This is a genomic window from Rubrivirga sp. S365 (genome assembly GCF_032248475.1).
Lineage (GTDB): Bacteria > Bacteroidota > Rhodothermia > Rhodothermales > Rubricoccaceae > Rubrivirga > Rubrivirga litoralis.
Genome location: NZ_JAVTTN010000005.1, coordinates 1 through 49,802 on the forward strand (window position 1 = coordinate 1; position 49,802 = coordinate 49,802).

Here is a 49,802-nt window from a genome sequence, read left to right on the forward strand (position 1 = left end):
CCCGCCTGGTCGAGGCCGCCCGCACCCGCCTGCGGCTGTTCGGGCTGGGCGCCCAGCAAATCAGCCGCGTCGAGCGCTCGGGCACCATCCAGGAGACCGTCACGCTCTTCGCGCCCGCCAGCGGGACGGTCCAGAACAAGCGGATCGTCGAGGGGATGCAGGCCATGCCCGGGATGCCGCTCATGGACGTTGTGAACCTCGGCGCGCTCTACCTCCAGGTCGACGTCCCGGAGCAGGACCTCGGGTGGGTCCGCCCCGGCGTCCGCGCCGTCGTCGCCGTGACGTCGCTGCCGGGTGAGGAGCTGAGGGGCCGCGTGGACTACGTCTACGACACCATCGACCCCGGCACGCGGACGGGCACGGCCCGCGTGACCGTGGCGAACCCCAGCGGTCGGCTCCGGCCCGGCATGTTCGCCACGGCCACGCTCTTCGGCGCCGCCAGCGCCCCGCGCCCGGTCGTCCCGAGCGAGGCCGTCGTCCGCGACGGCGAGACGACGGCCGTGATCCTGGCGCTCGGCGAGGGCCGGTTCCGGCCGCAGCCGGTCACGCTGGGCGAGGAGTCGGGCGGCGTCGTCCAGGTGCTCTCGGGCCTCCAGCCCGGCGACCGCGTGGTGACGAGCGCCCAGTTCCTCATCGACTCCGAGGCCCGGCTCTCGAGCGCGCTCGCCGGGATGTCCGGCGGCGACGCGATGCCCGGCATGGACATGTAACGGGTCCGACGCCCGCCCCGCCCCCCCAACGCCCCCACCCAAGAACCCATGCTCGAACGCCTCATCGAATGGAGCGCCCGCAACCGGCTCCTGGTCGGCCTGGTCACGCTGATGGTGGCCGCGCTCGGCACGTGGGCCACGCTCAACACGCCCGTCGACGCGATCCCGGACCTCTCCGACGTCCAGGTCATCATCAAGACGGAGTACGCGGGGCAAGGGCCGCAGATCGTCGAGGAGCAGGTGACCTACCCGCTCACCTCGGCGCTCCTGTCGGTCCCCTACGCCAAGACCGTCCGCGGCTACTCGATGTTCGGGACGAGCTTCGTCTACGTCATCTTCGAGGACGGGACCGACATGTACTGGGCGCGCTCGCGCGTGCTGGAGTACCTCTCGCAGATCCAGGACCGGCTCCCCGAGTCGGCCACGCCCGCGCTCGGGCCGGACGCGACCGGCGTCGGCTGGGTCTACCAGTACTCGCTCCGCGACACGACGGGGACGTACGACCTCGCCCAGCTCCGCAGCGTCCAGGACTTCTACCTCAAGTACGAGCTCCAGGCCGTCGAGGGCGTGGCCGAGGTCGCGACCGTCGGCGGGTTCCAGAAGCAGTACCAGGTCGTCGTGGACCCCCAGCGGCTCGCGGCCTACGGCATCCCGCTCAGCCACGTCGGGATGGCGCTGAAGCGGAGCAACCGCGACGTGGGCGGCCGGCTCCTCGAGCTCGGCGAGCGCGAGTTCATCGTCCGCGGCAAGGGCTACCTCCGCGGCGTCGACGACATCCGCCAGGTGGTCGTGAAGGCCGAGGGCGGCACGCCGGTCACGGTCGGCCAGGTGGCCGAGGTCCGGCTCGGTCCGGAGATCCGGCGCGGGATCGCGGACGTGAACGGCGAGGGCGAGGTCGTCGGCGGCATCGTCGTGATGCGCTCCGGCGAGAACGCCCAGGCGACGATCGAGGCGGTCAAGGCCCGGATCGCCGAGCTCGACTCCGGGCTCCCGCCGGGCGTCGAGGTGGTCACCGAGTACGACCGGAGCCCGCTCATCGGCCGGGCCGTCTCGGCGCTCTCGACGACGATCTGGGAGGAGATGCTCGTCGTCGCCTTGGTCGTGATGGTGTTCCTGCTCCACGTCCGGAGCGCGTTCGTGGCCTTGGTCACGGTCCCCGTCGGCATCCTGATCGCGCTCGGGGTGATGTACCTGCTCGGGATCAACGCCAACATCATGAGCCTGGGCGGGATCGCCATCGCCATCGGCGTGATGGTGGACGCCTCGCTGGTCATGGTCGAGAACGCCCACAAGCACATCGAGCGCGCGCGCGAGGCGAAGGCGGCCCGCCGCGGCGGCGCCCGGGGTCCCGCCGCCGCCGTCGACCCCGGCCTGCTCGACGCGCCCCGCTCGGGCGACGGCGGCGGCGGACCCGCGCCCGGGCTCGGCGCCCGCGTCCGGGCCTGGTTCGCCCGCGCGCAGCGGCGGCTCGACCGCGTCGGCGGTGGGACGCCCGAGCTCACCGAGGGCGAGCGGGTCCACGCGGTCATCGAGGCGGCCAAGGAGGTCGGCCCGTCGCTGTTCTTCTCGCTCCTGATCGTGACGGTCTCGTTCCTGCCCGTGTTCACGCTGGAGGCCGTCGAGGGCCGGATGTTCCGGCCGCTCGCGCTGACCAAGACGTTCTCGATGGCGGCGGCGGCCGTCCTGGCCGTCACGCTGGTGCCGGCCTTGATGGCCGTGTTCGTCAAGGGCAAGATCCGGTCGGAGCAGCAGAACCCCATCGCCCGGTTCTTTATCCGGGCCTACCGGCCCGTCATCCGGGGCACGCTCCGCCACCCCCGCGCGGTCTTGGTCGTGGGCTTCTCGCTGCTCCTGGTCACGGTCCTCCCAGTCCAGCGCTTGCTGCTCGGCGAGACCTATGTCCCGTTCCCCCAGATCGGGAGCGAGTTCATGCCGCCCCTGTGGGAGGGCGACATGCTCTACATGCCGACGACGCTCCCCGGCGTCTCGCCGCAGGAGGCCAAGAACATCCTGCAGCGGACCGACCGGATCATCGCGTCCTTCCCCGAGGTCGAGCGCGTGTTCGGCAAGATCGGCCGGGCCGAGACGGCGACGGACCCGGCCCCGCTCTCGATGATCGAGACGACGATCATCTTGAAGCCCGAGGACCAGTGGCGCGAGGGGATGACGCGGGAGCGACTGACCGCCGAGATGGACGCGGCCATCCAGTTCCCCGGGCTCACCAACGCCTGGACGATGCCGATCAAGACGCGGATCGACATGCTCGCGACGGGCATCAAGACGCCGGTCGGGGTCAAGATCGCGGGCGAGGACCTCGAGACGCTGGAGCGGCTCGGCCAGGAGGTCGAGCGGGCCGTGGCCGCGCTCCCCGGCACGCGGAGCGCCTTCGCCGAGCGCGTCATGGGCGGGAGCTTCCTCGACGTCGAGGTCGACCGGTTCGCCGCCGCCCGCTACGGGCTCACGTCGAGCGACGTCCAGGACGTGCTCCAGGCGGCCGTCGGCGGGATGAACGTGACGACGACGGTCGAGGGGCTCGAGCGCTACCCGGTCAACGTCCGCTACCCCCGCGCGCTCCGCGACGACCTGCCCGCGCTCCGCCAGGTGCTCGTCCCGACGCCGTCGGGCGCCCAGATCCCGCTCGGCGAGCTGGCGACGTTCGCGTTCGCGAAGGGGCCGCCCATGATCAAGTCGGAGAACGCGCGCCCGAACGCCTGGGTGTTCGTCGACATCGAGGACTCGGCCGACGTCGGGTCCTACGTCCAGGACGCGCAGGCGGCCGTCGCGGCGGCCGTCGACCTCCCGCCGGGCTACTCGCTGCGGTGGAGCGGGCAGTACGAGTACATGGAGCGGGCCAACCGGCGCCTCGCGGTGCTCGTGCCCATCGCGCTCGCCATCGTGTTCATCCTGCTGTTCCTCCACTTCCGGAGCGCCGAGGAGGCGCTGCTCCTGATGATCCCGCTCCCGTTCGCCGTCGTGGGCGCCGTCTGGCTCATGCTGGCGCTGGGGTACAACATGTCGATCGCGGTCGGCGTCGGGCTCATCGCCGTGGCCGGGCTCGCGGCCGAGACGGGCGTGGTCATGCACGTCTACCTCGACGAGGCCGTCAAGCGGTACCGCTCGACGGGTCGGCTCACGTCGGTCCCGCGCCTGAAGGCCGCCCTGGAGGAGGGCGCCGTCGACCGCGTCCGCCCCAAGCTGATGACGGTCTTCACGACGATCCTCGGGCTCACCCCCCTCATGATCGGGACGGGCACGGGGGCCGAGGTCATGCAGCGGATCGCGACGCCGATGATCGGCGGGCTCGTGACGTCCACCGTCCACACGTTGGTCATGATCCCGGCGCTCTACGCCGTGGTCCAGGGCCGCCGCCTGCGCCGCGAGCTCCGCGAGCACGCCGCCGCGCCCGACTTCGCCCTCGAGCCGCTCGCCCCGGGCGCCTCGGCCCACGACTCCCACCCCGCCCGCTAGCCACCCCCCAACACGTGAACCGCCTCCTCCTCACCGCCCTCGTCCTCGCGGCCCCGCTCGGGCTCGCCGCCTGCGCGGGCGACCCGCCGGACGCCGCGGCGGCCGGTCCCGCGACGGCGGCCCCGACGCGGACGGCCTCGGCCGTCGACCCGTCGCTCCCGACCGTCACCGTCTACAAGTCGCCCACCTGCGGGTGCTGCACGTCGTGGGTCGAGCACCTCCGCGAGAACGGCTTCGCCGTCGAGACCGTCGACACCGACGACGTCCAGGCCGTCAAGGCCGAGCACGGCGTGCCGCAAGACCTCCAGTCGTGCCACACGGGCGTCGTGGACGGCTACGTCGTCGAGGGCCACGTCCCCGCCGCCGACGTCAAGCGCCTGCTCGCCGAGCGGCCCGAGGCCGCCGGCCTGGCCGTGCCCGGGATGCCCGTCGGCTCGCCCGGCATGGAGCAGGGCGACACCGTCCAGCCCTACGACGTCCTCCTCGTCGGCGACGGCGAGCCCTCGGTCTTCGCCCGCCACGGACGCTAACCCCCACCCCCCACCCACCCCTAGAACCCCACCCCCATGACCATGACCCGCCTCCCCCTCCTCGCCCTCCTCCTCGCCGCCCCGCTGGCGCTCACCGCCTGCGGCGGCGACACGCCCGCCCCCGTCGAATCGGCCGCCGACGCGCCCGAGCCGCTCGGGACCGCCCCCGCCCCGACCGACGCCCCCGCCGAGCCCCAGATGGTGGACGGCGTCCAGGTGGTCGAGGTCGTCGCCGGCCCGATGGGGTTCCAGCCCCGCGAGATCACGATCCAGGCCGGCGTCCCCGCCCGGCTCGTCGTCACGCGGACCGTCGAGGACGACTGCTCGTCGCAGATCTCGATCCCGACCTACGGCGTCCCCGCGACCGACCTGCCCCTGAACGAGCCGGTCTCATTCGATCTCCAGACCGACGAGCCGTCGGAGATCGAGTTCGTCTGCGGCATGGACATGCAGCGGGGCACGATCGTCGTCGCGTCCTAGCCGCGGCGCCGTGCCCACGTCCACCAAGCGGACCCCGACCATGTCGCGTTTCCCCCGTCCCCTCGCCGTCGCCCTGGCCCTCACGCTCTTGGCGGGGTGGGGGGCGGTCGTGGCGGCGCCCCCGGCGGAGCGCGACGAGGCGCCCGCTGGCGGCGAGGCCGCCGGGCCGGATACAGCGGCGCGCACGGGGAGGGCGTCCGCCGTCGGCGACCCCGCCCTGGACGACCCCGCCTCCGGCAAGCCGGACCGCCAGCCGGCCGCGACAGCGCCCGGCGGGGAGGCCGGGCGCCGGACGACGCTCGCCCCCGTCTCCGGCCCCGTCAGCTCCCCGTTCGGGTGGCGGCGGCACCCGGTCTCCGGCCGCGCCCGGCACCACGACGGCGTGGACCTCGCGGTCCCGCTCGGCACGCCGGTCCGGGCCGTGGCCCCCGGCCGCGTCCGCGCCGTCGGGCCGCGGCCGGGGTACGGGCTCGTCGTCGAGCTCGACCACCCCGCGACGCCGGGGCGCCCGGCGGTCCGCTCGGTCTACGCCCACCTCTCGGCCATCGACGAGGGGCTCCGGCCGGGCGCCCGCGTCGGCCGGGGCCGGGCCGTCGGCGCCAGCGGGGGGCGGCCCGGCCGCGACGGGGTCTCGACCGGCCCGCACCTCCATTTCGAGGTCCGCGACGCCGCCGGCCGTCCGCTCGACCCCGGCCACCTCTCGCGGGCCGTCCCCGCGGTCGGCACCTGGCGGGCGCGCCCGGCGGGTCCCCCGCCCGGGTTCCGCTACCGGACGGCCGCGGACGAGCGGGCGATGGCGCTCGAGGCGCGCGCGCCCGACGCGCGGCGCGACACGGTCGACGTCTGGCCTACCGCGGGGTCCCCCGTGGCCCCCGAGCGGGCGCTCCCCGCCGTCGTCCTCCCCGACTACTCGGCGCCGAGCCGGTCGCCCGCCCGCGCCCCGTCCGCGGAGGCCGCCTCCCCGCCCGGGTCGGCCCCGCCTGGCTGACCCCGCCAGAGCCCGCTACGTCCCCCATGCCCCCGCTCCTCAGCGCCGTCGCCCGGCACGGCCTCGTCCGCCGTCTCGTCGAGGACGTCCGGAGCGAGCCGGTCACACGCCCCTAGCCCGCTATGCCGCTCCGCCTCCTCGGCCTCCTCCTGATGCCCGCCCTCGCGCTCGCGCAGGGGAGCGGGGCGCCCGCCTCCAGCGCGTCGCGGGTCCAGGTCGAGACGGCGCTGGCCCGGGACGGCGTGCACCCCGGCCAAATCGTGCGGGCGGCCGTCGTGCTGACGGTCGAGGAGGGGTGGCACGTCAACGCGAACCGCCCGAGCCAGGACTACCTCATCGGGACGGAGGTCTCGCTCGACGGCCACCCCGGCTTCCTCCTCGCCGAGGCCCGGTACCCCCCGCCGCTCGCCGTGGAGTTCGCCTTCGCCGACGCCCCGCTCGACGTGTACGAGGGCGACGTCCCCGTCCTCCTCTCGCTCCGAGCGGGGGACGCGGTCGAGCCCGGGACCTACGAGCTCGGCGTGTCCGTCCGCGTCCAGGCCTGCAACGACGAGGTCTGCCTCCGCCCGTCGACGCTCCGCACGGCGGTCCCCGTCCGGGTCGTCCCGGTGGGGACGGCGGCGCGGCCGGTCGACGCCGGCGCCTTCGCATCGTACGAGTCCGCCGTGGGGGGCGGGGCCGCTCCGGACCCGCCGCCGGGCGGGCGCGTGGAGCGCCTGCTCGCCGAGCGCGGGGCGCTCTGGGCCTTCCTGGCCATCTTCGCCATCGGCCTGGCCCTCAACCTGACGCCGTGCGTCTACCCGATGCTCTCCGTCACGGTGTCCCTGTTCGGGACGCAGGGGGAGCTCGGCGTGGGGCGGTCGTTCGGGCGGGCGGCCCTCTACCTCCTCGGGATCGTCACCACGTACAGCGTGCTCGGCGTCGCGGCGGCCCTGACCGGCAGCCTCTTCGGGGGCTGGCTCCAGAGCCCGTGGACGGTGGCCGGGATCGGCGCGCTCCTCTTCGGGCTGGCCCTGAGCGCGTTCGGGCTCTACGAGATCCGCCTCCCGTCGGCGCTGGCGACCCGGCTCGGCGCGGCCCACCGCGTGACGGGGCCGCTCGGGCTCTACCTGTCGGGGCTCGTGGTCGGCGTGTTCGCCGCGCCCTGCATCGGGGCGCCCGTCATCGCGCTGCTGGCGTTCGTCGGGACCCGGGGCGACCCGCTCTTCGGGCTGAGCGCGCTGTCGGTGCTCGCCCTGGGGCTCGGCCTGCCCTACCTCGTGCTGGGCACGTTCAGCGGCCTGCTCTCGCGGCTCCCCCGGTCCGGCGTGTGGATGGTGTGGGTCAAGAAGCTGTTCGGGGTCGTGCTCCTCGGCGCCGCCCTGTTCTACGTGGGCTTGGCCGTCGCCCCCGCCCGGGCGATCTACGCGGTCCCGCTCGCCCTCGTGGCCGGGGGGCTCTACCTCGGGTTCGTGGAGCCCTCGGCGCGCCGGTCGCCCGCGTTCCGGCGGGTCGCGGGGGCCGTGGGCAGCGCGGCCGTGGTCCTGGGCCTCGTCGCGTTCACGCAGCTCGGCGAGCCGGGCGTCACGTGGCGGCCGTACACGGACGAGGCGCTCGGCGTGGCGCGGGCGGGCGGGCAGCCCGTCCTCCTGGACTTCTCGGCCGACTGGTGCATCCCGTGCCTCGAACTCGACCGGGTGACGTTCACGGACCGTGACGTGATCGGGGCCACCGACGGCTTCGCCCGGCTCAAGGTGGACCTCACGCACTTCGACGCCCCCGAGGCCGAGGCCGTCCGCCAGCGGTTCGGCGTGGCCGGCGTCCCGACGCTCGTGTTCCTGGACGCGCAGGGCGACGAGGTCCCGGGCTCGCGCGTCGTCGGGTTCATCGGGCCGGCCCCGTTCCTCGACCACGTGGAGGGCGTCCAGGCGGCACTCGAGCGCCGCCCGCCCTCCTGAGCCGTCCCGGGGCCTCGCTGTTCCCCCCCTCGTGCCATGACCCTTCTTTCTACGTCCTCAAGCCCTCACGAGCCCGACACGGAGCGGGCCGACGGCCCCGCGCCCGCGGGTCGGGGCGTCCGGGGAGCTCGCACGCGGCGAGCCCTCGCCCTGCTTCCCGTCGTGCTCCTCCTGGCCGTGCTGTCGGGCTGCGCCGACGACCCCGCCGCGCCCGCCCCGCCCGAGCGGTCAGCCCAGGCAGCACCCCGCTCCGAGGCCCTCGCCGAGCTCGACACCTTGTCGTTCCCGGCCCCCGACTTCGAGCGGCCCGCGCTGGAGGGCGGGACGTTCCGCCTGTCCGACCACCGCGGCGACGTCGTGGCGGTCAACTTCTGGGCCACGTGGTGCCTCCCGTGCCGGGTCGAGACTCCGGAGTTCGTGGTGCTCCAGGACGAGCTGGAGGCCGAAGGCGTCCGGTTCATTGGTGTCTCGCTCGACGAGGGCGGGTTCGACGACGTCCGCCCCTTCGCCGAGGAGTTCGGCGTGAACTACCCGCTGGTCCTCGACGACGGCGCGCTCCTCGATCCGTACGGCGGCCTCACGGCGCTCCCGACGACGGTCCTCGTCGGCCGCGACGGGGGCGCCCGGTACCGGCTCCGGGGGCTGACCTCAGCCGCGCAGCTCCGCCCGCTCCTCCGCGACCTCGCCGCCGAGCCGCCCCCGACCCCGTAGTCGTACCGGCCTCTCGTGCCCTGACAACTCTTGATATCAGCATCATGGATAACCCTGAGCGTCGCCTCCCCTCTCCACCCCGAAGTCTCGCCCCAGGCTCCGACCGTCGCGCGTTCCTGCGGCGGGGTACGACGGCGCTGGCCGGGCTGACACTCGGTGGCCCCCTCTTCCCGCTCGCTGGGTGCCGCAGCCGGGAGGGCGGGGGAGGGGCGGGCAGTGAACGGCTGCCCGCGACACCCCCCCAGGCCACGGCCGGCGGCCCGATCCGCGAGGTCCGCCTCGTCGCCGGTCCCGTCGAGGTCGAGCTCGCCCCCGGCCGCGTCTGGCGCACGTGGGGCTACAACGGCCGCTACCCCGGCCCCGAGATCCGCGTGCGCGAGGGCGAGCGGCTCCGGATCACGGTCCAGAACGACCTCCCCGGCGTCGGCACGACGGTCCACTGGCACGGCGTCCCCGTCCCGAACCCGATGGACGGCGTGCCCGGCCTGACGCAGGAGCCGGTCCCGCCCGGCGGCTCGATGGTCTACGACTTCGAGGCGACCCCGGCCGGGACCTACATGTACCACAGCCACCAGGACCTCCAGCTCGACCGCGGGCTCCTCGGCCCGCTCGTCGTCGAGGAGGCGACGCCGCACGTGGCCTACGACCGCGAGCACGTCCTCGTCCTCGACGACGTGCTGCTGGAAGAGCCCCGCCCCCTCAGCGAACTCATCGAGAGTGGCGGTGGGATGGGAGAGGGAATGATGGGGCGGGGCGGGATGATGGGGCGACGTGGAGAACGTGGGCAGGGCCGGGGCGGGATGATGGGCGGCGTCGTGCCGCCTTACGCCGGGCTCGCCATCAACGGGCGCTTGCCCGAGGCACCAGCCGAGTTCGAGGCCCGACGCGGCGAGCGCGTCCGCCTCCGGCTCATCAACCCCGGCGGCGCGACGACCTACCGCGTGGCCGTCGGCGGCCACCGGATGACGGTGACGCACACCGACGGCCGCCCGGTCGAGCCCGTCACGGTGGACCGTCTCGACATCGGGGCGGGCGAGCGCTACGACGTCGTCGTCGAGGCCGACAACCCCGGCGTCTGGCCCATCGCCGCGGCGACGCTTGAGGGCGACGCCGCGCCGGCCCGTGCCGTGCTCCGCTACACGGACGCCGCCGGCTCCGCCCTCCGCGACGGGCTCCCCGATGGGCTCCAGAGCGGCCGAATGCTCCGCTACGGCGACCTCCAGTCGGTCGAGACGCTCCCGCCCGAGGGCCGCCCGGACCGCGCCTTCGACCTCACGCTCTCGGGCGGCATGATGATGGACCCCGGCGTGTGGGCGATGGGCGGGGAGGTTTACCCCGACGCCCCGCCCCTCGAGGTCCGCGAGGGCGAGCGCGTCCGGGTGAACATGGTGAACCGGAGCATGATGCTCCACCCGATGCACCTCCACGGCCACTTCTTCCGCGTCGGGAACGTGCTCAAGGACACGGTCCTCGTCCGGCCGCACATGGGCCGGGCCTCGTTCGAGTTCGTCGCCGACAACCCCGGCCGGTGGTTCTTCCACTGCCACAACCTCTACCACCTCCACGCCGGGATGGCGAGGGAGGTCCGCTACGTATGAGCCCCGACGACTGGACCGAATGCGTCCGCGCGGTCTACGACCGGAGCGCGCGCGGCTACGACCTCGCCCTCTCGCTCTTCCCGGCCGTCGGCTTTCGCGCGGGCGCCTACCGGCGCGCTGCCGTCGAGGCCCTTCACGTCCGGCCTGGAGACACCGTCCTCGACCTCGGGTGCGGGACCGGCCGCAACCTCCCCCTCCTCGCTCGCGCGGTGGGGGAGGGGGGCCGAGTCGTCGGCCTCGACGTGTCGCAGGGCGCGCTCGACCGCGCCCACCAGCGCACGCGCGGCCTCCCCCACGTCGAACTCGTCCACGCCGACGCCCTCACGGTCGACCTCGGGGTGCCGGACCGCGTGCTCGCCACGTTCTCGCTCTCGATGATGCCGGACCCCGAGGCCGTCATCGAGCGGGCCGCCCGCGCACTCGCGCCCGACGGGCGCGTCGCCGTCCTCGACTTCCGCATTCCTCGCTCATGGCCGGGGCTCGTGCAGACGGCTGCGTTCCGGCTGGCGGCCCCTCTCGGCGAGACGTGGGAGATGGCCCGCCGCGACCTCCGGCCCGTCCTCCACCGACACGCGCCGCTCGACACCGACCGCTCTTTCTACTTCGGCGGCGCCTACCTCGGCGCTGGCGTGCCCCCGTACTCATGACGACTCGCACCCGCTTCGCTCTCTGGTCCGCCGCCCTCCACGGGGCGTGGGAATACGCCCAGTGCCCACCGTTCTACGACATGACGGGCCTGCCGAAGCCCAAGCACGACGCGCTCATGCTCGCGGCGACGGCCGGCGACGTCGCCATCAACCTGGGCGTGGCGTCGGTAGCAGAGCGGGTCGCCGGGCGCGACGCCGTCCGCCAGCTCACGCCGCGCGGGACGGCCGCCCTCCTCGGCGTGGGCCTCGTCGCGGCTGTCGGCCTCGAGTGGGGCGCCCAGCGCCTCGGCCTCTGGCGCTACACCGACCGGATGCCGACCGTCCACGTCGCGGGCCACGACGTCGGCGTGCTCCCCGTCGTCCAGGTGACGGTCCTCCCGGCGCTCTCGGCGTGGGTGGCGCGGCGTGCGGATTCGGCCACCTGACAGAGATTTAAGGTCCCGGACAGGCCCGGCTCAGGGAGCCCCGAATACTTTGCGCGCTCCCCCGGACCGCGCATGGACGCCGCCCCCGCCTCGCGCGTCGCCAACCTCGACCTCCTCCGCGCCGTCGCCATCGCGCTCGTGGTCCCGGTCAACCTCGTCGGCGAGGAGGTCCTGCGCGTCGGCCCCGGCATGGCCCGCGTCTTCGAGTCGGGGTGGGTCGGCGTTGACCTGTTCTTCGTGCTCTCCGGCTGGCTCGTCGGCGGGCTCTACTGGCGGGAGCTCGGCCGCTACGGCGACGTCGGGCTCGGGCGGTTCTGGGCGCGCCGCTGGCTGAGGACCATCCCGCCCTACCTCGTCGCGCTCGTCGTGGTGTATGGGCTCCGGGCGGCGTTCACCGACAACGCCGACCCGTTCGACTGGCGCTACCTCGCGTTCGTCCAGAACTACACCGGGATGCCGTACTGGGGCGTGAGCTGGTCGCTGTGCGTCGAGGAGCACTTCTACCTCGGGCTCCCGCTCGTGCTCGGGGCCGCGCTCCGTGTCCGGGGCGGCGTCCCGCTGGCGCTCGGCGCCGCGGCGCTCTTGTCGCTTGTGGCCCGCGTGCTCACGGTCCCCGACGGCGCGTCGCCGTGGGGCCTCCACTACACGGCGACTCATATGCGCATGGAGGGGCTCGCCCTCGGCGTCGCCGCGGCCTACGTGTATTACCGGCGGCCTGAGCTCTGGCCCGCGCTCCGCCGAGTCGGGAGGGCGCTCGCCTTGCCCGGCATCGTGTTCGTCGCGTCGATCCCCTGGCTCCCGGTCGACGTCCTCAACCGCTACGCCTACACCGGCGTGGCCCTGGCGTTCGTGGCCGTCGTCGTCGCGACGGCCGACCGGCGACCGCTCCCGTTTGCAGCTTCGAGCGCCGTCCGGGCCATCGCGCTCACGTCGTACAGCGTCTACATGACGCACACGGTCGCGGCCGACGTCTACCGCCGCGTTGTGATGGACGCTCTGCCGGGCGTGCCGGTGGCGCTTCACATGGTGGGCGCGCTCGTCGTGATCGCGGGGGTGGGCGGCGTGTTCTACGGGGTTGTCGAACGGCCGACGCTGGCCCTCCGTCGGCGTTGGGCGCCACGCAGGTCCGACGTCCCGTCGCCCATGCTCGCGACGGTCAGCTGAGAGCGGCGGTAGGACTGCCAAGAGACAGGTGCACCTGATTCGTTTTGGAGAGAGGGCAACGGTAGAGGAAAGACCGAACGGAAGGAGGAGACCGGGGGGAAGCCCCCCGCACTCACGGGCCGGGTGGCGAGCCCGCCAGCGCGGTGGGCCGGAGCCCAGGGCAGCGTGCCTTGAGCGGCTCCGCATTCGTCTCCAATCGGACCCTCCGATGTCCCCGTTCACCTCCCAGGCCGCCCAGACCGCAGCCTCATCCACGGTCGATCAACTCGACCTCTTCGCCCTCCTCGCGCCCCGCGTTCGGACGCTGGCGCCGCCCGTCCGGCGGGACGCCGAGCCCCGGGCAACCGTCCCAACATGGCCCTTCGAGGGCACGAATCCTCTCGCCGTCGAGACCGCCGAGGCCCGTGCCGAGGCGGGCGCGCTCACAGCAAGCGTGTTCGATGCCTACCGACCCAGCGTTCGGGTCCCGGGCGCGTGCCCCCACCCGACGCGCCTCGTCGAGTCGGCCGCGATGGCGGCGGCTACGGCACCGCCCAGCGCCTACCGTCCGACGCTCCCTGAGTACCTCGTGACTCGTGGGCACCTCTCGGACGCCCAACTGGAAACCGTCTGTCGGGCGGGCTCCGCCCACTCGGAGCATCTTCCGGGTACCGGCGAGTCAGCCGGGCCGCGCCAGGGGTTCTTCCTCGGTGACGGAACTGGGGTAGGAAAAGGTCGGCAGAGTGCTGCGATCATCCTCGACAACATCTTCCAGGGCCGACGGAGGGCGATCTGGGTGAGCGAGAACCGGAACCTGATGCGCGACGCCGTCCGCGACTGGACGGCGCTCGGCGGACCGGCGGACTTCGTCTTCGACCTCGGTGCCAGCAAGGGACCGATCCCGCGTGCCGACGGCATCTGCTTCGCGAGCTACGACACGCTCAAGGGCAAGCCCCGCGAGAAAGACGGGGTGGAGTCGGGCATCGACCGGCTGGAGCAGGTCGTCGCCTGGCTCGCCGGTGGGGGGGAGGCAGACTTCGAGGGCGTCATCGTCTTCGACGAGAGCCACAACATGGCCTCCGCCCTCGACCGTCAGGGCAGCCGTGGCGTCAAGAAGGCGTCCCAGCGCGCGCTCGTCGGGGTCGAGTTGCAGAACAGGCTCCCGAACGCTCGCGTGGTCTACGCGAGCGCGACCGGCGCCACCGAGGTCGCCAACCTCGCCTACGCCGCCCGCCTCGGCCTCTGGGGCCGGGGCACGCCGTTCCCGAGTGTCGAGGCGTTCGTCGAGAAAGTCAGCGCAGGCGGCATCGCCGCGATGGAGTTGGTGGCGAAGGACCTGAAGTCGATGGGGCTCTACCTCGCGCGGTCCGTGTCCTACGACGGCGTGGACTACCGCACGCTCGTCCACGACCTCGAAGGCCACCAGGCTCAGACCTACGACCGCTGCGCCCAAGCGTGGCAGGTGGTGCTCCGCAACATCCAGGACGCCCTCGAAGTCACGAAGGCCGACAAGTGCGGCCGGGCGCGGGCCGCAGCCTACAGCCAGTTCTGGGGCGCCCACCAGCGGTTCTTCCTGCACGTCCTGGTGGCGATGAGCGCCCCGAGCCTGATCCGGGACATGGAGGCTCGGCTGGCCTCCGGCGAGAGCTGCGTGGTGCAGTTGGTGTCCACGATGGAGGCGGCGACCGAGCGGGCCTACGCCAAGGCCGTGGCGAATGGGGAAGACCTCCGGGACCTCGACGTGACGCCGCGAGACCAGCTCTTGCAGTTCGTCGAGGCCTCGTTCCCGACGACCCTCTACGAGGAGTACGAGGACGACGACGGGCGCGTGAGATCCCGTCCCGTTAAGAACGCGGCGGGGGACTTTGTGCAGTCGCCAGAGGCCGTGGCGGCTCGGAATCGGCTGATGCTGGAGGTGGGCGCGGTGAGCGTCCCACATGGCGTGCTCGACCAGGTCGTGGCCCACTTCGGACCCGACGCCGTGGCCGAGGTGACGGGCCGAGGACGGCGGTTCGTCACCAAGACCGTCGATGGCATCGAGCAGGTGGTCGAGGAGCGCAGGACCCGGAGAACCTGCAACGCCGAGGCCGACGAGTTCATGGCGGGCAAGCGCCGCGTCCTCGTCTTCAGCCAGGCTGGCGGAACGGGCCGGAGCTACCACTCGGATCTCGCGGGCGACAACCAGCAGCGCCGCGTCCTCTACTGCGTCGAGCCGGGCTGGAGCAGCGCCCGGTGCGTGCAGGGGATGGGCCGGGTCCACCGAGCCAACCAGGCGTGCCCGCCGGAATTGGTGCTCGTGACCACCAACCTCAAGGCCCAGCGCCGCTTCCTGTCGACCATCGCGCGGCGGCTCGACCAGCTCGGGGCGCTCACCAAGGGCCAGCGCCAGACGGCGAGCCAGGGTCTGCTCTCGTCCGAGTTCAACCTGGAGACACCGCTGTCGCGGGCGAGCTTGCACAACTGGTTCGTGGACTTGTACCGGGGCGAGGGCCGGGCAGTGGCTTCTGGCGTCACGCCGACGCTCGTGGAGGAGCAGATGGGGATCAAGGTGCTCGATGCCGACGGGCAACTCAATGTGAGCGCAGTCCCGGAGGTGCCGAAGTTTCTCAACCGCCTGCTCTCGCTCCAGACGGGCGCGATGGACGCCGTGTTCGACTCGTGGTACGGATACCTGGAGGAAGCGACGGAGGCCGCCCGAGAAGCGGGTACACTCGACGTGGGCGTCGAGACGATCCGGGCCGAGCGCGTGGTCAAGACCGACGAGCGATTGGTCTACACGCACGAGCGCTCGGGGGCGACGACGCAGGTCGTGACGCTGGAGCTCACCCGGCGGACGGAGGTCGTGGACTGGGTCGAGATCTGGCGCTGGGCCAAGGAGGCCCAGGCGCTCGGGTCCTGGGTCGGGTTCGTGGTCAACCGAAGGAGCGGGCAGCCCTACGCGCTGTTCCGCGCCGGGAGCCGGACGACGGAGACCGGCCGCATCATCGGGAGACTCCGCCGAGTCGGCGTGCGATCGAACCGGCTCATGGACGAGACGGACATCCACAAGGTGGGGCAGGAGGGAGGCCACCGTCCCATCCAGACGGTCGAAGCGAGGGCACTCTGGGACGCGGGCGTGCAAGAGGCGCCGGAGTTCTTCACCGAGCCCATCCACCTGGTGACCGGGACGATCCTGCCCATCTGGGACCGGATCGCGGGGCACCCAAGGATCTACCGTGCCCAGACCGACGCTGGAGAGCGCATGATCGGGCGGGCCGTCATGCCGGAGCACCTGAGCGCGACCCTTAAGGCTCTCGGGGCTGCGGGTGACCGCGTGGATGTCACGCCCCAAGCGCTGGCCGAGCGGCTGCTGGCGGGCGCCGAGGCCGACCTCGCCAACGGCTGGCAGCTTCGGCGCCGCCGCGTGGCGGACGAGCCCCGGATCGAACTCGTGGGGCCGGACTACTCGGCCATGAGCGAGTTGGAGGCCGACGGGGTCTTCGCCGAGGTCCACGCCTTCCGCACCCGGTTCTTCGTCCCGACGGGCGAGCGGGCGGCGGGCGTCCTCCGAGCGGTGACGGAGCACCGGCCCGTCGTAGAGATGCGCGACGCGATGCGGCGGGCTGCCTGAGTGGTGCCGAAGCGGCACCTGTGAAACACAGGAGGCCCATGCCGGGGCCGCTCTGCGGGAGCGAAGAGCGGCCCCGGCACTCGGCTGGAGGCCGTTCGCACTCCTCCGTTCTGAAGACTCATGTCGAGATCTATGCCTGGCCCCGGCGACTTCTGCCACGGGTGCAACCGATTACTCTGCCGGTGCCCCCCCGAACCGGATTACGAGTCCTACTTCGAGGCGTCGTATCAGGCGGGCCACGAGGCCTGCCTCGCCGACGGGTACTCCGAGCGACCGTTGACCGAGTGGGTGTACCTCACGGGCTCGCGGTGCCGGTGGGACGCCACAGAGAAGCGGCTCGTCCACCACATGGCTCCGCTCCGGTTCGCCGAGCTCACCTGGCGGCACCGCCACACGAGCGCCGTGTCGTACCGCCGGTGGTTCGAGCGCCAGTACGGCCACGACCTCGAGGAGTACCTCGCCGGCTACGACGACGCGGGGGCCGGGCTGCCGTCGGCCTCCGCCGACCCCGAGGCCCACGCGCGAGCCGAGGCCGCGCTCGACGCCCATGAGCCCGTCCCCGAACACGTCGAACCCGTGCCCGAGACTACCCCGTCGTGCGCCAGTCTCGTCGGGGACGAGGACTGGCTGCCGTTCTGATCAAAGACCTAACCCGTTACTGTCGCCCCGGGGACGGTGTCGGGCTCAGAACGCCCTGGCTAGGTCGTGCTGGTGGCCGCTCGCAGTGGCGAGAAGCGGCCCCAGCACCCGGTCGGGCGTCGCGACGAATCCCAACCCCGTATCCCAATGTCTACCCTTCGAGAGTCCCCGGTCCACCTTGCAGACGCACCGTCCGACCCCGAGCGGTGCCCGGAAGCGACGCGCGGCCTGCTGGCCGACGTCGCCCTCGCGTTCTCCGCGCCCGTCCTCCCGGACGACCCGTTCCCGGACCGAATCACAGGTCGGAAGTCCCCGACGGCCGAGCGTCTCGCGACGTGGGTCGACGAGACGCGCGCCGCGGCCGAGTCCCTCGCCGAGCGGCTCCGCCAGCGTCCGGACGACGCGAGTGTCCAGGAGAGCGCTCGGCTCCGCCGCTTGGCCCGCGAGTGGCGCGTGTTCGAGGCGTTCCGCCAGCTCCACGAGTCCTCGCGGTGCCCGAACGCCCTCTTCCGGCTCCGCACGAAGGCCGACCTCCTCACGCTCTGCGACCGCGACGCCGACTCGTCGTCGGCGGGTTACGGCGAGCGCCAGCGGCGGGTGCTCTCGAAGCGAGGGATCTCGCACCGGCACACCTGGGCGGAAGCCCGCCGGGTCGTGGCCGAGGTCGGGCTCCTGGACGATGACCCGAGTGGAGAGACGACGACGGCGATGTCGGGTGACGGGCTCGCCACCGCTGAGGACGCCGTCGTCATGACCGTGGGCACGGCGCCCGACGACGGTTCGGCAGGTTCGCCAACCGCTCAGTCGGAGGCACCCACGGCGAAAGCACGAGACTGCGATCTCCCGGAGGTTCGCCTCGACGCCGTGTGGACGCTCTTGCCCGGCCTCACGAAAGCCAAGCTGGCGGCCGTCGTGGAGCGGTTCGGCGTCGGGCTCTGGGCTCAGTTCGGGGACCGGTTCTACTCCTCGATGCGGAAGGCGGAGATGCTGGAGCACGCCCGGCGCGTGGTCCGGCACCACGCCTGCCTCGACGCGGCCCAGCGGCTGACCGCGCGGCAGGTGGACGACCTCGACGACTGGATGCGGGGTCGATTGGGCCAGTCAGCGGCCAACTCGGGGTCCTACCAGAAGGACTCCGACCTCCGCATCGCGGCCCGGCTCTTCGACGACTTCCAGGCGAGCGCCGCGCTGAGCGCCGCCGGGTCCGGGCTCTCGCCCGACGCCTGGAACACGTTCCGCGACGCCGACCTCCGGCGGATCGCGGCGTTCTGCTACCACCGCTTCTACGGGGACCGCCAGTCCTGAGCCCGTAGCGACCGGGGGGCGGGTTCCACGCCGCCACGCTTGCGCCGGGCCGCTGGCGGCGCGGGTCGGCGGTGCCGGGGTGCGTGCGCTTCGCGCCGCATGAGGGCGGGGCCTCGCGGCCCCGTCAGGTTTCCCTGCCGGTCCGCTGGGCGCAGACCGGCAGGTGGGGGCGGGGTGTTGGCAGCGGTTTCTAGCAATCTAGGCGACGGCCGGACAGCGTCAAGGTCGTTCGCCCCGTGCTCGCGCTGCGACAGAAAACCCCCGCTCGGGTTTTCCGACGGTCCCTCCGCGCGGGGGCGCTCCACCCGGGCCGCGGACGGCCCTGTTGACCCTTTTGTCCGGCCTTACGCCTGCTGGCTTTGTAAGCCGCTGGCTGCGGGGACCACTCGGGTCCCCTGGGCGCAGTGGCTCTCACGAGCCCCTTTGAGGCCCTGTTATGATCCGCACTTACTCCCGTCCGCACTACGCTCAGGCCCGGACCTGGTACCGCTTCGCGTGCTGGCTGCGGCGCACGTCGTGCCCCCAGTTCCATCCGCACCTCATGAAGGAGGACGCCCTGAGGGCAAGCTTCGGGCTCCGCGCGAAGAGCCTGATCCTTCCGTCGCTCCTGCAAGACTGCGAGGCCGCTGGGCTCGCCCGGCTCGCCGCTCGGGCCGAGGCCGGGGACAAGTACCCGGAGCTGGTGGCTCGGATCGCGATCACCGATCCCGACGACCCTGCGGCCGACGAGGTCCACCTGTTCCTCGAAGTGGCCGACCGGACGGGCACGCACACGGAGAAGCACCTGCTCGGCAAGCTCCCGCCGGAGGACGCCCTGTGGGTCGCCCCCCTGATCCGGCTGGAGACCGACGCCTACGGGACCGGCCCGGTCTTGCGGTACCACGTGACCGCAGGTCAAGCCGAGGAGGTCCATGTCGCGATCAGCCGGGCGCACGAGGCCGCGGCGGCGTGGCTCGACTGGGCCGACGACCGGAAGGCCTGGGCCGAGGCCCACGCGGTGGCTGACGAGAGCCCGTACGCCTACCGGGCGAGCTACCGGGACACCGTCGCGCCGGGGGCGAGCTACGGCGAGTTCCTCTACTGCACCGACGCCTACGGCGAAACCGAGGACGAGTAGCCCCGAGGCGAAAGCCCCTCAGCCCGGCGACCCAAGTGGGTCGCCGGGCTTCTTTTTTGCTGCAACAGGTGGGTGCGGGGGAGGCAGGAGTGCCGAGGGGCGCCCCCGTCGGCCGCGAGAGCGCGTCGGCCGACGGGGGCGCTCCCACCACGGCTGACGTGTGCCTGTGCGGAGCGATGCCACGATTGACATGGCGACCCAGAACCCCAAAGCCTCACGTCTCGCGACGCGAAGCGACTTGACCGCCCTCAACCTCCGCGTGCTGCGCGACATCGAGGCCAGGATGCCTGAGGGCGGCGACCGCGTGGGCGGCCAGCCCGCCGTCCCCCAGCCCGTGCTCGACCGCCGCCAGCGGTACCACGCCCGGCGGCTCGCCGTCCACGGACGGCTCCGGCGCGTGGAGACCGACGCGCCGTGGTTCGCCCGGCGGACCGTGCTCTACGGCTCGGTCCCCGCGCCTACGAAAGCGGACCCTCAATCTGTCGTCCGAGAGCCCGCGCTGGCGGTCCGCCCACGCGAGGGGCATGGGCCGACCGGACACGGCGCCTACCGGGACGCCCTGTTCTCCGGCGTCCCGCTCTACACCACCCGGCTCGTCCGCGAGCGGACGTTCACGTTCCCGACCCGCGACCAGGTCCGCTCGCCAGCTGGCGCGGCGGCCGTGCTGGCCGAGTACTTCGCCGACCGCGACCGTGAGGAGTTTGTCGTCGTTTTTCTGGACACCGCCAACACGTTGACGGGCATTCACATAGCCAGTGTGGGCGGGCTGGCGGCGTCCATCGTCGAGCCGAGGCAGGTGTTCAAGGCGGCCGTGCTCGCGAACGCGGCGGCCGTGCTCCTGGCGCACAACCACCCGTCGGGCAACCCGGAGCCGAGCCGGGAGGACGTGGCCGTCACGCGCCAGCTCGTCGAGGCGGGCAAGGTCATGGGCATCCCCGTCCACGACCACCTCATCATCACGGACCACGGGCACACCAGCCTCGCCGAGCGGGGGCTGATGTAGCGCGCGGACGGGGTCCCCCAGTGCGGGGCGTCGGGGGGCGAACGCCCCCACGCTGGGGGACCCCTCCCGAACAGCCACCGCTGCCATGCCCGCCGTCCAGAACAACGCTCCCTCTACCCGCGCCGTCCGCCTCCCTCTCGGCCACGTCGTCGCCACGCCCGGCGCCCTCGACGTCGTCCGCTCCAACGGGCTCGACGTCATCGCGCTCCTACACCGCCACCAGCGCGGCGACTGGGGCGAACTGTCCGACCACGACGCCCGGGCCAACGACCACGCCGTCGGGGGCGGCGCCCGGGTCCTCTCGGCCTACGAGACCGCCGGTGGTCGGCTCTGGGTCATCACCGAGGCCGACCGCTCGGCGACGACGGTCCTGCTGCCCTCCGAGTATTAGCCCAGCAGGGTAGGGCTCCGGGGCGCCCTCCGGCGGACGCCCCGGAGCTTCGCCGGTAGCTTGACGAGCTGCCCGTCTATTCCGAATGGCCCCGCTCCTCCTCGACCTCGCCGTGCTCTACCGCGCCCTCGCGTTCGGGGCCGACGGCGACCTCGACCCCCGTGAGATCGACGCCGTGCGGACAGCACTCGGGGAGTGGGTCCCCGGCCAGGACCCGGCCGGGATCGACCACGCGCTCCGTGAGGCGGCCCTCGTGGACGCCGGCGCCGTCGCACTCGCGCCGGTCTTGGAGCGCGTCGGCCGCCGCCTCCGGGCGACAGACCGGGCGAGGGTGCTCGCCGACCTCCGCCGGGTGGCGGAGGCCGACGGGCGCATTACGAAGGGGGAGGAGGACCTGATCGGACTCGTCGAGCGCGTGCTCGGGGACGGCACCTGACGGACGACGAGGGAACGGGAGCGGTTGGCAGACGGGCTCCCCGACGAAGGGGGCGCCGGTGGGCGAGCGCCCCCACGCCGGGGGTGCCGAGTCACCAACCCGACCCCGCGTCATGTCCCTCTCCCTCCACCGTCCCACGACCACGTCGGCCCGCACGCGGCCTGCCGACACGAACACCCAGAGCCTCACGGACCAGGCGGCCCGGTGGGCCGACCACGTCCTCGAGCACGGGTCCAAGCTCTCCCCGTCCTACGTCACGCGGAAAGCGCTGGACGCCGTCGCGTTCTCGCTCCGGCACGGGCTCCGCGACCTCGCCGTCCCGACCAAGCTCATCGGCGTTAAGGCGCACCAGCACGCCGTCGAGGCCCTGTCACTCTACGACCAGCTTCCCATCCGGTCCCAGCCCCGGCTGGCCGTCACCGTGGGCTCGGGCGGGAGCCTCACCGTCTCCGCCGTCCGGTCCGACGGGTCGCTCCAGCGCATCGGCCGGATTCAGCCGAAGCACGTCTCGTGGCTCACCCCGCTCCTGGACACCCCGCTCTCCGGAGTCTGGGAGTGCCCGGGCGTGACGGTCCACCTCCAGGCCGTGACCGGCCTCGACCGGCGCGCGCGGGAGCTCCCGGTCACGCTCGGCGTCAACGTCCGCGTGTCGGGGCTCGGGGCCGCCCTCGACGCGCTCAGAGCCTCGGCGCCCGCCGCCCCGCGCCGCCAGCGTGGGGCGGTGGCCGAACCCCCGGCCCCGTACGGCGTCGGGGGTGGGCTGGGCGCAGAGCCCTCACCCCCCGTCCTCGCCGTGCGCCTCTGGCGCGACGCCGACGGCGTGGCACGCATGACGTGCCCCCACGTCGTTCGCCACTCGCCGTCCGGCCCCGAGTGGGGGTACGGCGGCTCGGGTCCTGCCGACTGTGCCCGGTCGGTCCTCGTCGCCCTCGTGGGTGAGGAGGCATCCGAGGCCCACTACCAGGCGTTCAAGGCCGAGGTCGTCGCACGAGTCCCCGAAGTCGGAGCCGTGATCTCGCGGGCGGCCGCCCTCGCGTGGCTCGCAGGCCGTGAGCACCCGGCTACTCCCGTGCGTCCCGCTCGCGCTGCGTAGTCGGCGAACTGTGGCAGCTGGTGACACGGCGTGGTCACAGGGTCTCGTTTTCGTGGCCTCCCCACTACGTTCGTTTCCAATGACTCACCTGTTCCACGTTGGAGAGCCCGCTTCGACCCGGCCCGACGGCCCGCTGGCGGCCCGTCCGGGCGAGGCCCGCGCATTGGCGGGTCCGGGGGGCGTCCAGATCGTCGTCGCGGTCGAGGAGCCCGGCGACCCTGAACGAAGAGCCGTCGAGACCGGGCCGGTTTCGCTCGGCATCGCCGACCGCCACGGGCGCGGCGCCCTCCTCGTTCGAGCGGGTGAGCCGGGGTGGCCTGGGCACCTCGAAGCCGCGGCCGAGATTGAGGCGGACGTGTGGTGGGGGGCCGACATTGAGCTCGCTCTGTGCGACGGACGAGGCGTCATCCGGGCCGTCCGCCGGTTCCCGGGACCGACGGCGGAGCCGGTGCCAAGCGCGTCAGACGAGCGATTGGATTCCGACCGCGTCCGCTGATACCGAGTTGCGAACTACTTTTGGATAGTCGAAGGGGGGATCTGGGCGCCCAGTGCAACCGCGACGTGAAGGAACGGTTAACGGCCGACTATGGCTGCCGAGACCCCCCACCCCGTCGCCGTCTTCCCCGACCGACGGTTCGGGCTGGTCCAACCGTGGGACGACGTGAGCGGCGAGAGCGCGCTCCGCGCCGCGCGCGCCCTCGTCGATCACCCGGCGTGGGAGCCGGGGTTCACCGAGGTGTGGGACTTCCGGTTCGCGCGCGCGGTCGTCGTCGAGCCCCCGATGGTCGCCCGCCTCCAGGCGTTCGAGGTCGCCGTGCGAGACCGGATGGCCGGGTCGCGGACCGTGTTCGTGACGGACCACCGGCCGCTCCTGACGTACGCCGCGCAGTACTACGGTCGGCTCGTCCGACCCCTCGGGCGGTCCGTCGTCACGTGCCGGACGGGGGAAGAGGCGGCCCGATACCTAGTAGGAGAGTCGATCCCCCTCCTCCGCGCCGATCGGGCGGCGTAGCCGTAGCGCACCCGAGGGCTCGTTGCCCCGGTCCGAGGTCGCCTCGGTGAGAGCTGACCTCAGCGGCTACCCCTTGCCTCGATCCCTAGCCCCTTAGATCCGTGCGGACACGGCGCGGGCTGAGCCCTTCGCGCTGGCAGGCGGTCGAGCCTGCGTAACGGTCAGAGGTCGTCCGTCCGCTCAACGAGCGCGGCGACGACGCGGACCAGCCCGGCCCTCTCGAGGTGGCCCAGGTACTGCCCCGTCGTCAACGGCGGCCGGTGGAGTCCGGCCCGGTGCGCGCGCATCGCAGCGACGACGCGGTCGGGGTCCTCCTCCAGCATCGAGCCAACGAAGGCGTCCGGGCTCGCGGCCTCGACCCCGAGCGGCGCCAGCACGGCCGCCGGGAAGTCGCTGAGGTTCCACGTCACGACCTCGCCGACCTGGGCCTCGACGGCCGCCGCCAGCACGTGCCGGTCGTCGGGGTCGGGCAACTGGAGGTCGTCCTCCCGTCCCTCGTACCCCGATACTGCGGCGTCTGGGAACGCCCGCGCCATCGCTGCACGCGTCCGAGCCAGCCGCTCCGGGGCGAGGTCCGGCCGCGCGGCGAGGAGCGCCCCGACCCACTCCGCCTCGATCCGGTCCGTCCACCGCGGCCTGTACAACCCGGCCGCCGCGAGCCGGAGCAGGACGTCGCGGCTGAACGCGCCGTACAGCACGTTGGCGTCGAGGAGGGCGAGCCGCACGCTACGCCGGTGCCGACGACGGCGGCCCCTCGGCCCCCGGCATCCGCGGGTCCGCGCCGTAGAGGCCCAGCGCCTGGGCGTCGTCGCTCATCTGCTGGAGCGCCTCGGCCGTCGTCGCCCGCATCCGCTCCCGGTGCGCGAGCACGTCCGCCCGGCGGACCCTCCGGTGCGTCCCCACCCGCCGGGCCGGGAGCTGGCCTCCGTCAACGAGCTTGACCACGAACGGGCGCGAGACGCCCAGGAGGTCGGCCGCCTCCTGCGTCGTGAGCTCCTCGGCCACCGTCCGCACCTCGACGGCGTGGCCGTCGGCGACCTCCGCCAGCGCCGCCGCCACCACGCGCGCGAGGGCGGGGGGGAGGTCCACGGCGTCCCCGTCGCCGACGCGGACGGACAGCGTGGCCCCTTCGTGCTCGCCGTCCGCCGCCTTGGTGAGCGCCGCGCGGTGGGCGTGGAGCGCGGCGAGCGCTCGGCGCGGGAGGGACCGGGGGTCGAAGACGGTGGGGTCGCTCATGTCGAGGTCCAGTCGGGAGGGATGCCATCAAACGAAACAAACGAAAGTAAGTTGCTCCGTCTGCCGGGCGAAGTGACGGAGCTGAGTGGGGTCTGCGACGCTTGCCCGAGCCCAGGCCCCGCGGCTCGCTGGGGGCCGTGCCGGTAGCTTCGTGGTCCACCGACTGTCCCTATGAAAGACCCGGCTACCCCCGACGACGTAGACCCCGCCGCCCTCGACGCCTTCGTCGCGCGCTGGAAGCCTGCCCAGGCCGCCGAGATCGCCAACGCCCAGCCGTTCTTGATCGAGCTAGCGGCGCTCCTGGGCGTGCCCGGACCCGAGCCCGCCACCAAGGACCCGGCCCGGGACGGCTACGTGTTCGAGCGGCCCGTAGACTTTCAGGACGCCGCCGACGCTGGAACCGGCCGCATCGACCTCTACAAGCGCGGGTGCTTCGTGTTGGAGACCAAGCAGGGCGTGGACGCCGAGAACGCGGCCCGTGCCAAGGGCAAGGGAAAGGCGCGCTCCGCAGGCCACGGGCGCCGCGGGACGCCCGCGTGGGACCGGACGCTCGCCGCCGCCAAGCGCCAGGCCGAGCGCTACGCCCGCAACCTCGACCTCGACGGACACCCCGAGCCGGTCCCGCCGCTGGTGATCGCCTGCGACGTCGGGCACTGCCTCGACCTCTACGCCAACTTCGGCCACCCCCAGCGCTACGTCCCGTTCCCCGACAACCGGACGTACCGCGTCACGCTCGACGACCTCCGCCAACCCGACGTCCGCGACCGGCTCCGCCTGGCCTGGACCGACCCCCAGGCCCTTGACCCCGCCCGCCGCCAGGCCGCCGTCACGCGCGACCTCGCCGCCACCCTCGCCGAGCTGGCGGCCAGCTTCGAGGCGTCCGGCGCCGCGCCCGACGCCGTCTTTGGGTTCCTCTCACGGTGCCTGTTCACCATGTTCGCCGAGGACTCCCGCTTGATCCCCGAGCGCTCGTTCTCGGGCCTGCTCGCCGAGTACCGCGACCACCTGGACGTCCTCCCCGACGCGCTCCAGAACCTGTGGACGACGATGAACGCGGGCGGCTTCTCGGCTGCGCTCAAGGCCAAGCTCCGCCGGTTCAACGGCGGCTTGTTCGCCGAGACCGACGCGCTCGCTCTCGATGCCGACCAGCTCGACCTCCTGCTCACGGCCGCCCAGGCGGACTGGCGCGAGGTCGAGCCCGCCATCTTCGGCACGCTCCTGGAACGCGCCCTCGATCCCAGGGAGCGCCACAAGCTCGGTGCCCACTACACCCCCCGCGCCTACGTCGAGCGCCTGGTCGTCCCGGCCGTCGTAGACCCGCTCCGGGAAGAGTGGGACGCCACCCAGGCCGCCGTCGCGCTCATCGAAGCCGACGCTGCAGAGACCGCGCCCCAAGGTGGCAAGGCCCGCGACGCCCACGACCGCGCCACCCGCGCCGCCGTCCTCTCCGAACTCCGCCGTTACCTCGCCCGCCTCACGTCGGTCCGCGTGCTCGACCCGGCCTGCGGCTCGGGTAACTTCTTGTACGTCACGCTGGAGCACCTCAAACGGATCGAGGGCGAGGTGCAAGCGGCCCTCGCGCAGTACGGCATCTCCGACCTCGACCTCGAAGGCGCCGCCGTCACGCCCGCCCAACTCCTTGGCATCGAGGTCAACCCGCGCGCAGCGGCCATCGCCGACCTCGTGCTCTGGATCGGCTACCTTCAGTGGCACCTCCGCACCCACGGCGGACCGCAGGGCCTTTCAGACCCCGTACTCCGGGCCTACGGCAACGTCGAGAACCGCGACGCCGTCCTCGACTACGCCGCCAAGACGCCGCGCTTGGACGATGCGGGGGAGCCCGTCACGATGTGGGATGGCCGGACCACCACGCCACATCCCGCGACGGGCGAGGAGGTGCCCGACACCGACGCCCAAACGACGGTCTACGATTACACGGGCGCACGCCCGGCCGCCTGGCCCCAGGCCGACTTCATCATCGGCAACCCGCCCTTCGTGGGGAGCCAGATGATGCGCGAGGCGCTCGGCGACGGGTACGCCGAGGCTCTGCGTGCGGCGTACCCGGCCGTCCCCGGCTCGGCCGACTTCGTGATGTACTGGTGGCACAAGGCGGCCCAAGAGGTCCGAGAGGGGAGGGCGGATCGCTTCGCCTTCATCACCACCAACACCATCACTCAGACCTTCAACCGTCGCGTCGTCGAGCAACACCTTGGCGCCGACCCACCGCTGGCGCTCGCCTTCGCCGTGCCCGATCACCCGTGGGTGGACGTCGCGCTTGGTGCCGCCGTCCGGGTGGCGATGACCGTCGGCGTGCCCGGCCCGGCCGAGGGCGAGCGGGTCGAGGTCGTGCGAGAGACCAAGAGCGAGACCGACGACGCCCGCGAGGTTGAGACGGTCTCCACGCGCGGCGAGGTGTTCGCGGACCTCGCCGTCGGCGTGGACATCACCGGCGTCGAGCCGCTGGCTGCCAACGCCGACCTCAGCTTCATGGGCGCCAAGCTGGTGGGCGACTTCGTGGTGACGCAGGACGAGGCCGTCCGCCTCGGACTCGGGACCACCGACGGCGTCGAGCGGCACCTCCCACGCTTCCGAAACGGCAGCGACATCACGCGCGCCAACCGCGACGTGCGCGTGGTGGACCTCTACGGGCTCACCGTCGACCAGGCGCGCGAGACCGCCCCCACGCTCTACCAGCACGTCCTCGACAACGTCAAGCCGATGCGCGACCAGAACAAGCGCAAGTCGCGCCGCGAGAACTGGTGGCTGCACGGCGAGACCATCCCGGCGTTCCGCGAGTCGGTCGCCGGGCTCCCGCGCTACATCGCCACCTCGGAGGTATCAAGGCACCGCGTGTTCGTGTTTCTCGACGGTGACATCCTGCCCGACGGCGCCCTGATTGCGGTCACGCTGGACGGCGCCTACGCCCTCGGCGTGCTCTCCAGCCGTGTCCACGTCGTCTGGTCGCTCGGCGCAGGCGGGCGAATGGGGAAGGGGAACGACTCCCGCTACACGAGCACCAAGACCTTCCAGCCCTTCCCGTTCCCCGACGCCACCGACGCCCAGCGCGAGACCGTCCGCCAGCTTGGCGAGCGGCTGGACGCCCACCGACGCCGGGTCCAGGCCGACCACCCGACGCTCACGCTCACCAACCTCTACAACGCCCTCGACGCCGTCCGCGAGGGTCGCGAGCTGAGCAAGAAGGAGCGCACCGACTACGAGCGCGGTCAGGTCGCCATCCTGCGCGAGACCCACGACGCCTTGGACGCCGCCGTCACCGATGCCTACGGCTGGCCCGCCGACCTCACCGACCAGCAGATTCTCGTCCACCTCGTCGCCCTCAACGTTGAGCGCCAGGCCGAGGAAGCCGCCGGGCTCGTCCGCTACCTCCGTCCGGCGTTCCAGGCCCCCGGCGAGACGACCCAGGCCGAGATCACGCTCGACGCGCCCACGGTCGCCGCCAGCGCCGCCGAGCCGGAGGCCTGGCCCGCTGAGACGGCTGCCCGTGCGCTCGCGCTCCGCCGTGTGCTCCGCGAGGCCGACCGGCCCATGACCGTCGAGGCCGTCGCCCAGCGGTTCCGGCGCGCCCCCCGCGCCGCCGTCGCCGACCTCCTCGACACCCTCGCCACGCTCGGCCAGGCCCGCCACGCCGACGCCGACACCTTCGCCGCCTGAACGCCACAGGCCAGCCCGCCCGCCCCCCTATGGCCCGTCGCTACCGCACCAAGGACACCATCGGCAAGATCGGGGCCGACGCCTTCCGGAGTTGGGCGGGCGCCGCCGGGCTCGTCGTCAACGAGTCCGGCGACGACCAGGCCGGGTGGGACTTTATCGTCGAGTCCAACCCCGAGGCGGGCACGGAGGCCACGCCTGACCCCTTCCGGCACGCCGACTCGTTCCCCCTCCGCGCCCGCGTCCAGGTCAAGGCCACCGACGCGTCAAAGGGGTTCATCGACGTCAAGCTCAGCAACTGGGTCCGCCTGGTCGAGTCCCCCGACCCCGCCTTCTTCTTCGTCGCCGAGCTCGACGGCCAGGACACCCCCCAGCGCGTCTGGCTCCACCACGTCGATGCCCGCGACTGGCGGGACGTCCAGGAACGCAAGTGGGCCAACGAGGTCGGCGCGGGTGCCAAAGCTCGACGCGCCCTCCACAAGCTCTCGCTCCGGCTCCGCTACGACGACCGCCCCCCGCTCGACGCGCACGGCGCCGCCGCCCTCCTCACGGCGCTCGCCGACGCCATAGGCCCGTCGCTGTCCGACTACTCCTCGCGCAAGCTCGAGGCCGTCTCCACCGTCGGCTACGAGCGCGGGAACGTCCGCATCGACCTCGGCTTCGACGAGTCCCCCGAGTGCTCCCTCGCCGAAGCCGAACTCCGGCTCCGCCCGTCTGTCCACGTCCCCAGGTTTCGCGTCGCCCCCGCCCGGTTCGGCACCGAGCACGAAGGGCGAGCCCAGGTCGTCGAAGGGGCGAGCATGTTCGTCCAGTCCCCCGCCCCGGAGCGGCCGGTTACGCTCGTCGTCGAGGCGCCCGGCGGCCCCGTCCGCATCCCCGCGACCCTCCACGTCCCCACGGCGGTGTCTACCCGAGCCACCCAGGGGCTCCCCCTCACCGGGTTGCCCGTGCGGGTGACGGCTCCCGTCCTCGACATCGTCGGACGCTTCGGTGAGCCGTCCACGGTGACCGTGACCTCCCCGGAGCCCCACCAGCGAGTCCCCGTCCGCCAGCTCCGCGCCCTCAACGCGCTCACACGCGCGATGGTCGCCCAGGCCTGCGGCGCCGCGCCCCTCGCCGTCCGCGTTCTCGGCGAGGAAGGCGGCGCGCTCGAGTTCCGCGGCGATCCCGCGTCGCCTCCACCTGACCGGACCCCCGACGGGTTCCCGCCCGACTGGGTCCTCGACGCCGTGGACCGCGCGTGGGAGCTCGCCAAGCGGTTCGAGGTCGAAGACGCGCTCGATCTCTCCCTCGACGAGGCGGTCACCCTCGAGGCCGCTATCGCTCAAGCCCTCGCGCTCGCCGATGGCACGGCCGACGGCACGCTCCGCTTCCAGTGGAACCCGACTGGCCCCTCGGACCCGGCCTGCTTGACCGACATCAGCGCCGACGTCATCCTCACGTGTCGGTTCACGATCGCCAACGTCGTGCTCGGGATCGCCGCGTACCTCGGCGGGGCGATGGCCCCCCCGGAGTCCGACGCATACACCCTCGTTTTCGACGGCACAGACCACGTCGCGACCGACGCGCGTCTGGCGACGGAGCCCGAGGCGGACCTCTTCCTGGTGGCCCGGCGATCCCTCGGCCTCCTCGGGCGCCAGGCGCTCGTGCAGGTGTTCACCGAGGACCAGACGCAGATCTACAGCCCCACAGCAGAAGCTCCGGCCGCCGACTTGGAGTGACGGAGCGTCCGTGCGGTTCTTCCCCCTGGTCCGCGGCCACCACCCACCCCACGTAGGTCGTTAGGAGCTCGTCGAACCGCTCCGCCCGCGCGCGCGCCGCCTCGGCCTTCCGCTCCGCCAGCCGAACGGTCCTTCGACGGACCCCCGTCACCGTCATCACGCTCAGCCGGAGGTCGGCGTCGTCCACGCCCACCCGCCACGCGCGGACTTTCGGGTGCCCGGCAGGACCCTCCTGGACCTCGGGGGAGACGTTCGTGTCGAGGACGAAGCGCACCCGGCTAGAGCGAGACCTCGCGCGGGCCAGCCCCGTCGCTCGCCTGGCCGAACACCTCGTCCGGCAACGCCAGACCGCCCAGCACCCGCTTCAGGCTCCGCGCGGGGTACGGGCGCCCCTTCTTCGGGTACACCTCGGCGTACGCCACCGCTGCTTCGACCGACGCCTTCGACAGCGACGGGTACGCCCGGCTGGCCTCCCCGACCCCGCCCGCTCCGGCGAGCGCGGCCACGACGTGGACCGGCACGCCGGTCCCCCTCAGGACGGGCTCCCCGCCCGCGCCGAGCTCGACGTGCCTCTTGATCCGGTCGAGCTCGGCCAACCGCCGCTCGATCTGGCGGTCCACGTCCTCGACGTCCACCACGAACGCGCCCAGCGTCGCCTTGCCGCCCCGGGGCCGCTGGACGGCCTCGTACAGCTTCTGCCGCCCGGTCGGCGTCAGCGTGTCCTCGTGGTCCCGGAGCGCCCCGAAGAACCGGAGCTCGGACCGCCCGAGCACGCGGGTCCTGCGGCCCTGGACGGTCCGGGTCCTCTTCTGCACCACACCGCCGTCAACGGCGCGCTGGACCAGTCGGACGTCGCTACCGGTTACGAACGCCGCCTCGCGAGGGGTTAGAGTCATAGTGGACTAGGTCGGCCCTTGGTAAGCCGTCCGAGAACGAGCGGCCATTATAGCCCGACCTCGCGAAGAGCAGCTCTCGAACCGAGAGGGCTACGCCACATCCCGGTCCGGCCCGCACCAGTCGATCCGTCCCGATCGTAAGAAGAAGTGGCTCCGGCACCCGACCACGCGGTGGACCGACGGCGACAGGCTCGGAGCGCCATCGTCGTCGACCAGCACCCGCCAGCGGGGCCGAGCGTCGGCGAGCAAGCTCATCACGAGCGCTTCCCCACAGCCGCACGGGCACCTCAAGACGGCGTACCACTCGTGGGCACCTTCGCCGACGACGTACAGCGTCCCGACCTCGGGGGCGTCTGGGACCTCGCCTGCCCGTTCGACGCGGTAGCGGGGTGGGGGGGAGCCACCGAGCCCGCGAGGGAGTACCCTGCGGAGCCGTGCCCACGCGGAGAGGGCTGAGGCCCGGACGGCCTGGACAATGTGTCGGAGGTCGATCATGCCGCTTGGCGGTGCCCCTCGGCCGAGCCTTCAAGCGGCATCCTGGCCCGCTCGCTCAGCTCCGGCATCCCCAGGAGCGGGCGGACGTCCCCGCGGCCCACCCTCCGCGACAGTGCGGGGCAGGGGGGACCCTCGGGCTCCTGGAGGAGCCGGGCCTGCACCAAGTTGGCCCGGTACGTCGCGAACTCCCCGTTCGCCTCGATCCGGTACGGGTGGAGCCGGGCGAGCAGCTCGTTGACGGCCATCGCAGCGAAGTAGGTGTTCACGCTCACGACGGCCGGCCGGTCCTCCTCGACGCCCAGCACGTACTTCTCGCGCCGGAGCCCCTCGTAGGCCTCGGGGTCCGTCCGCCGCAGCGCCGCCGCGGCGAGGGCCTCCGGTGTGATGGCCTTTCGGCTCATCAGGCTCGACCCGCCCGGCTGGAGGTAGTGGACGGTCCCGTTGATCCCGTCCACGCTCCCCTCGCCGTCCGCGTCGAGCCGGACGCCCACGTCGATGTATGGGACGGAGTAGTAGGCGGCGACGCGGTTTAGGAGGTCGCGCCCGTCGACGGTGTCCACGCACCCCACCAGCACGTCGCACGCGCTCACGCGGCGCACCACGGACGGATCGAAGAGCGAGGCCGCGACCGGCGCGACGCGCGTCCCCAGGTCCATCCGTCGGACCGCGTCGGCCAGCACGTCCACCTTCGGGCGCGCGGCCTCGGCGTCGGCCCGCGTCGCGTTCACGATCCGGTTGAGGTTCTTCTCCTCGACCACGTCGGGGTCCACCAGGACGAGCTCGCCCACGCCCAGCCGCGCAAGCATCTCGACGACCGGGCTCCCGGTCCCCGAGCACCCCACGACGGCGATGGACAGCCGCCGCAGCCGCTCCGTCGTGCCCGCGCCGAACGCTTGGGCATGACGCCTCGCGAACTCGGGTACGCCCGCGCTCTCGGCCTCCCCGCACACCTCGTCGTGGAACCACACCGAGATGCCGTCTCCGGCCACCGCCACGCGCTCGACCGGCGCGAACCGGACGCCCCCCTGGCCGTCGTCGGTCGCTGTCCGTGCGAACATCCGACCGTCGGGGAGCATGACCGCGCTCCCGTGCGGGCCGGGGTCGTCGGTCCGGCCGAAGACGGACGGGAAGAGGTCGCCGTCGGAGGCGTCGTCGGTCGCGCTGAACGCCGGGTGCCCGGTCGGGTGGCTGTGCGCCTTCACGACTGCGAGCCCACGCGAAGCGGCCCTCTGGAGGGCCTCCTCTATGGCGCTCGTCGGCCACGAAACACGGACCGGCGTCCGCTCGGTGCACGCGTCGTGCGGGACGGGGACGACCTCGTGGACCGCGAGCACGTGGCGGCCGTCGCGGAGAGCCCGTCCGCATAGGAGCAGGGCGACGGCTTCGCACCCGTCGCCCGGGAGGAGGTGACGCGCCAGGTCGGCGTGCTGGCGGCCGGAAAGCCGGAGCGTGGTGGCGGGGAGGTCTGAGAGGGCGGTCATGGGAATTCCAGGCTCATGCCCGGGCAAACTCTCGGTCGAGCCAATGCTCGACGAGGGCGAGGTGGGTGGGAATGCCGTCAACGCCGGGCCGCCACGGGTTCTGGGCCGTCCGGTGGCGGCTCCACCGCTGCCACGGTGAGCCGCCGATCGTCGTCCGGACGCTAGTGGCACGGACGGGGCTGCCGTCGGTCCGGGCCAGCGCGGGGCTGAACCAGGCCATGTCGAGGGCTCCGCTGGGGTAGCCCGTCAGCCGGAGGGCCACGGACACCGTCCGGGCGGTGTAGCCGTCGGGCACGGGCCACTCGTGGACAAGGAGCCAGAGCACGCCGCCTTCATTGAGCGTCTCCCAGGGGAGGCCCTTCGCGTCGAGGTACTCTCTGTCCTCCTCCTGGAGGTCGAACTGGCGCCGAAGCGGTGGGGAGGTCGTTGTCATCTTGATGAGAGCAAGGGAGGGGCCGGCCACCGTGACCGGCCCCATCCGGGTTACCCCTCGGTCTGGTCGAGGGGGATCGTCATGAACCGTTCGACGCCCGGGGCGCAGAGCGAGACCGACTCTTCGTAGCCGATCTTGCGGACCTCACCGCCGCGGAGCTTCTGGTCGATCCGGAACCGCGTGTGCGGCTGCTTCCCAGCCGTAGCGAGGAGGTCCCGGCCGGTCACGCTCGGACGGTCGAGCACGTGCTGCTGACGGTCGATCCGGATCCGGTACCGCTTCGCCTTCGGCGCGCCGTGCCCGGCCTTCGCGCAGGCCTCGACGTCGACCGGCTCGTCCACGTCGACCTCGACCTCGGCGTCCGTAGCCTTCGTCTTGACGCGGGCGACGGCGTCGGTGGCTCCGCCCTTCGACGAGTAGCCCTCGCCGCTCGTGGCGATGATCTGGTTGTTGCCCGCCTGGAACCGCCAGCGGTGCTCGCCCGCCTCGTCGCGGAAGAGCTCGAACTCGTGGTCGCCCAAGCGGCCCGGCGCGGTGGCCGATGTCCGGTCGTTGAGGGGCGCTGCTTCGGCGTTGAGCTTGAAGCCGTAGAGGCCGCCTAGGCAGCCGCCGAGGTCGGTGTAGGTCTCGCCGCTGGCGGCGACGATCTCGCCGTTTCGGGCCTTGAGGTGCCAGTAGAGCTCGCCGTTCTCGGCGCTCCGCAAGACGTGGAAAGTGTATGGGGTCATGGTTGTGGGGGGTGGGGTGCGACGGCGAGGGGGCGCCCCGAGTGGACGCCTGCCGCCGTGTGGCGCTGTCGGAGGGGATACACCGAACCGTGACAGCTCGCGGGTGCGCCCGGTCCCGTCACGGTTCCGCGTATCCTGTTCCCGTCGCCCTGCCGACACCCCCCCGCCCATCAGATGAGCCCCGTTACGTCTGCCCCCGTGCCCCCTCATCCGTCTCTCGGAGACCCCGCAGCCGACTGGTCGGGGTGGACCGACGACCACCTGCTCGCCCGGATGGCGGCGGGGGGGGCTGACGAGAGGAACGCGGCGTGGGCCGAGTTCTACCAACGGCACCGACCGTACCTCACGTTCGTGTGTCGGCGGGCCTACGAGGGCTCCCTGCGCCCCGGCCTCGTGGACGACGTCGTCCACGACACGCTCGTCCGAGCGTTCGAACGCGCCCTCACCTACGACGGCGCCGATTCCGACCCCGACTCCTCCCGGCGCCGAGCTCGCGCCTGGCTGGGGGGGATCGCCGCGAACCTCTTCCGCTCGGCGCTCCGGCGCACGCCCGACTTCGCGACGCTGGAGTCGGTAGACGAGACGGCGGCGCCTGACTCGGAGGACCGCCCGGCCCCGACGGCGCGCGAGCGAGCGCTGGACGAGGCGCTCGCGGCTCTCTCAGAGCGGGAGCGGACGGTGCTCCGCGTCACGTTCCTCCACGTCCGGCCCGGCGCAGAGCACCAGAGGCTCTCGAACGCCGTGTCCAAAGCCCTCGCCGACGAGTTAGGCGTGTCCCCGGCAGGCGTGCGCAAGATGCGTGAGCGTGCTCTCCGGAAAGTCAAATCGGCCCTCGCCGAGCGCGGGTTTACCCCGTAGTCACACCCCATCCTGGACCCCCGACCCCCATGCTCACCGACTCCATCCGTGCCCGACTCCGCGACCGGGGCGACCTCCTTCCGACGACGCCCGAGGAGGTCGCGCTCGCAGAGGCCGTCATGGCAGCCGATCCCCCCACAGAACGGGCGTCCGCCGCGCCCTCGAGCCCTGATGTCGGCTCTCAGATCCTGCCCCTGCTGCCCCTGCCCTCCGCGTCGAGCCCCTTCGCGTTCGCCGCACGGCGTGGTGACGGCTCTGGTCCATCGGAGCCGGGCCACCCCGAGGGACCGGACGCGGACTCGCCGGACGTCGGCTCGGGCGTGGCCGACGCCGAGTAGCGATGGCCCTCAAGTGGTCAAACAGCGCGGAGTGGTCGATCAGCAAGTGCCAGCGCCAGTTCTGGTACCGGAAGGTCTTCGCCAGTCCCCAGGCGAAGTGGGGGGGCGCGCGGCGGGAAGCGAACATCCTGGGTACCGTCCTCGGACTTCCGGCGTGGAGAGGCATCCTCGTCCATAACGTGATCTCGGAGTGGCTCCTCCCCAGGTGGTACCGGAACGGGCTTCCGTCTCCCGATCAAACCGTGGCCTACGCCCTTGGCCGGGCGCGTCGCCAGCTCGCTTTCTCCTCGGATCGGAGGTACCGAGAGGTCGGTATGACCAAGAAGAAGGCGGCCGGGGACTACCTCGCCCTTTGGGAGGACGAGTTCCCGCCGGACGACCCCCAGGGGTTCGCCGACGCCAAGGTCAAGGCCCTCCGTGACATCGAGACCAGCCTGCGCGCGTTCTACGAGGTCGAGCTCGTCCAGCAGAGGCTTTGTTACCCCGGGTGGACGAATTGGGAGGTGGGGCTCTCTGTGCAAGAGATGGGGGTCCCCGTAATGGCCCGGGTCGACTTCCTAGCAGCCGGGGCAGACGACCTGGCCGTCGTGGACTGGAAGGTCGGGGAGTCCCACGTCTACGACTACGCGCCCCAGCTCGCGCTCTACGCGTCTCTCCTGGAGCGCACCGACCGTTTCGCGCCGGCCGGGTCTTATTCGGCGACGGGACGGTTCCCACCGGAGGTGAAGGAGCTCCCGAAGCGGCTCGTCGAGGTCAACCTCCTCCTCGGCGAGACCCACGAACACGACTGGAACGAGGACCGAGCCATCGAAGCCGAAGACCGGCTCTTCCGATCCGCCCGCCGGCTCGCCTCCTTCTCTGACCTCTCTTCTAGCACCGACCCCGCGGACCTCGCCCCTGCCGAGAGCCCCCGCACGTGTCAATGGTGCCCCTTCCGCTCCCCTTGCCGTGACCTCTGAATCCGTCCTGACCAACGCCTTCCCGATCACGTTCGAGAGTGAGACGTGCCCCTACAGCACGTGGACGATCGTCGGGCTCGACGAGGAGGACCAGGCCTTCGAGCAGAACCGGATCGCGCTCCGTCGACTCGTCAGCCGCGACGTGGGTGGGCCGGCGGAGATCGAGCGAGGGGACGACGGCCGGGTCATGGTCTACGTGCCCGACGGGTGCGGTGAGCCTGCCGAGACGTACGACCTCGTGCCCCGCGTTGCGTCCCTCCGTCCTGCGGCTCCTGGCGTGCTGCGCGTGACCGACGACGACGCCACGTCGCGACGACTGGCGACCCGCTTTCTGCAGTCGGCCGTGAGCGCTCCCCTTTGGGGGGACCGCGGCCTCTGGCAGCCCCAGGCGGGCCGGGCCTTCTACGACAAGAAGCCCGCCAACGGGCACGACGACAGGCGATCCATCGATGTCTTCGAGGGCCACAACGTCCGGGTGGACCACATCGCTGGCGTGGGGTTCGTCGTGTTCATTAGCGAGACCGTCCGGTACGCTCAAACCGACCCCTGGCCTGAGCACATCGCTCCGTCTGACCGCAAGGCGTTCCTGAAGGGGCAGAGCCGGGGGCACGGTAAGCCCCGGTGCGTGTACCACTACGGGGACCAGTGGTACGAGGTCTCCGTCCAGTCCGTCCTCCCTGACTCCGTCGCCGATATCCAGTTCGTCAACGCGGACGGGGAGCGGGTCACGGTGTACGACCACACGCGCGACCGCTGGCGGTCCGACCTACCCGAGTGGTCCGGACGTTTGGACCCCCAGGCCACAGCGATCAGCTACGTCACGTGGGCGGGAAGCGAGCGTAAGAACGGGTTCGCGCACCTTTGTCACCGGATCGTCACGACCCACGAGATGCAGGCGATGGGCCAGAGTCGACTCCACCGCGACCACGCCATTCGAGACCCGGACGTCCGACTGCACGGCGCTAAAGCCTTCGCGCGGAGGCTCGGGCCGCTCACCATCGGAGACGTGCGCGGTTCGGTAGAGCTCGAGCCGGCAGCCGTGCCCTCCAAGGTCTTCCCCGTCCCCGACTTGGAGTTCGGGGGTGGGTACGTCCTCCACACGCCTAGCGACAAGGTCGCCCAGTACCCGCAGGAGCGTCTCGCCCTCCTGAAGAGGAGGGGGGTCGGCCTGTGGCAGACGGGTTCGCTCGGGGAGCAGTGGGTCCTCGTTCCCCAGTCGATCAAGAGGACGTTATGGCCGCCCTTCCTCGGAGCTCTCCAGCGGGAGGTCCGCACGTTCTCGGACGGAGCCCTTCGCTACGACCCCACGGTGATCTGGTACGACAACCCCGGCCGAGGGCTCGCTCGTCAGGTCCGCGCCGTACAAAGTGCGCTGAACCAGCGGAACGGCAGGCCGTCTGGGTACTGCCTCGCCGTTCTTCCGCAGCAAGCGCACCCACAGCTCGCCGCTACCCTTACCAGCGACCTCTCCGCTCCCCCGTCGCTCCACGTGGCTTGCATCCACCAAGACTCGTTCTCCAGGTTCTTCGAGCGCGAGCGGGCACCGCGAAGCGGGGGGGGCGACCTGTGGGCGCTCCGGAAGGACCGCCGCGCGGCCTCGAGGGCGAAGGGCTACCTCCGGAACGTGGCGCTCAAAGTCCTCCTTCTCAACAACAAGTGGCCCTTTGTCCTAGCTGAGGGAGGTTCGAGCGCGTCTGAGACCCTGTACATCGGTCTCGATGTCCTCGATGGGACGGCCGGGTTCACGTTTATGGCTCGGGGTGGGCGGACGTGTTTCTTCCGTTCGAGTGTCGCCGCGAGACCGGAGAAGCTGTCGAGCCGTCAAGTGTACGGGGTGCTCTCCGTGGCCCTCGACGACGTCCGGTCTCTCCTCGGCGGACTCCCGGACCGTGTCGTCCTCCTGCGCGACGGCCGGATGTTCCCTGGGGAGGTGAGGGGGTTCCAGGAGGTCATGCGAGACGCTGGAGTTCGGGTGGCGGCCGCCATCGCGCTCCCGAAACGCTCTGCCGCTGGCCACCGACTGTTTGCAATCCGGGAGGGAGGGGGGCGGCTCTCGGTTCAGAACCCGATGATCGGGACGTGGCTCGGCCTGTCCGAGGACGAGGCCCTTCTCTCGACCACCGGTCGACCGTTCAAGCTTCCAGGGACAGCGAAGCCGCTCTTGATCAAGCGGGTGGCTGGCGACGAGCCCGTGGAGGCCCTCGCCGAGGACGTGTTCGCTCTTGCTCAGCTCGCGTGGACGGCGCCCGACCGCTGTATCCGTGACCCGTTCGTCCTCAGGTACACCGACCAGATGCTCCGGGCCGTCGGCGGCGAAGTCGATCACGAGGAGCTCGCTTACGGCGAGGCCCCCGTGGCCTGAGCCCCTCCGCTCCGGCGGTGCCGCTCGCCTACGCCGCAGCGTGTCACGCTTCCGCGTACTAGAGCTCCGCGTCTTCCCTATCCTGCCATGAGTCCAACCAGACCCCCAGAGGGGGAGCTCATGAGCGATCTCGGCTTGCTGTCCCACACGTACGGGAGGTGGAACACCCGCCTCTCCGAATACAACGACTGGCTCCTCCGGCTCCGGAAGTCGCGTCAGGGCTACGCGGAAACGGAGGAGGACCTCACGCTCACCGAGGAGACCCGCATGTTCTTGGAGGACGTGCTCCACGCTCTGTCGTCTGGTCAGTCGGCGGGCCTCCGTTCGTCGCTCCCCGAGTCCATCCGGTCCCGCCTCCGCGAGCGTCTGGAATCGGACCCCCGTGAAGCGGAGCGCTTGCTCGGAGAGTTCCTCGCCAAGGAGGACGTGCGCCCTGACGAGGTCGAAGAAGACACGGTCGACCTCCTGCGCGCCATCCTGACGAGCCTGAACGACGAGGTCACGGAGCTCCATTCCCGAATGCAGCCCCGTAGATGACCGATTACCTCCCCGGTGCTATCACCTGGATTCAGGGGAGGGCGTCGATGCTTCGCGACAAGCTCGCCTCAAACGACAACCCAGACCCGCTCCGCGGCGTCCTGGACGCGCAAGTAGCGAACCTGGACACTACGCTCGAGCAGATCCGGAACCGTCTCACGGACCGGTCGCTTCGAGACGAGACCTTCGCAGACCAGCACCTCGCGAGCTATCGGGGATGGGTGCGCTTGGTTGCCGTCGTCGAGCAGCACTTCCTGATGCTCTGCGACCTCTGGCGCAACGATGAGGACGACATGCAGGGCGTTCTCGAGCAGATCTGCGCCGAGACAGGCATGCCCCCGTCCATCCGCCCCGTGATCGCGCTCCACGGCGCTCAGTACTCGGTGATGACCGGTACGGGGATCATCTACGCACCGAGGATGGAGAGGCACTTCCTACTCCACCTCCCAGACCTGTACCACGAGATCGGCCATTTGCTGGTCGAGGAGAAGGCTGCGATCCTGTGGGGGACCGCACGGACGGCCATCCAGAACCATTTTAGCCTTCTGATCCGCGAGGGCACAGTGCAAGGGGACCCGATGGCCCAGGACGGCACGTACCGCAGGATGTACGACTACTGGGGACAAGCCTGGTTGATCGAGTTGACTTGCGACGCGATCGCGACGTTCCTCTGCGGTCCGGCCTACGCGTGGGCGCACCTCCATCTCTGTGCCTCACATGACTCCGGGATCTACGTCGGGCACGAGTCGCATCCCGCGGACCACGCGCGTCAGGAACTCATAGCCATGGTCCTGGACCGCCTGGGTGAGACGGAGCAGCGGGGCCACTTCGCGGACCGATGGGACTCTTTCGCGCAGACGCTCGGCCAGAGACGGCCGGCGTCGTATGCGTCGGCTTACCCCGACGCCCTCTTAGGACTCGTCGTCCAGGAGGTCCACGACGGACTCCTCTCCCTCGGCCTCACGATCTACGACGGCGCCGCACCCGACGCGGAGTCCACGGCTGCGCTTCTCAACACCGCCTGGGAGGAGTTCTGGAGGTCCCCCACGGAGTACCGCGAATGGGAGGAGACGGCGCGAGGGCAGCTCCGCCGCGCGTCGTAGCGTTCGAGGGGGAACCCTCAGACTAGGCGCTCTTACCGTTCGCTTAGCCGATCGTACGGCACGTCGAGCCGGGAGGCCGCCTGCTCCTTGGCCCGCTCCCCCCGCCGGTCGTATCCCGCCGTCGTCGTCGGGCTGGCGTGGCCGGCGAGCTGCTGCGCCACCGACAGGTCGGCCCCCTCGTCAAGCAGGTCCCCGACGTAGCTCCGACGCAAGTCGTGGGGGCTGAACGCCTCCACGCCCGCCTCCGCGGCCCGCTGGCGGAGCACGTGGTACACCGCCTGGCCCGTCAGCGCGTCGGCGCTGGCCACCAGCCGCCCGCCACGCCGCGCCCGTACGAAGAGGGGCGTGTCCTTGTATATGGGGGAGGGGTGAGGCACGCCGCCCTCCGCGTCGCGTTCGACCAGCGCTGACCCGTCTAGTCCAGCGACGCCTGCCAGCCGCACCCGGAGGTAATCGCGGAGGGCGTGGAACGCTCCTGGCGGGACCGGCACGACGCGGGTCTTGTTGCCCTTGCCGCGCACGACGGCTCGGCGCTGCACCAGGTCGAGGTCGCCGACCCTAAGCGTCGCCAACTCGTCACGCCTCAGCCCGCACCCGTAGCCGAGCGCGACCACCGCCGCGTCGCGCTGGCCCTTTTCGGTGACGACGGCCGGGTCTCCCTTTCGGGGGGACACCGGCATGAGGCACGCCTCGATCAGTGCCCGTAGCTCACCTCGGGCGAGCGAGCGCCCCGTGGCCGCCGCCGCCGAGGACCCCTTGACGGCGCGGACGCTAGCTGCCCGGTGGTAGTGCTCCGTCTCCATGAGTCCGAGCTCCCACGCCTCGCGGAGGACACCTCGGAGCGCCGAGAGCATCTTGTTGGCCGTCGTGTACTTGAACCGCTCGGCGAGGACTGCACGAACCGCCTTCGCGTGCTCGGTCCGGAACGCCCCCCATGGGAAGGCCTCAGGGTCGGGCGCCGGGTCGGCGTCGGGCACGCAGATCGCAGCCACAGTCGCGAGCGCGCCGCGCATGGTCCGACGACTGCCGGGCGCGAGGCGCGCGAGATAAACGGTCGCCGGGTTAGGACCGGGCCGCTGGCGGCCGACCTCGACGGTGGCTAGCGACGGGACCGGAAGTTCAGACGGGGCCATTCCGTTATTGCAGGGTCGCTTCACCCGTTGTTTGATCCCACCAGCAGTCAGGAGGTCGGTCGCGGAAGATATGACTTCTGAGAATTGCCATTCTCATAAGTTATCGAGAGCTGACTGAGATGCTCTTCCTCACGTTCACGAGTTAGCCCAGCGGCACACCAGCAGCAGCCCTGAGCCGGACCACGGCGTCTCCCACCACGTTTGCCGTCTCGCTTAGCCTCGGACCCACGCCCCGAGCGTCGCCCGCCAGGTCCTCACGGCCGAGGAGCATGGCCGCTCGACGGAGGGCTGAGTCGGCGCGCGCTAGCTCCGCCGCCAACTCGCGGAGTCGCTGCTTCTGGGCTGGGCCGCCCGGCAGGAGCACCTCGCCCCGGACGTCGAGCACCCACCGCTCTCCGTCCCAGTAGTCGACCCCGTTGAACCAGAAGTTGACACGGACGAACGCCGCCGCCTCGGCGTAGGAGACGAACGGCGAGATGCGAGCCCGTGGGCACTCGAGGTCGAACATGTCCAGATTGAACGCCGCGTAAGACGCGACTCCAGGCTCTCCGACGGTCGCCCACGTCGGCTCATCGGCCTCGACGTCCGGCACGCTCCGGTTCAGGTCTGGGGTCGACTGGTTCAAGGAAATCAGCGATACCTGCAATAACGGTAATAGGATATTAGAACGACGCCGGTCACTGTTGACCTTCGCCGCGCTCAAGCCACACGGCCACGACATCGCGCCGGGCCATCCGGAGCGCGCCCCCGCTCGCTGGGCCGAGGTCGCTCTCCGTTCCCCCCTCGATGGCCCGTTCCACCTCTTGCCACCCGGGGTACGGCTGGCTTTGGAGCACGCGGACGGCCTCGGCGTCGAGGACCGCCCGGGCCTCGGCGTCGAGCTCGGCGATGCGGGCGTCGAGCCGCGACGCCTGCGCTGCCTCCCGGTCGCGCCGAGCGGCCTCGCCGGCCAGAACCTCCGACGCGGGCGGGGCCTGAGCGCTAGCTCCTGCCACCGCCCCCTCGAAGAGCGACGCCTGCGTCCGCTCCCCTTTCGCCGTCGAGCCCGCCCAGTCCTCCGTGATCGCCCGGTACGTGTACGCCCCGAGCTTCCCGATCTTCTTGCCCCGTACCAGGTCGCCCTCGACGTGGGCCAGGTTCCGCTCGACCTGCTCGGGGGCGAGTTCCAGTACCTCGTCCGTCTGGTTCGAGGTCAGCCCGAACTCGGACAGCCGGAGTCGGCCCGACGACGAGCCGTCGCCGCTCGGCAGGGAGGCCGTCTCGAAGGCGGGGGCCGCCGTGACCTTGAAGCGGAGGGCCGCGATCTGGCGCCCCTCCTTCTTCTTCTCCATCTCGATCCGGATATCGCTGTGGGCGTTGACCTGCTTCACGGCCCGCGCCAGCACCTTCTGGTTGAACGCGGAGAACGCCGTGTACTGGTCCTCGCCGACGCCGAGGAGGCCCCGCCAGTCGCCGACATCGATCCAACCGGTCGTCCCGACGTTCAGGAACCGGAGGCAGTTCTCGTAGAGCGCGAGCGCGGTCCCCGAGCTGAACCGGGTCTGGACCGTCAGGTTGATCCGGGAGTAGATCGCCGGGTTGTAGAGGAGCGCGCGGAGCCGGGGCGAATAGGCGTACTGGCATGTCCCGGACCCCGGCTCGACGTAGGCCTGAGCCAGGAGCCCGCTGGCGCCCCACCCCTCCCGGCCCTCGGCGTCGAGCACGTTCCAGACCACCTTCGTCTCGACGAGCGTCTCAAGGGCCTCCCGGAGGTACGACGAGTTCTTGGAGTTGAACCCGACGGCCTCGGCGAGGTCCGTGAGCTTGATCGAGTGCTCGATGACCGACTCGTCGGGGAGCTCGTCGTAGGCGTTGAGGAGCAAGACGTTGGCCGCCTTCCGCTGGAGGAACGAGAGCGGGGCCTTGACGTGGATCGCCCCGACGTGCTTCTTGATCTCCAGCGGTCCGGGCAACATGAAAGGGGGCGGTGGACGGGCAGGGTACCGCTCGGGCGAGGGGGGCGCAAGGTCGGCGGAGCCGCCGGTACCGGCGCGCTGCACGGAGTGTAATACGCCAGACGCTCAGAGACCACACGTCCCCATAGAGTGGTATGTGACGGCTCCCCAGCGACAGCGTCCAGGCCCCTGACCCCATAGAGTGGTACCCCTCACCCCATAAAATGGTAGGGGTCGCGAGACGGGGTGTCATAAACGGCTCTCCCGGCTCCCATTCAGCGATTCCCGGTCACCCCATAAAGTGGTATGGTTCGCCCCACAGAGTGGTATCTCACGCCCCATAGAGTGGTATGGTTCGCCCCACAGAGTGGTGCCTCACGCCCCATAGAGTGGTATCTGATCGCCCGCATCTCGTTGTCCCCCAGTCAGATACCAGCCGTAAACGTTCTAAACGTTCTTAAACATATTAAACGACGACGACGACGCTTCTCTGTGGGATCAGGACGGCCAAAGACGCTCTCCGACGGGGCTAGGCCCCCGCCTCTTCATCGGAGAACACGCCGAGGGCGATCTCTTCGACGGCCGTCTTGAACGCCCTGACCCGCTCAGCGGAGAGGGGCTGCTGCTCCGCTTCGGCCTCGAGCTCGACGACGAGTTCGTAGGTTCGCCGCCACGCGGCGATGTCCGGCCCTGGGCCAAACACGCGGGACCGGAGGTAAGCCGACGTCGTCATGCCGACCCCCTCGGCCGCGCCGTCGATCCGGTCGCACTCGGACGGGGAGAGCCGGAAACTCCGCGTCGTCGTCCGACGCGTCTCCTTGGCCTCCGAAGTGAGCCAGGACGGTGCGCCCGAGTCTCCCTGGTCGCCGGAGCTACCTCTCCTGTCCGGCGATCCGTCGGTGCTCTGGTCGCTACTGGAGTCTCGGCTGGTCCGTCTCGTAACTGTCATCCGGGCGGGGGGACGTCGGAATCGTGGGTCGGCCCAAATATAAGGAGCCGCGCTGTAGGGTCCGGGGCCGGGACGGCGCTAATCGTGGAGCGTCCGGCGCACGAGGTGCACGGCGGGCCGCTCCGCTTGGCCCCCGAAGTAGAGCCTCGCGCGCTCGGGCTGGCGGTCGTGGTCGCCGGGCTCGACCTCGACGAAGGCGGTCGGCGGGCTCGTCGCCAGCGACACGTCGGCCGGGACCCCCTGGCAGTTGGGTCGGCCGTTGTGGACCTCCGGGCGCTGGGCGACGACGAACCCGGCCCGGCCCTCGACGACGGCCGGCTCGGCGACGTAGCGGCCGGTGACCACCTGGTCTCCCGACTTCGCCATGTACCGCCCGTCAGACCGAAACCCGATGGAGGCCTCGTGGCAGTCGCCGAGCTCCGGGGCCACATCGGCCAAGTCCCAGACGCCGAGGAGCGGGGACGCCAGCGACGTGCGCTCCTGAGGCGCGGCCGGTGCTGGCACCTCGGGTCCGTCCTGGGAGCACCCGACGACGAGCGCTGACAGGCCCACGACGACGGCGAGCGCCCCCCGTCGGAGCCAGTCGGCCATCACGTCGCGGCGCGCGGCCGTGAGCGCACCGCGCGCCGCGGGTCCGAGGTCGGCCTCGGTCCCCGCCGCCAGGGCACGCTCGACGGCGCCGAGACCGTGGTACGCCTGGCCCTGGAGGTGCCGGACCGCCTCGGCGTCGAGGTCGGCCCGCTCGGCGTCGGCGAGCCCAACCACGTGCTCGTCGAGCCTCTGCCCCTCGGCGTCCTCGGCCCGCCGCGTGGCCTGGCTGCGAGCGAGCGCCGGGGGTGGAAACACGGCGTTCTTGGTCGCCTCTGCCTGGGCAGCCACGGCCCGCCGGACGGTGGCGCGCTTCTGGCGGGCGGCCTCGGCGCTCCCACCCCAGTCGCCCTCGATGGCCCGGTAGGTGTACGCCCCGAGCGCTCCGATCTCGCGCCCCCGTGCGAGCTCGCCCTCGACGTAGGCCAGGTTCCGCTCGACCACCTCGACCGGGAGGCCGAGGACCCGCTCGACCTGGTCCTCGGTGAGCCCGAACTCCACGAGCTGGGGCCGGAGCGCGCAGGCGCTGTCCGGCTCGTTCGGCGAGAGCCGTCGGCGGAGCGCAGGCGAGAGGATGAACCGGCAGTCGGGTCCGTCCACCGTCACCTCCGCGAGCAGCGGCGCGATGGTCAGGGACTCGGGCGATCTCCACTCGACGACGCGGCCCGCGAGCGAACGGAGAAGGGCGCCCACCTCGCAGGCGTCTTCGGAGCGGAGGCCCGCCGCCTTGGCGACGTCCCCGACGGGAACCGTGAGGGGCTCTGAGCCGCCGCCCTCGGCGCAGCGGAGCAGGACCCCGAGCACGGCCCGCTCGCCGACGGGGAGCGCGACCGGAGAGCGGACCGGGGAGCCACAACCGTCCGGCTGAGGGACCGACGGTCGGGCCGTCTGGTGTGTGCGACGTTCCGTTCGCGTCTGGGGCATCGGTCTAGGGGGAGAGGGGCGCTGTGTGGGGAGTGCTGGTCTGGTTCTGCTCCGTCTGAGCTCGTCGCAGGGTCCGGATCACCGTCGCCAACTCGTGCCGCCGCCGGGCCGTCTCAGCGCTCCACGCCCGGACGCGGTCGTAGAGCACGGACGGGTCGATGGCCTCGGCGCTGCCTCGCTCGCGGACCTCGTAGTGGACGTGGGGGCCGGTCGAGACCCCGGCGCCGAAGCCCACCCCCCCGCTCAGGCCCACGACGGTCCCGCGCCGGATGGGAGCCCCAGGCATGATGGTCGTGGCGTTGAGGTGGGCGTAGAGCGTGGACGTCGCGAGCCCCGACGGGTCGCGGTGCTCGACCTCGACGGTGAGCCCGTAGCCCGAGCGCACGCCGACGGCGAGCACGCGGCCGTCGGCGGTTGCCCGGACCGGCGTGCGGAGCGGGACGGCGAAGTCGGTCCCGCTGTGCCCTCGGAGTCGGCCGGACACGGGGTGCCGACGGGGGCCGAAGGGCGAGCTGACCACACCCGCGACGGGCGCCCCGACGGGGAGGCCGGGCGGTAGGGCAGGCCGCTGGCGGAGCGCGGCGGCGCGGCGGGCGAGGTCGGCGCGGCGGGCCGAGTCCGGCTGCGCGATCGGCGAGGGAGCGAGGCCTCGGACCTCGGGGGTAGAGGAGCCGTCGGCAGCCCGGGCGGTCTCGGCGCGAGACCGAAGGGCCACGACGGCGGCCACCGACGCCCGGCCCACCCCGGCCTCGCCGTCGGACGCTGGCGACGGTCCCGCGAACGCCCCCACGCAGACGGCGACGGCGACGACGGACAGGGCCGCTCGCGCGGGCCGGGCATGGGAGGTCCCACCGTTCTTCTGTGAGTGCCCCCCCGAACGGGGAGCGTCGGGTCCTCCGTCGTCCTCGACCCCTCCCCCACCGGGCGCTGACTCTCGGCCCACGACGACGTCCGCCAGCGCGCGGAGCAAGACGACGGGGGCCGGTCGGAGCGCGGCGTCGTGGGCCTCGACTGAGCGGGCGAACCGGCGAGCGACGGAGGGCCGGGACGGTGTGGAGAAGGGAGGTTCAGGCATGGCTCAGATGGGCTCTGGCCCCCGGCCGTCGATCCATGGTCCGGAGGCCTCAAACGGGTAGGTGCCAGAACGGGTCGGAGTCCGCCGCGGCGCAAAGCGGGAGGGTCCCCGAAGAGGGCGCGGCTGCATATGTGCGGAGAAGGTGAGCGCGCTCTTTTAGGCCGGTCTGTCTCATGAGCAACGTCGGGGGGGACGGACCCTGATAGCGGAGCCCGACCCTGCGTCGATAGAACGTCAGCAGCTCGTTCCGAGACCGGATGCGACCTCTCTGGCCCAGCCCTCCGCCCACCCGTCGGGAGGCCCAGCAAGACCGACGACTCCGGCGCATCCGGACGCGGTCGTTCGGTCGGCCCGTGTTGCCGAGGTGCGAGTCCTTGACAGTGGGCGCCGACCCCGGCGGGCGGTCTGCCAGCGCCGCCGGGGTGTTGCCGAACTCGACTCCGCCGGTCCGCTGGCGAGTGCCGGAGAGGGCGGGTCGAGCGCTGGCTTGTCCACCCACTCCGTCACCACGTCGCTGGGGCCACCAGTGGCCGAAGAGGTCAGGGGGCGTCCGTCCGTTTTCCGGCGGTCCAGTGCGTCGTGACCTGGACGGCGGCAGACCGTCACGAGGAGTCGGCGTCCGCCAGCGGTCCGGGGGTTGATCAGCCCGGACCCATGCCCTAAGTTTGGGGCTGAGTCAGAGCTAAGCGATTTTCGGCAAGTGAGGTTTTCTTCTACAAAAAAAGCGGACGGGTCCTCCCCTGTGACGGAGGCCGTATCGGGGCCGGACCAGGCGAGTCCGCCCAAGGCCGGGGCGCGCGCCGCGTCGTCCGAGAAGCCCGCGACGAGACGGCGGCGGGGGAGTCCAGGTCGGCCGAAGAGGAAGCCGGAGGAGGGGCCGAAGGTCCAGGTCGGGTTCCAGGTCACGTCGGTCGAGAGGGACCGGATCAGGGAGGCCGCGTCGCAGGCCGGGCTCTCGGTCTCGGAGTTCCTCCGGAGGCGGGCGCTCGGCCGCCCCGTCGTCCCACTCGCCGACGCGGCGGCCCGGAAGGCGCTCCGCCGCGTCGGCGTGAACCTCAACCAACTCGTCCGCCGGGCCAACGCTGGGGGAGCGACCGAGACCGAGGCGCGGGCCGCCATTGACGACGTCCGGTCGGCGCTCGCGCGCATCGGGAAGTCGCCGGGAGAGGGCGAGACCGGGACCCCGTCGTGAGCGCACACCCCACCCTGCTCCGCAACCGCCAGACGGGAGAGGGACGGCCCGCTGGCTGTCTCTCTCGGCGTCCGTCTGCGGGTCTCGGAGATATGTGCGAACGAGGTCCGGTGCAGTCCGCGCGAGACTCGGTCGCAACCCGGTTTTCAGGAGGGAGGACATGATCGCAGCGTCCTCCTCCGGACAGAGCTTCGGGGCGCTCGGCGCCTACCTCGTCGGCGACGAGAGCAGGGTGGGCTGGGCCGAGACCCGGAACATGATGGAGGGGATGGACGGGGGCACCATCGACCCCGACGCGGTGGCGGCCGAGATGCGGGACGAGGCTGCTGCGAGCGGCGTGGCGAAGCCGGTCTACCACGTCGCCATCGCGTTCGACCCCGACGACCACCCGACCGAGGCGGAGGTCCGCGCGGCGGCTGACCGGACGCTCCGGGACCTCGGCCTCGACGACCACCAGGCTCTCGTCGTCCGGCACACCGACCAGCCGCACGCCCACGTCCACCTCATGGTGAACCGCATCGGGCCGGACGGCAAGGCGTGGTCCACGTGGCGGGATCGGTACCGTCTCCGGTCCTCGATGGAGGCGCAGGAGCGCGAGCTCGGCGTCCGATGGACGGGGCGGAATCGGGAGCTCGAACGGGGGGCGCCCACGTTGGAAGTGCAGGCTCAAAGTGGGAACAGCGAGAGGGGGTTCGCGGCCGAGGTCCGGGCGAAGGCGCTCGCCGACCTCCGGGAGTCGGGGTCGTGGTCCGACCTCGACGGCCGACTCGCCTCGCACGGGCTCCGCGTGGAGCGGCGGGGCCGGGAAGCCGTCGTGACCGACGGGGAGCGGGAGGCCCGGCTCTCGTCGGTCTCACGGGCGGTGAGCCGACGGCGATTGGAGAACCGGCTCGGCCCGCTCCGTGGTAAGGCGGACCGTACGACGGCGGGGGAGCCAAGCGCACCCCGCCAGGACCGAGCGGCGCGCGAATCCACTGGGTCCCCGAGCGCCCGCGGGCCAGCGCCATGGACCCGAGGCCGAGGACGCCCCCGGAAGCACCAGCCGTCCCGGACGTCGAACCAGGTCCGGTCCCGGAGAGCCCACGTGCTTGGGAAGGGCGCCGCTCGGAACGGCGTGGCCGCGACCTCGACGCGGGGCGCGCTCCTCGCCTCCCGCATCGCGAGGGGAGGTCTGACTGCGCTCGGGGCCGGGGGACAAATGGACACGGACGTCGAGCGCCAACTCCCCAGGCGTCTGGGACGGGCCGCGCTCTTGGCTGCGCGGACCGCCTCCGCCCGTCGTGGGGCAGGTGGGCGCCATCATCTCGCGCCTGGGGCGGACAACGGCGGCTCCACGCCACCGCGTTCCCTCGCAGCGCGGACGCTCCCCGCTCGGGCCGCCCACCGCGACGTCCGGCCAGGCGGGCGGGTGGACCGGCTGGCCGCGCTCGTCGCTGAGCGGGGGCGGCTCAGCCGCGTCGAGGCCGAGCACGGTCGGGCGTCTTCAGCCCGCTCTCGGGTCGAGGCCGGAGCGTCGCGGGCCGCCCAGCGGGCCTCGGCACGGGCCTCCCAGGAAAGCGAGACGTTCGCGCGAGCGCTCGGACGGGTCTACGCCGATCCAGGAGCGGCCAGCGAGCGGTTCGCTCGGCTCGCCGCACGAGAGGGGCCTGACGCGGCAGCACGAGCGATGAGCGAGCGGCCCGAAGCCTTCGGCAAGCTCCGCGAGACCGAGACGAAACGGGCGCTCGGGCTGGTCCGGGGTGCGACAACAGACCCCGCTCGGGCCGGAGCAGCCGAGGCGGGCCAGGCGGGTGCGGGATACGTGCGCGCGAACGAGGCCCGTCTGGACGCGGCGTCGAGGTCGCAGACGCTACGCGCCGACGGGGGGCGGACCGCTCAGGACCCCGCCGCTCGCGCGATCAGCGCCCGCGCCCGGCGAACAGAACGGGTGCTCGCCGGACCAGGCGGC

44 protein-coding genes are annotated in these 49,802 nt (G+C 72.0%); 31 read left to right on the plus strand and 13 right to left on the minus strand.

Features of this window, described 5'->3' with window-relative positions; genetic code table 11:
• The 21 genes from RQM47_RS16430 to RQM47_RS16530 form a co-directional block, all read left to right on the plus strand.
• On the plus strand, positions 1-710 hold a 710-nt coding region (locus tag RQM47_RS16430; protein ID WP_314009738.1), incomplete at its 5' end, for an efflux RND transporter periplasmic adaptor subunit.
• Positions 711-758: 48 nt separating this feature from the next.
• Complete coding sequence (locus RQM47_RS16435; RefSeq protein WP_314009739.1) at positions 759-4,178, plus strand: efflux RND transporter permease subunit; 3,420 nt, start codon at positions 759-761, stop codon at positions 4,176-4,178.
• Between the two features lie 14 nt (positions 4,179-4,192).
• Positions 4,193-4,708: a DUF411 domain-containing protein gene (locus RQM47_RS16440; protein ID WP_314009740.1), complete on the plus strand. Its 516-nt coding sequence runs from the start codon at positions 4,193-4,195 to the stop codon at positions 4,706-4,708.
• Positions 4,709-4,750: 42 nt separating this feature from the next.
• Positions 4,751-5,188, plus strand: a complete 438-nt coding sequence (locus tag RQM47_RS16445) for a cupredoxin domain-containing protein (RefSeq protein WP_314009741.1) — start codon at positions 4,751-4,753, stop codon at positions 5,186-5,188.
• Positions 5,189-5,228: 40 nt separating this feature from the next.
• Positions 5,229-6,176 carry a M23 family metallopeptidase gene (locus tag RQM47_RS16450; RefSeq protein ID WP_314009742.1) on the plus strand — a complete coding sequence of 316 codons (948 nt, stop codon included), beginning with the start codon at positions 5,229-5,231 and terminating at the stop codon, positions 6,174-6,176.
• A 122-nt stretch (positions 6,177-6,298) separates the two neighbouring features.
• Entirely contained in the window at positions 6,299-8,113 is a 1,815-nt protein-coding gene (locus RQM47_RS16455) for a protein-disulfide reductase DsbD family protein (protein WP_314009744.1), read from the plus strand.
• Between the two features lie 162 nt (positions 8,114-8,275).
• On the plus strand, positions 8,276-8,824 hold the full coding sequence (locus RQM47_RS16460) for a TlpA disulfide reductase family protein (protein ID WP_314009746.1): 549 nt from the start codon (positions 8,276-8,278) through the stop codon (positions 8,822-8,824).
• A gap of 44 nt (positions 8,825-8,868) precedes the next feature.
• Positions 8,869-10,422 carry a multicopper oxidase family protein gene (locus tag RQM47_RS16465; RefSeq protein ID WP_314009748.1) on the plus strand — a complete coding sequence of 518 codons (1,554 nt, stop codon included), beginning with the start codon at positions 8,869-8,871 and terminating at the stop codon, positions 10,420-10,422.
• Complete coding sequence (locus RQM47_RS16470) at positions 10,419-11,069, plus strand: class I SAM-dependent methyltransferase (protein WP_314009750.1); 651 nt, start codon at positions 10,419-10,421, stop codon at positions 11,067-11,069. The genes RQM47_RS16465 and RQM47_RS16470 overlap by 4 nt, the downstream gene beginning before the upstream one ends.
• Positions 11,066-11,494 (plus strand): hypothetical protein, encoded by a 429-nt coding sequence (locus RQM47_RS16475; RefSeq protein ID WP_314009752.1) that lies wholly within the window; start codon positions 11,066-11,068, stop codon positions 11,492-11,494. The genes RQM47_RS16470 and RQM47_RS16475 overlap by 4 nt, the downstream gene beginning before the upstream one ends.
• Positions 11,495-11,566: 72 nt before the next feature.
• Positions 11,567-12,658, plus strand: a complete 1,092-nt coding sequence (locus RQM47_RS16480) for an acyltransferase (protein ID WP_314009753.1) — start codon at positions 11,567-11,569, stop codon at positions 12,656-12,658.
• 208 nt (positions 12,659-12,866) lie between these two features.
• The gene (locus tag RQM47_RS16485; RefSeq protein ID WP_314009754.1) at positions 12,867-16,247 is read left to right on the plus strand and encodes a strawberry notch-like NTP hydrolase domain-containing protein; all 3,381 of its coding nucleotides are present in this window, start codon (positions 12,867-12,869) and stop codon (positions 16,245-16,247) included.
• 120 nt (positions 16,248-16,367) lie between these two features.
• Complete coding sequence (locus RQM47_RS16490) at positions 16,368-16,886, plus strand: hypothetical protein (protein WP_314009755.1); 519 nt, start codon at positions 16,368-16,370, stop codon at positions 16,884-16,886.
• 147 nt (positions 16,887-17,033) lie between these two features.
• Positions 17,034-18,191 (plus strand): hypothetical protein, encoded by a 1,158-nt coding sequence (locus tag RQM47_RS16495; RefSeq protein WP_314009757.1) that lies wholly within the window; start codon positions 17,034-17,036, stop codon positions 18,189-18,191.
• Between the two features lie 436 nt (positions 18,192-18,627).
• The gene (locus tag RQM47_RS16500) at positions 18,628-19,308 is read left to right on the plus strand and encodes a hypothetical protein (protein WP_314009759.1); all 681 of its coding nucleotides are present in this window, start codon (positions 18,628-18,630) and stop codon (positions 19,306-19,308) included.
• Positions 19,309-19,546: 238 nt separating this feature from the next.
• Entirely contained in the window at positions 19,547-20,311 is a 765-nt protein-coding gene (locus tag RQM47_RS16505) for a JAB domain-containing protein (RefSeq protein WP_314009761.1), read from the plus strand.
• Between the two features lie 85 nt (positions 20,312-20,396).
• On the plus strand, positions 20,397-20,702 hold the full coding sequence (locus RQM47_RS16510) for a hypothetical protein (protein WP_314009762.1): 306 nt from the start codon (positions 20,397-20,399) through the stop codon (positions 20,700-20,702).
• An 85-nt stretch (positions 20,703-20,787) separates the two neighbouring features.
• Positions 20,788-21,138 (plus strand): TerB family tellurite resistance protein, encoded by a 351-nt coding sequence (locus RQM47_RS16515; RefSeq protein ID WP_314009763.1) that lies wholly within the window; start codon positions 20,788-20,790, stop codon positions 21,136-21,138.
• Positions 21,139-21,250: 112 nt separating this feature from the next.
• On the plus strand, positions 21,251-22,231 hold the full coding sequence (locus RQM47_RS16520; RefSeq protein WP_314009765.1) for a DUF6166 domain-containing protein: 981 nt from the start codon (positions 21,251-21,253) through the stop codon (positions 22,229-22,231).
• 79 nt (positions 22,232-22,310) lie between these two features.
• Positions 22,311-22,727, plus strand: a complete 417-nt coding sequence (locus RQM47_RS16525; RefSeq protein WP_314009767.1) for a hypothetical protein — start codon at positions 22,311-22,313, stop codon at positions 22,725-22,727.
• Positions 22,728-22,817: 90 nt separating this feature from the next.
• Complete coding sequence (locus RQM47_RS16530) at positions 22,818-23,243, plus strand: hypothetical protein (RefSeq protein ID WP_314009769.1); 426 nt, start codon at positions 22,818-22,820, stop codon at positions 23,241-23,243.
• Positions 23,244-23,404: 161 nt separating this feature from the next.
• On the opposite strand, the gene RQM47_RS16535 is transcribed toward RQM47_RS16530, so the two are convergent.
• Together RQM47_RS16535 and RQM47_RS16540 are read right to left on the minus strand one after the other, a co-directional pair.
• Positions 23,405-23,968 carry a PIN domain-containing protein gene (locus RQM47_RS16535; RefSeq protein ID WP_314009770.1) on the minus strand — a complete coding sequence of 188 codons (564 nt, stop codon included), beginning with the start codon at positions 23,966-23,968 and terminating at the stop codon, positions 23,405-23,407.
• A 1-nt stretch (position 23,969) separates the two neighbouring features.
• On the minus strand, positions 23,970-24,479 hold the full coding sequence (locus tag RQM47_RS16540) for a helix-turn-helix domain-containing protein (RefSeq protein ID WP_314009772.1): 510 nt from the start codon (positions 24,477-24,479) through the stop codon (positions 23,970-23,972).
• Positions 24,480-24,650: 171 nt separating this feature from the next.
• Here RQM47_RS16540 and RQM47_RS16545 point away from each other — a divergent pair, with 171 nt between their 5' ends.
• A complete protein-coding gene (locus RQM47_RS16545) occupies positions 24,651-28,151 on the plus strand; it encodes a class I SAM-dependent DNA methyltransferase (protein ID WP_314009774.1) in 3,501 nt (1,166 codons plus the stop codon).
• A gap of 29 nt (positions 28,152-28,180) precedes the next feature.
• Positions 28,181-29,869, plus strand: coding sequence for a hypothetical protein (locus RQM47_RS16550; protein ID WP_314009776.1), 1,689 nt, complete (start codon positions 28,181-28,183; stop codon positions 29,867-29,869).
• A 278-nt stretch (positions 29,870-30,147) separates the two neighbouring features.
• Here the strand turns inward: RQM47_RS16550 and RQM47_RS16555 are convergent, their stop codons facing one another.
• From RQM47_RS16555 to RQM47_RS16575, 5 genes are all read right to left on the minus strand, one after another.
• Complete coding sequence (locus RQM47_RS16555; protein WP_314009778.1) at positions 30,148-30,765, minus strand: DUF433 domain-containing protein; 618 nt, start codon at positions 30,763-30,765, stop codon at positions 30,148-30,150.
• A gap of 90 nt (positions 30,766-30,855) precedes the next feature.
• Positions 30,856-31,260 (minus strand): DUF6527 family protein, encoded by a 405-nt coding sequence (locus RQM47_RS16560; protein WP_314009781.1) that lies wholly within the window; start codon positions 31,258-31,260, stop codon positions 30,856-30,858.
• Entirely contained in the window at positions 31,257-32,741 is a 1,485-nt protein-coding gene (locus RQM47_RS16565; protein WP_314009783.1) for a ThiF family adenylyltransferase, read from the minus strand. Before RQM47_RS16565 ends, RQM47_RS16560 begins: the two co-directional genes overlap by 4 nt.
• A 13-nt stretch (positions 32,742-32,754) precedes the next feature.
• Positions 32,755-33,174 (minus strand): E2/UBC family protein, encoded by a 420-nt coding sequence (locus RQM47_RS16570; RefSeq protein WP_314009785.1) that lies wholly within the window; start codon positions 33,172-33,174, stop codon positions 32,755-32,757.
• 50 nt (positions 33,175-33,224) lie between these two features.
• On the minus strand, positions 33,225-33,902 hold the full coding sequence (locus RQM47_RS16575) for a multiubiquitin domain-containing protein (protein ID WP_314009787.1): 678 nt from the start codon (positions 33,900-33,902) through the stop codon (positions 33,225-33,227).
• 174 nt (positions 33,903-34,076) lie between these two features.
• Between RQM47_RS16575 and RQM47_RS16580 the strand changes: the two genes are divergently transcribed.
• From RQM47_RS16580 to RQM47_RS16605, 6 genes are all read left to right on the plus strand, one after another.
• Positions 34,077-34,760: a sigma-70 family RNA polymerase sigma factor gene (locus RQM47_RS16580; protein WP_314009789.1), complete on the plus strand. Its 684-nt coding sequence runs from the start codon at positions 34,077-34,079 to the stop codon at positions 34,758-34,760.
• Between the two features lie 29 nt (positions 34,761-34,789).
• On the plus strand, positions 34,790-35,098 hold the full coding sequence (locus tag RQM47_RS16585; RefSeq protein WP_314009791.1) for a hypothetical protein: 309 nt from the start codon (positions 34,790-34,792) through the stop codon (positions 35,096-35,098).
• Positions 35,099-35,100: 2 nt separating this feature from the next.
• Complete coding sequence (locus RQM47_RS16590) at positions 35,101-36,057, plus strand: PD-(D/E)XK nuclease family protein (RefSeq protein WP_314009793.1); 957 nt, start codon at positions 35,101-35,103, stop codon at positions 36,055-36,057.
• Positions 36,047-38,419, plus strand: coding sequence for a hypothetical protein (locus tag RQM47_RS16595; RefSeq protein ID WP_314009795.1), 2,373 nt, complete (start codon positions 36,047-36,049; stop codon positions 38,417-38,419). The genes RQM47_RS16590 and RQM47_RS16595 overlap by 11 nt, the downstream gene beginning before the upstream one ends.
• A 120-nt stretch (positions 38,420-38,539) precedes the next feature.
• Positions 38,540-38,956, plus strand: a complete 417-nt coding sequence (locus RQM47_RS16600; protein ID WP_314009797.1) for a hypothetical protein — start codon at positions 38,540-38,542, stop codon at positions 38,954-38,956.
• A complete protein-coding gene (locus RQM47_RS16605) occupies positions 38,953-40,059 on the plus strand; it encodes a hypothetical protein (protein ID WP_314009798.1) in 1,107 nt (368 codons plus the stop codon). Before RQM47_RS16600 ends, RQM47_RS16605 begins: the two co-directional genes overlap by 4 nt.
• Positions 40,060-40,091: 32 nt before the next feature.
• Here the strand turns inward: RQM47_RS16605 and RQM47_RS16610 are convergent, their stop codons facing one another.
• The 6 genes from RQM47_RS16610 to RQM47_RS16635 all read right to left on the minus strand — a co-directional run bounded on the left by RQM47_RS16610 (position 40,092) and on the right by RQM47_RS16635 (position 46,071).
• Complete coding sequence (locus RQM47_RS16610) at positions 40,092-41,192, minus strand: tyrosine-type recombinase/integrase (RefSeq protein ID WP_314009799.1); 1,101 nt, start codon at positions 41,190-41,192, stop codon at positions 40,092-40,094.
• A gap of 142 nt (positions 41,193-41,334) precedes the next feature.
• A complete protein-coding gene (locus RQM47_RS16615) occupies positions 41,335-41,817 on the minus strand; it encodes a hypothetical protein (RefSeq protein ID WP_314009801.1) in 483 nt (160 codons plus the stop codon).
• Positions 41,818-41,869: 52 nt separating this feature from the next.
• Positions 41,870-43,147 (minus strand): replication initiation protein, encoded by a 1,278-nt coding sequence (locus RQM47_RS16620; protein WP_314009803.1) that lies wholly within the window; start codon positions 43,145-43,147, stop codon positions 41,870-41,872.
• 508 nt (positions 43,148-43,655) lie between these two features.
• A complete protein-coding gene (locus tag RQM47_RS16625) occupies positions 43,656-44,075 on the minus strand; it encodes a plasmid mobilization protein (RefSeq protein ID WP_314009804.1) in 420 nt (139 codons plus the stop codon).
• A gap of 78 nt (positions 44,076-44,153) precedes the next feature.
• Positions 44,154-45,587: a hypothetical protein gene (locus tag RQM47_RS16630; RefSeq protein WP_314009805.1), complete on the minus strand. Its 1,434-nt coding sequence runs from the start codon at positions 45,585-45,587 to the stop codon at positions 44,154-44,156.
• 4 nt (positions 45,588-45,591) lie between these two features.
• Positions 45,592-46,071, minus strand: a complete 480-nt coding sequence (locus RQM47_RS16635) for a M23 family metallopeptidase (RefSeq protein WP_314009806.1) — start codon at positions 46,069-46,071, stop codon at positions 45,592-45,594.
• A gap of 1,333 nt (positions 46,072-47,404) precedes the next feature.
• Here RQM47_RS16635 and RQM47_RS16640 point away from each other — a divergent pair.
• Positions 47,405-47,854 (plus strand): plasmid mobilization protein, encoded by a 450-nt coding sequence (locus tag RQM47_RS16640; RefSeq protein WP_314009808.1) that lies wholly within the window; start codon positions 47,405-47,407, stop codon positions 47,852-47,854.
• Positions 47,855-48,014: 160 nt separating this feature from the next.
• Positions 48,015-49,802 (plus strand): relaxase/mobilization nuclease domain-containing protein (locus RQM47_RS16645; protein ID WP_314009809.1); only part of this gene is annotated, 1,788 nt, incomplete at its 3' end.

Excerpts from the sequence above, each read along its gene's own strand:
- RQM47_RS16435 (WP_314009739.1), top strand. The coding sequence starts at position 759 with ATGCTCGAACGCCTCATCGAATGGAGCGCCCGCAACCGGCTCCTGGTC.
- RQM47_RS16445 (WP_314009741.1), top strand. The coding sequence starts at position 4,751 with ATGACCCGCCTCCCCCTCCTCGCCCTCCTCCTCGCCGCCCCGCTGGCG.
- RQM47_RS16450 (WP_314009742.1), top strand. The coding sequence starts at position 5,229 with ATGTCGCGTTTCCCCCGTCCCCTCGCCGTCGCCCTGGCCCTCACGCTC.
- RQM47_RS16455 (WP_314009744.1), top strand. The coding sequence starts at position 6,299 with ATGCCGCTCCGCCTCCTCGGCCTCCTCCTGATGCCCGCCCTCGCGCTC.
- RQM47_RS16465 (WP_314009748.1), top strand. The coding sequence starts at position 8,869 with ATGGATAACCCTGAGCGTCGCCTCCCCTCTCCACCCCGAAGTCTCGCC.
- RQM47_RS16470 (WP_314009750.1), top strand. The coding sequence starts at position 10,419 with ATGAGCCCCGACGACTGGACCGAATGCGTCCGCGCGGTCTACGACCGG.
- RQM47_RS16475 (WP_314009752.1), top strand. The coding sequence starts at position 11,066 with ATGACGACTCGCACCCGCTTCGCTCTCTGGTCCGCCGCCCTCCACGGG.
- RQM47_RS16480 (WP_314009753.1), top strand. The coding sequence starts at position 11,567 with ATGGACGCCGCCCCCGCCTCGCGCGTCGCCAACCTCGACCTCCTCCGC.
- RQM47_RS16485 (WP_314009754.1), top strand. The coding sequence starts at position 12,867 with ATGTCCCCGTTCACCTCCCAGGCCGCCCAGACCGCAGCCTCATCCACG.
- RQM47_RS16490 (WP_314009755.1), top strand. The coding sequence starts at position 16,368 with ATGTCGAGATCTATGCCTGGCCCCGGCGACTTCTGCCACGGGTGCAAC.
- RQM47_RS16495 (WP_314009757.1), top strand. The coding sequence starts at position 17,034 with ATGTCTACCCTTCGAGAGTCCCCGGTCCACCTTGCAGACGCACCGTCC.
- RQM47_RS16500 (WP_314009759.1), top strand. The coding sequence starts at position 18,628 with ATGATCCGCACTTACTCCCGTCCGCACTACGCTCAGGCCCGGACCTGG.
- RQM47_RS16510 (WP_314009762.1), top strand. The coding sequence starts at position 20,397 with ATGCCCGCCGTCCAGAACAACGCTCCCTCTACCCGCGCCGTCCGCCTC.
- RQM47_RS16515 (WP_314009763.1), top strand. The coding sequence starts at position 20,788 with ATGGCCCCGCTCCTCCTCGACCTCGCCGTGCTCTACCGCGCCCTCGCG.
- RQM47_RS16520 (WP_314009765.1), top strand. The coding sequence starts at position 21,251 with ATGTCCCTCTCCCTCCACCGTCCCACGACCACGTCGGCCCGCACGCGG.
- RQM47_RS16525 (WP_314009767.1), top strand. The coding sequence starts at position 22,311 with ATGACTCACCTGTTCCACGTTGGAGAGCCCGCTTCGACCCGGCCCGAC.
- RQM47_RS16530 (WP_314009769.1), top strand. The coding sequence starts at position 22,818 with ATGGCTGCCGAGACCCCCCACCCCGTCGCCGTCTTCCCCGACCGACGG.
- RQM47_RS16540 (WP_314009772.1), bottom strand. The coding sequence starts at position 24,479 with ATGAGCGACCCCACCGTCTTCGACCCCCGGTCCCTCCCGCGCCGAGCG.
- RQM47_RS16545 (WP_314009774.1), top strand. The coding sequence starts at position 24,651 with ATGAAAGACCCGGCTACCCCCGACGACGTAGACCCCGCCGCCCTCGAC.
- RQM47_RS16550 (WP_314009776.1), top strand. The coding sequence starts at position 28,181 with ATGGCCCGTCGCTACCGCACCAAGGACACCATCGGCAAGATCGGGGCC.
- RQM47_RS16555 (WP_314009778.1), bottom strand. The coding sequence starts at position 30,765 with ATGACTCTAACCCCTCGCGAGGCGGCGTTCGTAACCGGTAGCGACGTC.
- RQM47_RS16560 (WP_314009781.1), bottom strand. The coding sequence starts at position 31,260 with ATGATCGACCTCCGACACATTGTCCAGGCCGTCCGGGCCTCAGCCCTC.
- RQM47_RS16565 (WP_314009783.1), bottom strand. The coding sequence starts at position 32,741 with ATGACCGCCCTCTCAGACCTCCCCGCCACCACGCTCCGGCTTTCCGGC.
- RQM47_RS16570 (WP_314009785.1), bottom strand. The coding sequence starts at position 33,174 with ATGACAACGACCTCCCCACCGCTTCGGCGCCAGTTCGACCTCCAGGAG.
- RQM47_RS16575 (WP_314009787.1), bottom strand. The coding sequence starts at position 33,902 with ATGACCCCATACACTTTCCACGTCTTGCGGAGCGCCGAGAACGGCGAG.
- RQM47_RS16580 (WP_314009789.1), top strand. The coding sequence starts at position 34,077 with ATGAGCCCCGTTACGTCTGCCCCCGTGCCCCCTCATCCGTCTCTCGGA.
- RQM47_RS16585 (WP_314009791.1), top strand. The coding sequence starts at position 34,790 with ATGCTCACCGACTCCATCCGTGCCCGACTCCGCGACCGGGGCGACCTC.
- RQM47_RS16590 (WP_314009793.1), top strand. The coding sequence starts at position 35,101 with ATGGCCCTCAAGTGGTCAAACAGCGCGGAGTGGTCGATCAGCAAGTGC.
- RQM47_RS16600 (WP_314009797.1), top strand. The coding sequence starts at position 38,540 with ATGAGCGATCTCGGCTTGCTGTCCCACACGTACGGGAGGTGGAACACC.
- RQM47_RS16605 (WP_314009798.1), top strand. The coding sequence starts at position 38,953 with ATGACCGATTACCTCCCCGGTGCTATCACCTGGATTCAGGGGAGGGCG.
- RQM47_RS16610 (WP_314009799.1), bottom strand. The coding sequence starts at position 41,192 with ATGGCCCCGTCTGAACTTCCGGTCCCGTCGCTAGCCACCGTCGAGGTC.
- RQM47_RS16620 (WP_314009803.1), bottom strand. The coding sequence starts at position 43,147 with ATGTTGCCCGGACCGCTGGAGATCAAGAAGCACGTCGGGGCGATCCAC.
- RQM47_RS16625 (WP_314009804.1), bottom strand. The coding sequence starts at position 44,075 with ATGACAGTTACGAGACGGACCAGCCGAGACTCCAGTAGCGACCAGAGC.
- RQM47_RS16630 (WP_314009805.1), bottom strand. The coding sequence starts at position 45,587 with ATGCCCCAGACGCGAACGGAACGTCGCACACACCAGACGGCCCGACCG.